The sequence below is a fragment of the Citrobacter sedlakii NBRC 105722 genome (assembly GCF_000759835.1).
In the GTDB taxonomy this organism is placed as follows: Bacteria; Pseudomonadota; Gammaproteobacteria; order Enterobacterales; family Enterobacteriaceae; genus Citrobacter_A; species Citrobacter_A sedlakii.
Window position 1 is genome coordinate 850,714 of sequence record NZ_BBNB01000001.1, and the last position, 48,556, is coordinate 899,269.

The window sequence follows — 48,556 nt, forward strand, 5'->3', positions numbered from 1 at the left end:
AACTTTGATAAACAGTACATCGTCAAAGACGAGCAGAAGAATGAATCAGCGCAGGACACGCGCTGGCTGGCGTTTAATATCCAGCGTCCGGTGTTCAGCGACCACCGCGTCCGCGAAGCCATCACGCTGGCCTTTGATTTTGAATGGATGAACAAAGCGCTGTTTTATAACGCCTGGAGCCGGGCAAACAGCTATTTCCAGAATACCGAGTATGCGGCCAGGGCGTATCCCGACGCGGACGAACTGGTGCTGCTCGCGCCAATGAAAAAGGATCTGCCACCGGAGATCTTTAGCCAGATCTATCAGCCCCCCGTTTCCAAAGGCGACGGCTACGATCGAGAGAATTTGCTGAAAGCGGACGCGCTCCTGAAAGAGGCGGGCTGGGTATTGAAAGGCCAGCAGCGGATCAACAACGCGACCGGGAAACCGCTCATCTTTGAACTGCTCATCTCCGCAGGCAGCAACAGTCAGTGGGTTTTACCGTTCCAGCATAATCTTCAGCGCCTGGGCATCACGATGAATATTCGCCAGGTCGATAATTCCCAAATCACCAACCGTATGCGTAGCCGCGACTACGATATGATGCCGCGACTGTGGCGGGCGATGCCGTGGCCAAGTTCCGATCTGCAAATCTCATGGGCCTCTGAATACATTGACTCCAGTTATAATGCGCCCGGCGTAAAGAGTCCGGTAATTGATCGCCTGATCGCGCAAATCATCGCCGCGCAGGGAAACAAAGAAAAACTTATTCCACTTGGTCGCGCGCTGGACCGGGTGCTGACATGGAATTACTACATGCTGCCAATGTGGTATATGGCGGAAGACAGACTGGCCTGGTGGGATAAGTTCTCCCGTCCCGCCATCCGCCCCATATATACTCTGGGCCTGGATACCTGGTGGTATGACGTGAATCGCGCGGCAAAACTGCCCGCCTCCAGACAACAGGGAGAGTAAATGGGCGCCTATCTGATTCGCCGGCTGCTGCTGGTTATCCCGACGCTGTGGGCCATTATCACCATTAACTTTTTTATCGTGCAGATCGCCCCAGGCGGTCCGGTCGACCAGGCGATTGCCGCCATTGAGTTTGGCCAGGCTGGGGCGCTCCCTGGCGCGGGGAGCGAGGGCGTTCGGGCCAGCCATGCGCAAACCGGCATCGGCAATATCAGCGACAGTCACTACCGGGGCGGCCGCGGGCTCGACCCGGAAGTTATCGCTGAAATCACCCAACGCTACGGCTTTGATAAACCCCTGCATGAACGCTATTTCACCATGCTCTGGAACTATCTCCGCTTCGATTTTGGCGACAGCCTGTTTCGCAGCGCTTCCGTTCTGACACTCATTAAAGACAGTTTGCCGGTTTCGGTGACGCTTGGGTTGTGGAGCACGCTGATCATATATCTGGTCTCCATTCCGCTGGGGATCCGCAAAGCGGTACATAACGGCAGCCGCTTTGACGTCTGGAGTAGCGCGTTCATTATCATCGGCTACGCCATTCCGGCGTTTCTTTTCGCCATTTTGCTGATCGTGTTCTTTGCCGGCGGCAGCTACTACGATCTGTTTCCACTGCGTGGGCTGGTCTCAGTGAATTTCGACACCCTGCCCTGGTATCAGAAGATAACCGACTATCTGTGGCACATTACCCTGCCGGTACTGGCCACGGTGATTGGCGGCTTTGCCGCGCTTACCATGCTGACAAAAAATTCATTTCTTGATGAAGTCCGCAAACAGTACGTGGTCACCGCCAGGGCAAAAGGGGTGAGCGAAAAAAACATTCTCTGGAAGCATGTTTTCCGTAATGCCATGCTGCTGGTGATTGCCGGCTTTCCCGCCACCTTCATCAGCATGTTTTTTACCGGCTCGCTGCTGATTGAAGTGATGTTTTCACTGAATGGTCTGGGACTCTTAGGTTACGAGGCCACGGTGTCCCGCGACTATCCGGTGATGTTCGGCACGCTGTACATCTTCACCCTGATTGGCCTGCTGCTGAATATCCTTAGCGATGTCAGCTATACGCTGGTCGATCCGCGTATTGATTTTGAGGGACGCTAATGGCGCGTTTAAGCCCCGTGAATCAGGCCCGCTGGGCGCGTTTTCGTCACAACCGCCGCGGCTACTGGTCGTTATGGATCTTTCTTGTCCTGTTTGCGCTGAGCCTGTGCGCTGAACTGGTGGCGAATGATAAGCCGCTATTGGTGCGCTATGACGGAAGCTGGTACTTCCCGCTGGTCAAAAACTACAGCGAGAGTGATTTCGGCGGGCCGCTGGCGACAAAAGCGGACTACCAAGACCCATGGCTGAGGCAACAACTGGAACATCGCGGGTGGATCCTCTGGGCGCCCGTTCGCTTTGGCGCAAACAGCATTAACTTCGCCACCGACACCCCCTTCCCTTCGCCACCGTCGGCGCAAAACTGGTTGGGTACAGACGCTAATGGCGGAGACGTGCTGGCGCGGATCCTCTACGGCACCCGTATCTCTATTCTGTTTGGCCTGATGCTGACCTTGTGCTCAAGCGTTATGGGTGTGTTGGCCGGTGCGCTACAGGGCTATTACGGCGGAAAAGTCGACCTGTGGGGACAGCGGTTTATCGAAGTCTGGTCGGGGATGCCGACGCTGTTTCTGATCATACTGCTTTCAAGCGTCGTACAGCCTAACTTCTGGTGGCTGTTAGCGATTACGGTGCTGTTTGGCTGGATGAGCCTGGTGGGCGTGGTGCGCGCAGAGTTTTTACGTACCCGTAATTTCGACTACATTCGCGCTGCCCAGGCGCTAGGCGTCAGCGACCGCAGTATTATTTTCCGCCACATGCTGCCCAACGCGATGGTGGCCACGCTAACATTTTTGCCGTTCATTTTGTGCAGTTCCATCACCACCCTGACCTCGCTGGACTTTCTCGGCTTCGGTTTACCGCTGGGATCGCCTTCGTTGGGCGAGCTGCTTTTGCAGGGCAAAAATAATCTCCAGGCGCCCTGGCTTGGGATCACCGCCTTCCTGTCAGTGGCGATTTTACTCTCGCTGCTGATCTTCATCGGTGAGGCCGTCCGTGATGCCTTCGATCCGAATAAGGCGACATAAAATGACGCAACCGTTACTGTCGATTGACAATCTGACCATTGGCTTTCGCCGCGAGGAGAACGTTCGCACCGTGGTGAACGACGTTTCGCTGACGGTGAACGCCGGTGAAACGCTGGCGCTGGTGGGCGAATCCGGGTCCGGCAAGAGCGTGACGGCGCTGTCCATTCTTCGCCTGTTACCCTCCCCCCCGACGGTTTATCTTTCCGGCGACATCCGCTTTCACGGCGAGTCTCTGCTTCACGCCAACGAAAAGACGCTGCGCGGCGTGCGCGGCAACCGGATCGCGATGATTTTTCAGGAGCCGATGGTTTCGCTGAACCCGTTGCATAATCTGGAAAAACAGCTTTATGAAGTGCTGTCACTGCACCGCGGTATGCGCCGGGAAGCTGCCCGCGCCGAGATCTTAAGCTGTCTCGACCGCGTCGGCATTCGCCAGGCGGCAAAGCGGCTGGGTGATTACCCGCATCAACTTTCCGGCGGCGAACGCCAGCGCGTGATGATCGCGATGGCGCTGCTGACGCGACCGGAGCTGCTGATTGCCGACGAGCCGACCACCGCGCTGGATGTTTCGGTCCAGGCGCAGATCCTGCAACTGCTGCGCGAACTGCAGCACGAACTGAATATGGGGATGTTGTTTATCACCCATAACCTGAGCATTGTGAAAAAACTCGCCGACAGCGTGGCGGTGATGCAAAACGGTCGCTGCGTTGAGCAGAACCGCGCGGACATCCTGCTTAACGCGCCAGTGCATCCTTACACACAAACCTTGCTCAACAGTGAACCGGTGGGGGATCCCGTCCCGTTGCCCGCTGAACGGTCTCCGTTGCTGAAAGTGGACGATCTGCGGGTTTCGTTTCCGATCCGCAAAGGGGTCCTCAAACGCGTGGTAGCCCGCAATAATGTGGTAAAAGGCGTCAGCTTTAGCCTGCGCCCGGGCGAAACGCTGGGACTGGTGGGCGAGTCAGGTTCAGGCAAAAGCACCACCGGCCTTGCGCTGCTGCGCCTGATTTCTTCGCAGGGCAGCATTGAGTTTGACGGTCAGCAGTTGCAGTTTCTAAAGCGTCGCGAGCTGTTGCCGGTGCGGCATCGCATTCAGGTAGTGTTTCAGGATCCGAACTCCTCGCTGAATCCCCGTCTCAACGTGCTGCAAATCATTGAAGAAGGATTGCGCGTCCACCAGCCTGCCCTGTCTGCCGACCAGCGTGAGCAACAGGTGATGACGGTAATGGCCGAGGTGGGGCTGGACGCGGAGACGCGTCACCGTTATCCGGCAGAATTTTCCGGCGGTCAGCGTCAGCGTATTGCGATAGCCCGCGCGCTGATACTGAAACCATCGCTAATCATTCTTGATGAGCCGACCTCGTCTCTTGACCGCACCGTACAGGCGCAAATTCTCGCGCTACTGAAATCGCTACAGGCAAAACATCGCCTGGCCTATATTTTTATCAGCCACGATCTGCACGTCGTTCGCGCGTTATGCCATCAGGTAATTGTGCTGAGACAGGGAGAGGTTGTGGAGCAGGGGCAATGCGAGCACGTCTTTAGCGCGCCGCAGCAGGCGTATACGCGTCAGCTTCTCGCGCTAAGCTGACGCTCAAAACGGATTGTTGTTAGAGAACGGTTCGGCAATCGCCACGCCGAAGTTTTTCAGGCGGCAGGTTGCGGCAAACTCATCCTGGCGATTCACGAACAGACACGGCTCGCCTTCACATTCCAGTACCGAACATGGCACTTCGATATCGCTGAGCGCCTGACTCAGTTTATGCATGACCGGCCATGCGCTGTCGCCGTCCGGGCTCAGCAGTTTGAGCGCCACCAGGCTATTCTCGACGGCCTGGCCATTTTGCGGAATCGGTTCAACTTTCGAACCTGCAAAACCCGCAGACCAACGATAGTTCTGTGGCAAGCGATGTACGATTGAGAGCTGTAATGATGTCACTTTCTTTCCCCGGAAGTACAATTACTTCACAATTTATTTACATCCATATTAACACATCATTGACAATCCGTCCTTAAACAGATGCACAATGTTGCGATCCTTGTCCCGCCCGGCCTGTTTGGCTTTTGTGAAATAAATTTTTGTGTCGGGACACATTCGCGGGCTATATGTACCCGTTTCTGCGATCTAACTCAACCTTTTTAACTACAATGATGTGACTTTTTACATAAATTGATTTTACATAAAATAAACATATATCGGGGAAATGATGGATTTGTCGTTGATGTACATCAACAAAGGAAGCCAGCAGGCTTCCATGTTGTGTCTGCGATCACCGTTTTTTCGGACGGCTTGCATAGAGGTAAAACAAAATTGAACAGGTCGCACAAAACGCGATCGACCAAATCATCGGCCACGCCGAGTTAAACGTGGCCAGAGAGAGCAATGCGCCTACCACCGCGCCAATGCCAAAACGGAAGGTCCCCGCCAGCGACGACGCGGTTCCCGCCATGTGAGGAAACTCGTCAAGAATAACCGCCATAGCATTGGAAGAGATCATCGATACGCAGCCGACAAAGACCGCCACGCCCAGCACCAGCGACCAGAACCCGACCCCTGCCAGCGCGCTAACCACCATCCATACCGCCATTGCCAGTTGGATCCACAATCCCGTTCGGAACATATTCAGCGCGCCGATACGTCGCACGAAGCGGCTGTTAATGATCGTCATGATAAACAAAAAGACGATATTCAGAGCGAAGTAGTAGCCAAAGTGCTGCGGGGAGACGTGGTTAATCTCGATATAAACGAAAGGCCCGGCGCTCAGGAAGGAGAACATGCCGGCAAAGCTAAAGCCGCTCGCCAGCATATAGCTCAGCACACGCTTATGCCGAAACAGCGACGCAAAGTTGCCAATCGTGGTGCGAATATGAAACGGCTGGCGCTTTTCAACCGGTAGCGTCTCTTTGATCAACACCGCGATCATTACCGATGCCAGCACCGCCGCCACCGCGAGGATCCAGAAAATAGAATGCCAGCTCAACCACACCAGCACCCAACCGCCGATAATCGGCGCCATTAACGGGGCGATAGTGGTCACCAGCATCACAAAGGACATCATGCGGGAGAATTCATCTTTTGGATACATATCGCGCATCAGCGCGTTGATCACCACGCTGGCCGCGGCTGCCGCCAGACCGTGAAAGAAACGCATCACGATGAGCTGATCGATGGTTTGCGCCAGCGCACAGGCCACCGCCGCTGCCGCGAACACCAGCGTCCCGCCCAGGATCACCGGCTTGCGCCCCAGACTGTCCGCCATAGGCCCATACAGCAACTGACCCAGCGCAAAACCAAGGATATAGGTGCTCAGCGTCATCTGCGCGCTGCCCGCAGGCACGCCAAACTGTTCCGAGATCACCGGAAGCGCCGGAAGATACATGTCAATCGACAGCGGCATCAGCATGGCCAGCAGGCCGAGAATAAAGACGATGGCAAGGGACGAACGCTGCCGGGTGGTCACAAATTAGCTCCTGAATATATCAATGCGGGGGCTTAACCCACGCTGGCAATTTCTTCTTCAGTCAAGGGGCGATACTCGCCTGGCGCAAGGTCAGCATCAAGGGCGATAGCGCCGATCCGCTCACGGTGCAGCGCCACCACATGATTACCGACCGCGGCGAACATGCGTTTCACCTGATGATAACGCCCTTCGCTGATGGTCAGACGTACCTGGGTCGGCGTAATAATCTCAAGCGTTGCCGGTTTCGTCAGATCTTTCTCGTTATGCAACTGCACGCCTTTGGCGAATTGATCCGCGGTGTCGTCGGCCACCGGCGATTCAAGGGTGACAAGGTACGTTTTTTCGCAATGATGGCGAGGAGAAGTGATGCGGTGCGACCATTGACCATCGTCGGTCATCAGCACCAGACCGGTAGTGTCTATGTCCAGCCGTCCTGCGGCATGTAACTTGTACGCAACCGGCTCATCGAGGAAGTAGAGCACGGTCGGATGATCCGGATCGTCTGTCGAGCAAACATAGCCCTGCGGTTTATTGAGCATGAAGTAACGGGGTCCGTGCTGCTGGACCAGCGTGTTGCCGTCATATTCAACATTGTGCTCCGGCAGCAGTTTGAACGCAGCGTTGCGGACAATCTCACCATCCACGGTAATACGGTTAGCGCGGATCTCACGCCCGGCAATAGCGCGGCTGACGCCGAGTTGCTGAGCGATAAATTTATCAAGTCGCATGAGTTTGATTTTGCCTGTAAAAATACGGGAAACGGGCAATGTGCCCGAAAGTGGCGTCGTTATTTGCCCAGTATAGCGGGCTAACAACATCCCTCAAGGGAAAACGATTCGTGGCATACTATACCCGAGTTCGTTACGCATTGTGAGACCATGATTTTTACACTTCGTCCCTACCAACAGGAAGCCGTGGACGCCACGCTCAACCATTTCCGCCGCCACGGTACGCCAGCGGTCATCGTCCTCCCTACCGGCGCGGGCAAAAGCCTGGTGATCGCCGAACTGGCCCATGTCGCCAAAGGGCGCGTGCTGGTGCTGGCCCACGTCAAAGAACTGGTCGCGCAGAACCACGCTAAATACCGCGCGCTGGGGCTGGAGGCCGATATTTTCGCCGCCGGGCTGAAGCGCAAAGAGAGTCAGGGGAAAGTGGTGTTCGGCAGCGTACAATCTGTCGCGCGCAATCTTGACGCTTTCCAGGGCGAATTTTCGCTGTTGATCGTCGATGAATGCCATCGGATCGGCGACGATGAAGAAAGCCAGTATCAGCAAATTCTGGCCCACCTGACAGAAGTGAACCCTCACCTGCGCCTGCTGGGGCTGACCGCCACCCCGTTTCGCCTGGGTAAAGGCTGGATTTATCAGTTCCATTATCACGGCATGGTGCGCGGCAACGAAAAGGCGCTGTTTCGCGACTGCATTTATGAGTTACCGCTGCGCTATATGATCAAACACGGTTATCTGACGCCGCCGGAGCGTCTGGATATGCCTGTCGTACAGTATGACTTCAGCCGTCTGCAGGCGCAGAGCAACGGTCTGTTTAGCGAAGCCGACCTGAACCGCGAGCTAAAAAAGCAGCAGCGCATTACGCCGCATATCATCAGCCAGATCGTCGAATTTGCCCAACGCCGTAAAGGCGTGATGATTTTCGCCGCCACCGTAGAGCACGCCAAAGAGATCGTCGGACTGCTGCCCGCTACGGACGCCGCACTGATTACCGGCGACACGCCAGGCGCGGATCGCGATGCGCTCATTGATGCTTTCAAAGCGCAGCGTTTTCGCTACCTGGTGAATGTTTCCGTCTTAACCACCGGTTTTGATGCGCCGCATGTCGATCTGATCGCCATTCTTCGCCCAACCGAGTCGGTCAGCCTGTATCAGCAGATCGTCGGGCGCGGTTTGCGCCTTGCGCCAGGAAAAACCGACTGCCTGATTCTGGATTACGCCGGAAACCCGCACGACCTATATTCCCCGGAGGTTGGAAGTCCAAAAGGCAAAAGTGACAACGTGCCGGTGCAGGTGTTCTGCCCCGCCTGCGGATTCGCCAATACTTTCTGGGGGAAAACCACCGCAGACGGTACGCTGATCGAGCATTTTGGCCGCCGTTGCCAGGGCTGGTTCGAGGATGATGAAGGGCTTCGCGAACAGTGTGACTTCCGCTTTCGTTTCAAAAACTGCCCGCATTGCAACGCCGAAAATGACATTGCCGCCCGCCGCTGCCGCGAATGCGACGCCGTGCTGGTCGATCCCGACGATATGTTGAAGGCGGCGCTGAAACTGAAAGACGCGCTGGTGTTGCGCTGTAGCGGTATGGCCTTGCAGCACGGTCAGGATGAGAAAGGCGAGTGGCTGAAAATCACTTACTATGACGAAGACGGCGCAGACGTTAGCGAACGTTTTCGTCTGCAAACGCCCGCCCAGCGCACCGCCTTTGAGCAACTGTTTATTCGCCCGCATACCCGCACGCCGGGCGTTCCGCTACGCTGGATCACCGCCGCGGATATCCTGGCGCAGCAGCCGCTGCTGCGCCACCCCGATTTTGTGGTCGCGCGGATGAAAGGCCAGTACTGGCAGGTGCGTGAAAAAGTGTTCGATTACGAAGGACGCTTTCGCCGGGCGCATGAATTGCGCGGTTAATCGTAGTTTTGATTGATGTGCCGGGCGTTTGAGTATAGAATCTCGCCCGCTTTTGCATACGCAAAGCAGATCACTTACCTGTTGCTGGGTCGCCTGTAGCAGGAATTATTAAAGAGAGATTTAAATGTTTACTATCAACGCTGAAGTACGTAAAGAGCAGGGTAAGGGTGCGAGCCGCCGCCTGCGTGCCGCTAACAAGTTCCCGGCGATCATCTACGGTGGCAAAGAAGCCCCGATCGCTATCGAACTGGACCACGATCAGGTTATGAACATGCAAGCTAAAGCTGAATTCTACAGCGAAGTTCTGACCATCGTTGTTGACGGTAAAGAAGTAAAAGTTAAAGCTCAGGCTGTACAGCGCCACGCGTTCAAGCCGAAGCTGACTCACATCGACTTCGTTCGCGCGTAATCGCCAACACGTCGAAGAGAAACCCCGCCGCGGCGGGGTTTTTTTATGTCTGTTAATTCCCACCCGATGTGCGGCGCTGCAACTGGTCGCGCAGGTTCGGCGGCGTACCTTTAATGGTCAGCGTATCGGTAGCCGGATCCCAGAAAATTCGCTCGCCTAATAACATCGCGTCAAAATTAATGGTCAACCCGCCGCCGCTGCCGGCATATTTGGTCAACTGGCGCAGGGTGCTGCGATCCGCCGGGAAACTTTCTTCCAGCGCGTAACCTTTTTCGGCGGTAAACTCGCTGAAGCTCACTTCACTGACGCCGGAAAGCTCTTTTGACAGCGACTCCAGCTCGATCTCTTCTCCGGCCTGCAGCTGTTCACTGCAGTAGCTGTAAACCTGCTGACGCACATTCTGGCGTTCGGCTTTGTCAAGCTGCGCCTCTGCGGTGAAGTCATCGACGGCCTGCAGCAGTCCGCGGTTTTGCGCTTTGGCGTTCAGCCCTTCGCTGGCGCCAAGAAAATCCATAAAGAAATCGGCGACTTTGCGCCCTACCCGCCCTTTCAGGAAGGTCAGATAACGGGTGGACTCCGGGTTGGTTTCCCATTCGGTGAGATCAATACGCGCCACAATATCCGCATGATTAATATCCAGATAGTGCGTCGGGTTGATATCCAGGTTTTCATTTACACGCATGCTGCTTAAATTGTTCAGCACCGCCACCAGCAGGTACTCTACCGCCAGATAGCGATAGTGGCAGAACAGGACGATACCGCCGTCCGCAAAAGGATACTTCGCTAACTCATCGCGTAAACGGCCGGTCGCCGCACGGCTAAAGGCGAGAAAATCCTCCTCCCCCTGACGCTGCAACCGCAGCGCTTGCGCCAGTTCACTTTCTTCGCTGAACAGGCCATACGCTTTATTTTTCGCGCTATAGACCCGGTGCAACTCGGCCACCATCTCAACAACGGTGTTTGTCGGTTCCAGTAATGAATCGCGCAAGACCAGCTCAAGGTTTTGCTCATCGCGTTTGATAAGCTGGTGCAGGGCAATCTGGTTGATATCCAGACTCATGATAAACTCTCCTTTAAGACCGGGCGGTATTCAACCACCACCCGCGAAGCGACGCAACAGAAGATGCCGCGCCGTTTTGCCTTTAGCACAGTAATGCGAATTATTTGCGGATAAAAAAGCGGAAAAAAAACTGCTGCTACGGTAATATGTTGCCCTTTCATGAACAAACTGATTTCGATTTATGCCACAAATCTCCCGCTACAGTGACGAACACGTTGAACAGATGCTCACCGAGATGCTCAACGTACTGGAAAAACATAAGGCGCCGACTGACCTTTCCCTGATGGTGTTGGGAAACATGGTCACTAACCTTATCAACACCAGCATTGCCCCGGCTCAGCGCCAGGCGATAGCCAACTCTTTTGCCCGCGCGTTGCAGTCTTCGATCAACGACGACAAAGCGCACTAAAGCCGACTTCGGGGAAACGAACGACACGTTATGGTAACTCATCGTCAGCGCTACCGTGAAAAAGTCTCCCAGATGGTTAGCTGGGGACACTGGTTTGCACTGTTCAATATCCTGCTGGCTATTGCGCTCGGCAGCCGTTACCTGTTTGTCGCCGACTGGCCGACAACGCTGGCCGGTCGCGTTTACTCGTATGTGAGTATCGTCGGGCATTTCAGCTTTCTGGTGTTTGCCGCCTATCTGCTGATCCTGTTCCCGTTGACGTTTATCGTCATTTCCCAGAGGCTGATGCGTTTCCTGTCAGCCATTCTGGCAACCGCCGGGATGACGCTGTTGTTGATCGACAGCGAAGTCTTTACCCGTTTCCACTTGCATCTTAATCCCATCGTCTGGGAACTGGTGATTAACCCTGACCAGAATGAGATGGCGCGGGACTGGCAGCTAATGTTTATCAGCGTGCCCGTGATCCTGCTGATTGAGATGCTGTTCGCCACCTGGAGCTGGCAGAAGCTGCGCAGCCTGACGCGGCGCCGACATTACGCCAGGCCGCTGGCCGCCTTCTTTTTCGTGTCGTTTATTGCCTCGCACGTGGTGTATATCTGGGCCGACGCGAATTTTTATCGCCCGATAACCATGCAGCGCGCCAACCTGCCGCTGTCTTATCCGATGACAGCGCGCCGTTTTCTGGAAAAACACGGCCTGCTGGACGCGCAGGAGTATCAGCGTCGTCTGGTTGAGCAGGGTAATCCGGAAGCCGTTTCCGTTCAGTATCCGCTGAGCGAATTGCGTTACCGCGACATGGGGACCGGACAAAACGTGCTGTTGATCACCGTCGACGGCCTGAACTATTCGCGTTATGAAAAGCAGATGCCAGCCCTTGCCGGATTTGCCGAACAAAACATTGCCTTCACGCGCCATATGAGTTCCGGCAACGCTACTGACAACGGTATCTTTGGCCTGTTCTACGGCGTCTCGCCGAGTTATATGGACGGCATTTTATCCACCCGCACGCCAGCCGCGCTGATCACGGCGCTCAATCAGCAAGGCTACCAGTTGGGACTGTTCTCCTCCGACGGTTTTACCAGTCCGCTGTATCGCCAGGCGCTGCTGTCAGACTTCTCAATGCCGAGCGTGCAAACGCAGTCCGACGAGCAAACCGCCAGCCAATGGATCAACTGGTTAGGGCGTTACGCCCAGGAAGATAACCGCTGGTTCTCGTGGGTTTCGTTTAACGGCACCAACGTGGATGAAGATAATCAAAAGAATTTTGTCCGCCGTTACGCCCGTGCCGCTGGTGATGTCGATAAACAGATAAACCGGGTACTCGGCGCCCTGCGCGAGTCCGGTAAACTGGACAACACGGTCGTCATTATCACTGCGGGTCGGGGTGTTCCGTTGAGCGAGGAACAGCGCAACTTCGACTGGTCGCGTGGACATCTGCAGGTTCCGTTGATCATTCACTGGCCGGGCACCCCCGCCCAACGAATTAACAGCCTGACCGATCATACGGATGTGATGACCACGCTGATGCAGCGACTGCTGCATGTAAGCACCCCTGCCAATGAATATTCCCAGGGGCAGGATCTGTTTAACGCCAACCGTCGCCACTACTGGGTAACCGCAGCGGATGGCAATACGCTGGCGATCACCACGGCGGACATGACATTGGTGCTGAACAGTAATGGCAAGTATCAGACGTATGATTTACGCGGCGAGAAGATCAAAGATCAGAAGCCGCAGCTAAGCCTGCTGCTACAGGTCCTCACGGATGAGAAACGTTTTATCGCTAACTGATTTATAATTAATCAGTTAGCGGGATGTCCCCTTGCATTCGGTGTGGAAAGCGGTAGTATTAGCACCCACGAGTCGGCACGTAGCGCAGCCTGGTAGCGCACCGTCATGGGGTGTCGGGGGTCGGAGGTTCAAATCCTCTCGTGCCGACCAATCAAATTTTTGAACACATAACAGATGTAAGTGTGTTCATTACCCCACGAAAAAACAGCGAGTGTAATCACTCGCTGTTTTTTTTGGCTGAATGATGATCCGGTTACTACGGTTTGTGTTCTTTTATCAGCGCGTAACGAGTCATAAGCTGCTGTAAATGCTGTTCCGCCTGGCTTTGCTGCGCCGCAGGCCAGGGTTGCCCTTCCGGCAGGAGTGCAAGCTGGCGCAGTTTTTCCTCGAGCGGCACAGCGCGGTTAAATGACTGCGTCATGGTAAAGACAGCCGACTTCAGTTCGCTGACCGTCATGTACTTCCCTTTCTGCTCGTCCAGCGCGTTCAACCGGTTCGCCAACTGTTGTAACTGCGTCATTCCCTGATGCCAGCCGTTGAGATTTTCTCCAGGAAGCGCCGACGCGGTAAGTTGCTGCTGCCACTGCTGCGCCAGCGGCTTTGCCTGTTCCGGCCACAGGATAAGCGCCTGTTGCACCAGACTGTCGCCGTAGCGGATAACCCAGTCTGGTTTTAACTGCGCAAGCCGTGCAAGCTGCTGCTGTGTCTGTTTGATACCCGTTTCCGGTGACGGAGAGGACTGCCGGAAAGACTGTAATTGTTCATCCGAAAGCGCGGCAGGTAAAGGCGCAAGCGTTGCCGCAAACTGCCCCTTCGCCGGGTCCGCATTATGCATCATTTGCCATCCCCAGACCGCCGCGCCAGCCAGCGCCATCATCGTCAGCATCCCTGCGGCGAATGGCTTCCAGAGTTTTACCGGTAGCGGAGAGTCTGTCACCACCTGCACATTCGGCAGCGGTTCAGGCTGCGCGACATAAACCCATTTGACGCCTTCAGCAGGCGCCGTCAGGCCGGGCGACCTTACGGCATCACCCGGTACGCACACGCCGGCGGACGGCGCGTTTTCGGTATCGCCATCGCTGTTTTCCAGCCGCACCGCGACGTTATGCAGTTGAGTACGCAGGGCATCAAGCTGACTGGCGTGTTTCAGTTCCAGCCGCTGTAACACGCCACCCAGCGCGTTCAGATGTTCCTCCGCCTGGTACAGCTGGCTGAGATCGGCATAGCGCAGCGTCAGGGTACGCATCACCTGCTGTAGCCGTTTACTGAGCGCACTGAGAATTTCCATCCGCGCATGCACGGGTTGCGGCCACAGATTGCCCCACTGTCGGGAGAGAAGCGCGTCCAGTATCGCCAGCCCCTCATTCATGCCGTACAGCCCGGCCAGATGGGTGCGCGCGAGCGTGTACCAGGCAGCGGTCTGCAACTCCACGCCATTATGCTCAAACAGCGACAGGCAGAGTGTTTCTGCATGTGGCCAGTTGACGTCGGGGCGCGCCGGGTGGGTCAGTTTGTTCATTTCATCGCGGAGTGCGGCGTAATCCGCAAGCGTGCGCGGGTCACCGCCGGTGTTAAGGTGGCGTTCAGAAAGGGTTGTCATCGTCAGGGCTTCATTCAAAGAGAGGAATTAAATCGCCGCGCGGGCATCCAGGTACTGTTGTTGCTTCAGATGGCGGATGAGCACTCTGCCTTCAGGCATAAATTCGGTGCCGTAGCGCACCAGCCCGATCCCCTTCAGCTCCGCGTCGATGGCGTAGCGTAACTCGCCAGGCACTTGCTGTTCGAGTAAAGTGACATTGAGTGACTGTAAACGAGGTTCATACTTGAGCAGGACACCGGCCAACGTATCGATAAGTTCATGGGCTGTCCCAGGCATACCTTGGAGAATTTTGGTCATATCGGGCAAACCATAATCTGGTAGATGGGATACGGTACCGGCGCGGGCATTCAAAATACGCTGGATGTTATCCAGTACTGATAAAATGACCTGGTCTTCTTCGTTTATCACTTCAAGCGAAAGATCCCCTGTAAAGTTGCCAGTAAGAATTTCATATAAAGAAGGTGATTTTCGATCCATAATTGATACTTTCCTGCATGCTATTCTGATAATTAATAAGACAAAACAATTTCCGGTGTGTCTGGTCGCCAACGGTCTGATTTTTTCATTAAACACCTAAATATTCATTATAAGTTAAATTGACGTCATACACTGATTCATTTTCGAACCCGCATTCAGGGTAGTAGATGAGGTCAGAAACATATGATTCGGAGAAATTCAACCCTAATAATCTAAGAGCATAACCTTGCAAAGCCTCATTCCCTTCAGCTATCCATATAAAATCTTTTCTTTGTTTCGCATGATAAAAAACCATTTTAACAATCTTTTCCGTAAAAATCCATGTATGATAGTCACGGAAGGCAAACATCGTAAAAGCGCACCTATTCCACTTTACTATCAAATATTCACTTTGCCAGATGTTTCGTCGGACCCGATATCTATGCGATTAGTTAATTCCTCAGCAATTCCTGGAATCGTTAAAGGCTTACTGCACTCATTGGTTTCGAGGCAAATGCTTAAATCTCCACCTCTAGGGTGGACGTTAACTTTAATAATGTCAACCATGCGCTTATTCAAATAACCATCAGGATAGTTTCCTTTAAAATTCACTTACTTTCGAAGATTTACCTAACCCATAAATATATTGTAAACTCTTTTCCTTTATATTCCACCGGATATTCTGGATGTTTGGTCAGCTCTGGAAGCTTTCCAAATTCATTCCAAATAGTATCACGGAAATCATCAAAAGAATTGAACCTCTTATACTATCTACTATTTGGAAAGGAGGTGGCCCCCCTCACCGGAGTTGGTGACAAAAAATTCAGTCAATGTTTATCTCCTGATAGTTTTATCACTGTTATGAGTAGTCGTTCCTGGTTGATTTTGGATCCCGCAGGAAATATCTGTTGGTGATCGTTAAGATCACGTTCGTCCGGTACAGGAAATGGCCGTGTCGTGTGTTCATCTTTGCTTTCAACGGGCTCTTCGGCGGAACCTGCGTCGTTAAAACCTTTCTCCTTCAGGCAGGATTTTGCATAGACCGGCGCCACACAGGGAAATTGCGTTGAGCCATATTCCGTGGCGAGCTTGATGCAATCCTCGCTATGCCTGCCTTCAATCCGCAGCCATAGGTAGCTGTAACCGAAGTCGCGCTCGCAATAAGGCAGACACACAGCAAACCGCTAGTTCATCTGGCTATCGGCAAAATGTAGGTATTCAGCTTATGGGTATCGTCCATCGCCGTGCGCCAGTAAATTCCCACCTCAGACAGGATACGCTGAATGAACTGCAGGTCCGTTTTCCTCTACTGAGTGATAAGATCACGCGGCGAGATATATTAAAGCTCCGTCATCAACGGTAACAGACCAAGATCCAGAAGCTTAATTTCTATATCGTTAGCTTTGCCGATGTTTTCTTTGTTGTTTCCATCGAATATTTCTTCGGTTGACACAACAATAGTTCCTTTTTGCTTCTCACCATCGAAAATTGGTACTATTTTTGCAACTTCGGGGATTAATTCTGGTAATATTATAGCTGGTATATAAATCATCCAACCCACGCTAATTCGATCAGGAAAAATATTACTACCATTATTACAATACCCATTCGTATTTACATGTGCATATATTTGACCTTTATCACAAACCAGAGATATTAAAAAGGCAATAACTTTGTCTAAACTTATATCTGTTTCATTACAAGTAATGCTAACATCCAAATTTGTTTTTTGATATTTTCAATGTGTTTTTTTATGTAGTTAATTGAACATATTTTGCTATCAGTTTCACCATCCCAGCCCCCTTCTATAATCAGCGGATAATTTTTTTTACTTGACTGCGCCATCTTTCGATGACGTACGGCTCAGCTTTTTTATGATCAAACACTACATGCTCAAGTGCCTGCTTTCTTGAATATCCTTTCTCATACCACTTTTTTTTGTTCCCAACAACACATCAATCAATCCTGTGATATAAAAAAGCTCATCAAGACATAACTCAACGCTAGGAGACTGAGTATCTTCATAGTAAGCACTTGCTGTTATTCTTATCATGGCACCCACCTTGTGATTATATCCTTAAAGTCTTTAAACATTTTTGAAAAATACCGATAACTCACTGGTTGCATAAATATCCACACAATTTTTAAAGGGTGATTAACTGTCGCAACAGCTTGATGTCGCCCAGCTTGGCTCAAGCCACTTTGATAGTTCAGCTGGCTGTCGGCAAATATGTACGTATCCAGACCGCGCACATCGTCCATCTCCGTGCGCCAGTAAATCCCCACCTCGGACAGAATGCGCCGAATGAACTGTAAATCCGTTTCCCGCCACTGGGTAATAAGTTCACGCGGCGGGTAGGTGCGCTCCAGTCTGAATTCAAAGTTACAATCCTTTGATTAAAGGTAATAAACCATTCGCTGCTAGTTCTATCTCCACATTATTTGCGCATGTAATATCAAATGGCTCTTTACCATTAAACACTGATTTAGATACAACTATGGTTCCGGCATTGTTTTCGATATCAAATACTTTATATGCGGATGGAACATGCTCGTGTTTTATCCTTACAGGCAAATATAACATCCAACCAACTGGTAATCGATCATCAAACACTTCCCTTTGATTGAGTCTATATTGCTCTGTATCAAGGAGTATATATTTAAAGCACCATCCATTATAATTAACCATGGCCTTAAATATATAAACAAAATTATCTACATCATTATAACCAGATAATGACTTAATTGTCACCGTGAGTAAATATCTTTCATTTGAAATAGATGGTGTATTTTTATATAAAATGGTTATGATACTATCATCTTCATTTTCATCAGCCAGAACTATGCTTATAGACTTCTTATTTACAATCAAATAATCGACATAGGCCAATGCATCTTCAGAAATACCAAGTTCGTTTAGGGCTATAATTTTCTTTGAAGGATGTGCAATTAACCAAATTTTTTTCTTCTCAACCCAACTGGGCAAAGTATCAATCAAATATCTCAGCTCTTTAATCAACTGAACAGCAGTTAAAATATCTTTTCTGTAAAGTAAAGAATGAATTTTGTAATGCATAAAACCACCTCGATCTGGATATATATTTTTTATGTCATCTAAAGGCATAGGTTTTGAGCTGCGTTTTGCCGTATTCCGTGGCGAGTTTGATGTGCTCCTCACCGCGCTTGTCTTCCATCCGCAATTTTGAGTTGGCAGGCGTCCGGAGGATGTTCCGGGTGTGGTTGTCCCGCGTGACGACCGCACCGGTGGCCATGTTGTGCCAGATCCGTACGTTCCATACCGATTCCGCCGCGCCGTCAAACAGACCCGACGGCTCGCTGTACGGCAGGCGCACGTCAAACTGATAGTTCAGTTGGCTGTCGGCAAATATGTACGTAACCAGACCGCGCACGTCGTCCATCTCCGTGCGTCAGTAAATCCCTACTTCGTGACTCTCAGAGTTAAAGCTCTGTCATCAGTGGTAAAAAGCCAAGATCCAGAAGCTTAATTTCAATGTCGTTAGCTTTGCCTATGTGTTCTTTATTATTTCCTTCAAATATTTCCTCAGTTGAAACAACGATTGTTCCAATCTGTTTGTCACCTTTTTGGACAGGAACTACTCTGGCAGCATCTGGAATCAGGCTAGGTAAAATAATGGCAGGTATGAATATCATCCATCCGCAAGATATTCTGTCAGGAAATACTTTTTTATATACTTCGTCATATCCATTTTCTTTAGGGATTATTTCGGAAAAACCATAACCACCAGATTCTACACAGGAATAAGTACAGCCATCGGTTAAATGTAACAAAAAAGTTAAAAACCCAATCATTTTTTCAGTGTTAAGACTTGTTTGATTCAACTCTATAGAAAAACCGACAACCAAACTTAGAGGATTTTTTCTGCGGTGAGTACTGGAATATGACTGATAGCAATCCACTCCTGCACTATCTTCATCAGACCCACCATCCCAAATTCCAGCGGTCCAATTCGGATAGTCTTTTTTATACTCCTTTTCCCAACGGCTAAGAACATCTTCGGATAGCCCATCCTCAGTAAATACTTTGTATTGCAGGGCCTGCTTTCTTGAATATCCTTGTTCATACCATGTCCTTTTAGTCCCTAAAAGCTCATCCAATTGTTTTGTAACTCCCTGAAAAAGAGTTGCAAGTTCAACTGGTTTTATTGATTCACTGCGGCCAAACTCATGTTCTATTCTGAAATCTAACTTCATGGCTGATACCTTACAATTATGTCTTTAAATCCAATAAACATCCTTTGAAAATAGGCAAAGCTAATCGGCTGCATAAAAATCCAAACCACTTTTAATGGTTTATTTATTGTTGCAACTGCCTGATGTCGGCTAGCCTGATTCACTGCACTCCTGTCACCTTTCCACCAATGTTTTTTTTGTCGAGAGCTGATCAAAAACTGATCATATCGCGCCTTGGCCCCCCAGAATTGACACAACTTATCTTTCCAGCCATCAAACGATACGCCGCAATATTTAAACTCCTGTATCTGCTGCGTCTCCCGATTATAAAACGTGCCGCAGATTCTTGTCTGGTAGCTGATTGTGACCATGCTCCAGCGCGAGCAACGCCTTACCATCGGCATCACCTTACCTTCCGGTGGGCAGTTTTCACAGGTCTTTTCATCCGTCTTCACCTGTGCTCCTGCTCTGGTCTCGACGCCCTCATAACTTACCGTTTCTGAGTAATCCATATCGTCTTCCCAGAAATCACCGTGCGTCTCTGCGCTGACAACCATCGGGTCATTCAGAATGGGATCATACTTTTTCCCCTGATAGCCAAACCCTCCGTTACCCTGACGCGCCCCACTGCCTGAATCAGGATAAAACATATCCTCATCTTCCCAGCTTCCATTGCTGCTTCCCGCACCGGGAAATGTCGATGCGCCCGTCGCACCACCGGCCACACCGACACTTCCGGTTGCGGCCCCCCCCACGCCTCCCCCCGTCAGGATCATACCCATCAGAGTCCCCTCCTTTCCCTGTTTATCATCACATGCTTATAATCTTCAACCCGCTGGTCTGCTGAATATCCATTCGGCGTTCTCAGCCATTTATCCACTTCGGGTTTCAGATAAAAACCGGGCCAGAAGGCCTCCAGGAACAAAAAATCTCGCTTCACATTTTTTTCTTTAAGGGGAAGGGATTCGGCTCCGGGCTGGTATCATCACCGGCGACACGGTAAGGCACTGCATAGCGGTAATGCTCCCCGGTGGTGACCGCATCATCACGCACGCTGACCGACGCATCCATCAGCGTTGAGGCGGTCCGGTAGTTGTAGTCCCGCGTGGCGACCGCGCCGGTGGCAATATTGTGCCAGGTCCGTACGTCCCATACCGATTCCGCCGCGCCGTCAAACAGACCCGACGGCTTGCTGTACGGCAGGCGCACTTCAAACTGATAGTTCAGCTGGCTGTCGGCAAATATGTACGTAACCAGACCGCGCACGTCGTCCATCTCCGTGCGCCAGTAAATCCCTACTTCGTGACTCTCAGAGTTAAAGCTCTGTCATCAGTGGTAAAAAGCCAAGATCCAGAAGCTTAATTTCAATGTCGTTAGCTTTGCCTATGTGTTCTTTGTTGTTACCATCGAATATTTCCTCAGTAGACACAACAATAGTACCTTTCTGTTTCTCGCCCTCCATTACTGGCACTACCCTGGCTGCTTCTGGAATTAACTCAATCAAGACCATGTATGGAATGTATAACATCCAACCTACAGCCAGTCTGTCCGGGAATACATTCCGCCCCAACAGATTGTATCCATTTGAATCGATGCTTATATAGGAGCAATTAAAAAACAAAGCCAGGTGTGATAAGAAGGATATAAATCGGCACAATAGGGTTCCTTCATTATTTACAACTAAACTTAATTCCACTGAAACTCTATTTTTCTCATCGTAAAACATTTTTCTATAAGAGATACCGCAGCTATTTTCATCATCATTGGCATCCCACACGCTATCAACAAACATTGGTATATTTTTTTTATATCGTCGTTCCCATTTCAAACGAGTGTTATCTGTTATACTTCCATTCTGAAATGCCACCTGATTTAGAGCCTGTTTTCTTGAGTAACCCGTTTCATACCAATCCTTTTCTACCTGAGATAAATTATTAATTTGCGATATGATAAAAGTAAAGTGTTCAATTATTTGTGAAAGCTGAATATCATCATTTTTGATGCGAAAATCAAAGTCTACAACAAAACGTGTACCCATAGTTAAGGCTCCCATCTGACAAGTATATCTTTAAATCTTATGAAGATTTTTGAAAAGTAGTAGCAACTCATCGGCTGCATAAAAATCCAGACGACTTTTAAAGGATGATTTACTGTCGCAACAGCTTGATGACGCCCAGCTTGATTAATTGCACTGTTATCTCCTCGCCACCAATCTTTCTTCGAACCATCACCCCTGAAAAACTGATCATATCGCGCCTTGGCCTCCCAGAACTGACACAGCTTATCTTTCCAGCCATCAAACGATACGCCACAATATTTAAACTCCTGTATCTGCTGCGTCTCCCGATTATAAAACGTGCCGCAGATTCTTGTCTGGTAGCTGATTGTGACCATACTCCAGCGCGAGCAACGCCTTACCATCGGCATCACCTTACCTTCCGGTGGGCAGTTTTCACAGGTCTTTTCATCCGTCTTCGCCTGTGCTCCTGCGCTGGTCTCGACGCCCTCATAACTTACCGTTTCTGAGTAATCCATATCGTCTTCCCAGAAATCACCGTGCGTCTCTGCGCTGACAACCATCGGGTCATTCAGAATGGGATCATACTTTTTCCCCTGATAGCCAAACCCTCCGTTACCCTGACGCACCCCACTGCCTGAGTCAGGATAAAACATATCCTCATCTTCCCAGCTTCCATTGCTGCTTCCCGCACCGGGAAATGTCGATGCGCCCGTCGCACCACCGGCCACACCGACACTTCCGGTTGCGGCCCCCCCCACGCCTCCCCCCGTCAGGATCATACCCATCAGAGTCCCCTCCTTTCCCTGTTTATCATCACATGCTTATAATCTTAAACCCGCTGGTCAGTTGAATATCCATTCGGCGTTCTCAGCCATTTATCCACTTCGGGTTTCAGATAAAAACCGGGCCAGAAGGCCTCCAGGAACAAAAAATCTCGCTTCACATTTTTTTCTTTAAGGGGAAGAGTATTGGCATAATCCAGGGCTTTTCTCAGGCGCACATGGAACGTGTCATCCGGTTCAGTAATTCCCGGAAATTTCTTCTTCAGTCTTAGCGTGGTATCGCGAACAAAATCATCATCTTCCATTTTGTCCATACCAACACACTGCTCTTCAGACAGCTTCAGCATATGAACTCCCTTTGCTTAAATGACCAGACTTCTCCGTCCACTATTGTCAGCCATTCCCGCATTAAACCTGTCAGCTCCCGGTTTACATGAGGAACAACATTACCGACTGTATTAGTTAACCTAAATTGAAGATTATATAGGGAGTGAATTTGCTGAATCATTTTTGATTCTATCGGTATTGTATTTGCTCCCGCAGCCATCGTCCTTTTCACTTTGCGTATATACGATGCTGTCGTGCCGTATTCAACCTTCCCTGCCTCCAGCCGCAGGAAGCTCCCCCCGCCGATCAGCGTGATACGTTTTTTCCCGGCAAAAGAGATGTCACCCGCTGAGCTCATCGTCAGCTTCTTCTCCGCAAACAGCCGCATACTGGCGTTTTGCGCCTGAACATCGACTGGCCCCTCCCCGGATTTCAGGTTCAGTTGTCCGGTGCGCGCAAAAAGCCCCAGCTTTTCTCCGGCCAGCGCGGTCAGGTTGCCCATTGTTCCGGTGCTGATATCCCCCCCGGCGTTGATGACGACATTTTTCGTGGCCGTCATTTGCATATCTTCACCGCTGGTCAGCGCCATCCCTTCCGGGGCCGAGAAAAGTACAGCTTCGTTAAGCGGTTTCAGCCGCTGTTCGAACATCCGTATCTGACTGTCCACGTCCGCCTTCAGCGCCCGCGCCTGTTCTGCGGCCATTTCCAGCTGCTGCAGTTGCTGGTTAAGCCGGTCGATTTCCTTAAGCGCAGCGCTCATATCCAGTGCGTCACCCTGCGCCTTCGCCTGCACATCCGCGCTGACAAACAGTCCCTTCCCGGCACGGATTGCGCCCCACTCATCGGTGCGCAGCTCAGTGCCCTGGCCGCGACGTTGTCCCTGGCTGTCCACCAGGTGACCTGTATTCAACTGGGTTTTGCCGTACTCCGTGGCGAGCTTGATATGCTCCTCACCACGTTTGTCTTCCATCCGCAGCTTGTTATTCGCCGGGGTGCGCAGTACGTTGCGGGTGTGGTTGTCGCGATTAACGATGTCGGGATGTTCAGAATCATGCAGGGCGTGGGAGATATACGGCAGGTCAATATCACCGTTGCTGTAGGCAATCGCCACTTCGGTTCCGTCGGTGAGCGGCATATGCCAGCCGTACGTCTCTCCCGCATACGGCTTCGCCATCCGCAGCCACAGGTAGCCGTAACCGGGCTCTGTCGCCTCCCGGTCAAAGTCCAGCCTGACCCGGTAACGCCCCTGCGCGTCCAGATGAGCGTAAATATCGTTCTTCTCCCGGCTCTCGACCCGGGCAGGCAGGGTGCCGTGGATTTCAGGACGCGGGATTTCCGCCGGGCGGAAACAGTACCGCTCGGTGTAAGGCATGCCCCATACCGACACATGCAGGCGGGAATCCCGGGCGCCCCGGAAGGTCACAAGCGTAAGGAGCACGCCCTCTTTCAGCGCGCTGATGACATCGCCCTGCGGCTCCAGCACCTGCCCCGGCGCGAGGTGTGCGGCGTTGCTGAACAGGTGCACTCTGGCCGATTTATTCAGTTCGCGCTCGTGGTGGATACGCGCGTAAAATGCCCCGCTCTCCGTTTCCGGCTCAGAGGTGGTGTCATCGCCCGCTTCGCGGTACGGCGCTGCGTAGCGGTAATGCTCCCCGGTGGTGACCGCATCGTTACGCACGCTGACTGTCGCATCCATCGGCGTGGTGGCGGTCCGGTAGTTGTAGTCCCGCGTGGTGACGGTCCCGGTGGCGATGTTGTGCCAGGTCCGTACGTCCCACACCGATTCCGCCGCGCCGTCAAACAGACCCGATGGCTCGCTGTATGGCAGGCGCACGTCAAACTGATAGTTCAGCTGGCTGTCGGCAAATATGTACGTATCCAGACCGCGCACGTCGTCCATCTCCGTGCGCCAGTAAATCCCCACTTCAGACAGAATGCGCCGGATGAACTGCAAATCCGTTTCCCGCCACTGGGTGATAAGTTCACGCGACGAGGTAGATTAAAGCTCCGTCATCAACGGTAACAGACCAAGATCCAGAAGCTTAATTTCTATATCGTTAGCTTTGCCGATGTGTTCTTTGTTGTTACCATCAAATATTTCCTCAGTAGACACAACAATAGTGCCTTTCTGTTTCTCGCCATCCATTACTGGCACTACTCTGGCAGCTTCTGGAATTAATTCTGGCAAGAGTATGTGAGGAATATATAGCATCCACCCCACATATATCCGATCGGGAAATACATTACGATCATGAAGCCAATAGCCTTTCGAGTCAACCTTTATCCATGCATTACTTCTTCCTTCAGCTAATAACAACAATGAGTCAATCATATCCGATATGTTGGCAACTTTCTGGTCCAAATCTATAATAAGGTTTAGCTTTCTAGGGTTATCTATAAATTTCATATAGTGTGATATTGCGCAAGCCAATCCATCTGGTTGACCATTCCAGATGGATTCATTAAGTAAAGGATAATGTTTTCTATAATGTCGTTCAAAAGCATCTATCACATTTTGGCGCGGTTTATTACCATCAAACACGATATACTTTGAAGCTTCTTTTCTGGAGTAACCAGTCAAATACCACGTTTGTTCTTGCTTTGTTAGATTTTTGACAATCAAGGCACTTTTATATAACTCATTCAAACAATCATCTATTGTTATCTCACGTTCTTTCACGGTGTGTACATTTATTGAAGTATTAAAAAGCTCGCTCATGGTTGCCACCTTGTAATAATATCTTTGTAATCTTTAAATATTTTTCTGAAATACTCGCAACTTATAGGTTGCATAAATATCCAGACAACCTTCAAGGGTTGATTGACTGTTGCAACCGCTTGATGGCGGGATGCCTGATTGATTGCACTTTGATTACCAGTCCACCAAGGTTTCTTCGAACCATCAACCCTGAAAAATTGATCATACCGCGCCTTCGCCTCCCAGAACTGACACAGCTTATCCTTCCAGCCATCAAACGATACACCGCAGTATTTAAATTCCTGTATCTGTTTGGTTTCCGGGTTATAAAACGTGCCACATATTCTTGTCTGGTAGCTGATTGTAACCATACTCCACCGGGAACAACGCCTTACCATCGGCATCACCTTCCCTTCCGGAGGGCAGTTTTCACAGGTCTTTTCATCTGTTTTTGCCTGCGCACTGGCTTTGGTATCCACACCTTCGTAACTCACCGTTTCTGAATAATCCATATCGTCTTCCCAGAAATCACCGTGCGTCTCTGCACTGACCGCCATGGGGTCATTCAGCATCGGATCATAAGGTTTTCCCTGATAGTCAAACCCTCCGGTCCCCTGACGCGACCCATTGCCTGAACCAGGATAAGACATATCCTCATCTTCCCAGCCTCCATGGCTGCCTCCTGCTCCGGGAAAGGTTGATGTTCCGGTCGCACCACCAGCCGCACCGGCACTTCCGGCAGCTGCGCCTCCCATTCCCCCGTTAATTACTGGTGGGATCATAACCATCAGAGTCCTCTCCTTTCCCGGTTTATCATCACATGCATATAGTCTTCAACCCGCTGATCAACTGAATAACCATTCGGCGTTCTCAGCCATTTATCCACTTCAGGCTTCAGATAAAAACCAGGCCAAAATGCCTCCAGAAACAAAAAATCTCGCTTCACATTCTTTTCTTTCAGCGGCAGGGTATTGGCATAATCCAGTGCATTTCTCAGGCGAACATGGAACGTGTCATCCGGTTCGTTAATCCCCGGAAATTTCCTCTTCAGTCTTTGCGCGGTATCGCGTACAAAATCATCATCTTCCATTTTGTCCACACCGGCACACTGCTCTTCAGACAGCTTCAGCATATGAATTCCCTTTGTTTAAATGACCAGACTTTCCCGTCCACCGTTGTCAGCCATTCACGCATTAAACCTGTCATTTCCCGGTGCTGCTGACTGTTCAGCATCGCCCCCAGACGAACCTGAACACGCGGGTCCTGAAAACGCAGTAAAGCAGCCCGTCCGTCCGGAAGTCCTGTGTTCATATATCTCTGTAAATGCGCAACCAGTTCCTCCGGCGTGGAGCCTGACACTATCCAGGTCACGCCGGGTAATGCGATTTCCAGGGCCTCCAGTTGCTCCCTCATTTCCATTGTTTCATTCATCCTGATTAGCCACGGTCCGGCAAAGGCAATACGCGAATCCGGCCAGGTATCAAATAAGGGCAAACAAACGTCCTGCTTTATTTTCAGTTCATAACCGGTGAAGCGCTCATATTGCAGACCATCAACTAAAGCAAACACTGAAACGTCTGATGAATGAATCAGGAACTGCATTGCGAGGCTAAAACTGACACTGCTCATGATTCACCTCTTACAACAAAAGTGTCACCGTTCATCGCGGCCTTCATCAGACAACTGAGGCAGATACCGCCACCCGTTGTCGCCTTAACCGGTATTGATGCAGCACCCGCCGCCATCGTCCGCTTCACTTTGCGCATATACGACGCTGTCGTACCATACTCGATCTTCCCGGCCTCAAGTCGCAGATAGCTTCCGCCGCCGATTAGCGTGATACGTTTTTTCCCGGCCAGGGAGATGTCACTCGCTGAACTCAGCGTCAGTTTCTTCTCGGCAAAGAGCCGCAGGCCGGCGTTCTGGGCCTGGACCTCTACCGGCCCCTCCCCGGATTTGACGCTCAGCTGCCCGGTGCGCGCAAAAAGCCCCAGCCTCTCTCCGGCCAGCGCGGTCAGGTTGCCCATTGTTCCGGTGCTGATATCCCCCCCGGCGTTGACAGCCACATTTCGTGCTGCACTCATCTGCATATCTTCACCGCTGGTCAGCGCCATCCCTTCCGGGGCCGAGAAAAGTACAGCTTCGTTAAGCGGTTTCAGCCGCTGCGCAAACATCTGTATCTGATTGTCCACGTCCGCCTTCAGCGCCTGCGCCTGTTCTGCGGCCATTTCCAGCTGCTGCAGTTGCTGGTTAAGCCGGTCGATTTCCTTAAGCGCCGCATCCATGTCCAGTGCGTCACCCTGCGCTTTCGGCTGCGCATCCGCGCTGACAAACAGTCCCTTCCCGGCACGGATTGCGCCCCACTCATCGGTGCGCAGTTCGGTACCTGTGCCGCGGCGCTGTCCCTGGCTGTCCACCAGGTGACCTGTATTCAACTGGGTTTTGCCGTACTCCGTGGCGAGCTTGATATGCTCCTCACCACGTTTGTCTTCCATCCGCAGCTTGTTATTCGCCGGGGTGCGCAGTACGTTGCGGGTGTGATTGTCCCGGTCCACGAGGTCGGGATGCTCAGAGTCGTGCAGCGCATACGCGATGTACGGCAGGTCAATATCACCGTTACTGTAGGCAATCGCCACTTCGGTTCCGTCGGTGAGCGGCGTATGCCAGCCCAGCGTTTCACCGGCATAAGGTTTCGCCATTCGCAGCCACAGGTAGCCGTAGCCTGGCTCTGTCCCTTCCCGGTCGAAGTCCGGCTTCACCCGGTAACGCCCCTGCGCGTCCAGATGAGCGTAAATATCGTTCTTCTCCCGACTCTCAATCCGGGCCGGAAGCGTGCCGTGGATTTCCGGTCGCGGGATTTCCGCCGGACGAAAACAGTAACGCTCGGTGTAGGGCATTCCCCGGACTGACACATGCAGACGGGAATCACGGGCACCCCGGAAGGTCACCAGCGTGAGGACGACGCCTTCTTTCAGGGCCGTAATGACGTCGCCCTGCGGCTCCAGTACCTGTCCGGGCGTGAGGTGCGAAGCATTGCTGAAGAGATGAATACGGGCTGATTTATTGAGTTCCCGCTCGTGATGAAGCCGGGCATAAAACGCGCCGGATTCGGTTTCCGGCTCAGGGCTGGCGTCATCACCCGCGTCACGATAAGGTGCTGCGTAACGATAATGCTCCCCGGTGGTGACCGCATCGTTACACACGCTGACCGTCGCATCCATCGGCATGGTGGCGGTCCGGTAGTTGTAATCCCGCGAGGTGACGGTCCCGGTGGCGATGTTGTGCCAGGTTAGACTTTAACCAATTTTCAAACTCAAATTTCTAGCACGGGGAGACAGTTCGGTTAATAAAAATTAACCATGAAGTATCAAAAATTCTCTCAATTCACTAGATATGTTATTACGATCTAAGTAATTAGCTTTCTCTTCTTCCGATAGAGATATCCAAAAAGGAGACCAATAAACATTCCACCACATTTCCATCTGCCCTTGCAAACTGCCCACTGACTCAAAATCACAATATGGGAAAACAGTATCGGGGGCAGGTGGTTCAATGTGCTCATTGCACAGGCTTTTAATAAAATAGTTATCGTTGGTGATTATATCAATCACTGTTTGACCAAGCTCACTGAATTTAAAATAATGCAAGGCCTTCTCTTTATAATGCAAGTATTCCTTTTCTTTGGTTATTTTTTTTCGGAAAGAAGACTCTACTATATTTTCTATTATTTCTACATCACCAGGTTTAACCATAAACCTTGATGAATATGCATATACATTGTTGCCTTCAAGAGACAAAAATAATGGATATATATTTTTAGGTTTTGACAAGACTTCAAAACCAAGGTATGGGTAAATTTTCTGAAGGTTATTCCCTTTTCTAAAAAAACCAAACAAATTAATTTTCATCTATGTAATCCGCAATCCAGTCTGCACCATAATACCCAGCAGCGCCGAATATTATTCCACCAACAAGTCCTGTAATAACTGCACCTGGACCTGTTTCCACACCCACTGCCGCACCAGCAACGGTTCCTATTTTAGCTCCAGCGACAAATCCGCCCCAGCCACCTGCTTGTCGTATAACTTCCGCGCTGATAGGTTTTACACTGCCGGTCTTTATCGATTTTTCAGTTGCTTGTTCAAGATCATACGCTGTTAACACTATACCTATGACCTGAACTACGCGACCAGCTTTCGCCATACCTTTTACTAATCTAAGAGATTCTGGGGTAAAAATGGCTTTCGCAGGTATTTTTTCACCTTTAATCAAGATTTCCTTATCAACATCTCTTACATATGCTGCAATTTTATCGACACGTTTAGCCAAATGCGGATTTTTAACTTTGTATTCATCAAGTGCTTTCAAAATTTCATCAGTCGTGACTAACTCCGCTCCTGATTTTAATGCTTTTTCGACATCAATATATATTGACTTACCGTCAAACCTAGGGGAGCCCTCAGGAAAAATAGAACTTGTAGAGATGTAAGGTGATTTATTTTTACCCATGACATGTTCAGCAATACTAACTGTTGAGTCATAACTTTTGGGAAGTAAGCCATACCGTTCAGGATCTGTCTCAGAAAGTAATCTTAGTGGCGATAGATTCATTTGGGATAAATAAGGATTCGATGTCGAGGCATATATTTTTCTAACAAGAAAACCGTCTTTCCCTGGCTCATCGACAACGATAAAGAAAAACGCACGAGCTGGCATTAACATACCAGTTACATCGTACGTTGAATGTGGAGTATCATTAGTTAAAGTTGAATGCTCAGTCATCTACCATCTCTCCAGAGCCTGGACACCTAGCCAAACGGTAAGTTTGGACGATTCCTTTGAAAAAACACGTTTGCATAGACCTTGATTGTCTGTGATACCTTTAAATGTTTCACCACTTTCACTAGAGATAAAATACGGAACATTGGCCATAGGCTTACCACTATCATTTAAGATCCGGAATTGTTCATCGAAGAATCCAATCCTGATTAAATCTTCAACTAATGGCATTGATATTGATGACGTTGGTGTTGAATTTGCACCAGCAAACATCGTCCGCTTCACTTTGCGCATATACGTCGCCGTCGTACCATACTCGACCTTCCCTGCCTCCAGCCGCAGGTAGCTCCCCCCGCCGATAAGCGTGATGCGCTTCTTCCCGGCAAAGGAAATATCACTCGCCGAGCTCATCGTCAGCTTCTTCTCAGCAAACAACCGCAGGCTGGCGTTCTGCGACTGGACCTCTACCGGCCCTTCGCCGGATTTCAGGTTCAGTTGACCGGTGCGGGCAAACATGCCGAGCTTTTCTCCGGAGAGGGCGGTCATGCTACCCATGACGCCAGTGCTGATGTCCCCGCCCGCACTGATGGCGACGGTTTTGCTGGCGGCCAGTTGCAGATGTTCACCGCTGGTCAGCGCCATCCCTTCCGGGGCCGAGAAAAGTACAGCTTCGTTAAGCGGTTTCAGCCGCTGTTCGAACATCCGTATCTGGCTGTCCACGTCCGCCTTCAGCGCCTGCGCCTGTTCTGCGGCCATTTCCAGCTGCTGCAGTTGCTGGTTAAGCCGGTCGATTTCCTTAAGCGCAGCGCTCATATCCAGTGCGTCACCCTGCGCTTTCGGCTGCGCATCCGCGCTGACAAACAGTCCCTTCCCGGCACGGATTGCGCCCCACTCATCGGTGCGCAGCTCAGTGCCCTGGCCGCGACGTTGTCCCTGGCTGTCCACCAGATGTCCGCTGTTGAGCTGCGTCCTGCCGTATTCCGTGGCGAGTTTGATGTGCTCCTCACCGCGCCTGTCTTCCATCCGCAGCTTGTTATTCGCCGGGGTGCGCAGTACGTTGCGGGTGTGGTTGTCGCGGGTGACCGGGTCCGGATGTTCAGAGTCGTGCAACGCATGGGCGATGTACGGCAGGTCAATATCACCGTTACTGTAGGCAACCGCCACCTCTGTCCCGTCAGTCAGCGGCGTGTGCCAGCCGTACGTTTCTCCCGCATACGGCTTCGCCATCCGCAGCCACAGGTAGCCGTAACCGGGCTCTGTCGCCTCCCGGTCAAAGTCCAGCCTGACCCGGTAACGCCCCTGCCCGTCCAGGTGCGCATAAATGTCATTCTTCTCCCGGCTCTCGACCCGGGCAGGCAGGGTGCCGTGGATTTCTGGACGCGGGATTTCCGCCGGGCGGAAACAGTACCGCTCGGTGTAAGGCATGCCCCATACCGACACATGCAGGCGGGAATCCCGGGCGCCCCGGAAGGTCACAAGCGTAAGGAGCACGCCCTCTTTCAGCGCGCTGATGACATCGCCCTGCGTCTCCAGCACCTGCCCCGGCGTAAGGTGGGCGGCATTGCTGAACAGGTGGATACGGGCTGATTTATTGAGTTCCCGCTCGTGATGAAGCCGGGCATAAAACGCGCCGGATTCGGTTTCCGTCTCCGGGCTGGTGTCATCACCGGCGACACGGTAAGGCGCTGCGTAGCGGTAATGTTCCCCGGTAGTGACTGCATCACTGCGCACGCTGACCGTCGCATCCATCGGCGTGGTGGCGGTCCGGTAGTTGTAGTCCCGCGTGGTGACGGTCCCGGTGGCAATCCTGTGCCAGGTCCGTACGTCCCACACCGATTCCGCCGCGCCGTCAAACAGGCCCGACGGCTCGCTGTACGGCAGGCGCACGTCAAACTGATAGTTCAGCTGGCTGTCGGCAAATATGTACGTATCCAGACCGCGCACATCGTCCATCTCCGTGCGCCAGTAAATCCCCACCTCGGACAGAATGCGCCGAATGAACTGTAAATCCGTTTCCCGCCACTGGGTGATAAGTTCACGCGGCGGATAGGTGCGCGCCAGACGGAAGTCAAAATCAGCTCCCTCCAGTCCGTGCTTACGCAGCACCTGCTCCACCACTTCAGGGACGGACTGATTCTGAAATACGGCGCACTGCCGGGTGTTTCCCGGGAGAGCAAGACGGGAACTGAGCGTGAGCCGGTAGTGGGACTGGTCTTTTGATGTGGACAGCCATTCAAGCCGGGTCACGATGCCGTGGACATTTTTACCGCCACGCATCCGGAAGGTGGCATATTTCATCAGCACTTCTTCCGGGGGGATGTTCGCCTGAAGCGTTGTGAACTCGATGTCCCAGCGGAAGGGTTCGCTCAGTGCTTCCCTGCCGTAAAAGCGCAGAACATCCGGCTTCATTGAACTGTCATTGATATCCAGAAAATATCGGGTCTGTCCGTCAAAAAGCGCTAACCAGTTATCCATCACGTCACTCCTTCACCGGCACGAGGCTGAGCCAGCCATCACCCAGTTCAATCGTGCGGGGTTTGTCCGGGTCGAGGTCGTCACGGGTCAGCACCAGCCGCCAGCGGTTGTCCTTCATATCGGGACGGTTAAACAATCCCACCACCGCCACGAACAGAGCGTCCTCATCCATGGGCATATTGAGCGTCACGCTGCCTTTGGGCATCACCAGCAGTGATTTTGACGCCAGTACGTCGTCTTTAAGTACCGTATCGGCCTTGCGCAGCAGCGTCTGGTAATCGGCGGCATCAACCGCTTTACGATCCCTGAGCTGATAAACCCGCACCATGGTCGCCAGCGGGGTCTGTGCGCCATCGGCATTAATGGCCGTGCGTGGAGTAAAGTCCAGATGCAGCGTTTTAATTTTCCTGTAGAAAATGGATTTCGTGATGCTGACCGTACCGTCCGTGACGGTCTGGGTGAGGCCACAGCCTGCGAGCAGACCACAGGCAATAAGCGTCAGCGCCCACCAGCGGGTTATTGTTGCCATTCAGAAGTTCCTTTTATCCCCTTCATACTTCTGATTGCAGATGCGTTGGCTGCACGCACTCGCCCCGGTCACATAGTTGTCTATGCTCCCGGGGACTCATGCGTTTGCCGCCTTCCTGCAACCAGAATTATTTTGGGGAGAATTAATGATTGATGATTAGTCGAAGCGGTAATGCCCGTCTTCAGCGGGGGGGAAAACAGAGCATTGCAACCCTTCATAGCAGCCCAGATTGACGGTCAGGCTCTCCCGGCTATTACTGAGTTTTCCCGCTTTCAGACCCAGCAAACCGGTACGGCCCAACTGGATACGCCTGCCTTTACCAAGACGGGGTTCAGGCAACAACCGAACGGGCACTGTAAGACGCAGTCGGGCATCACTACGGTGACCGAGATAGACGCGCATCAGGACCAGCAAGTCGGTATAAAGAACACCACCGGGTAACCAACCTTCCGCTTCGTTCGGATCCTCTGTTTCCAGTGTCACCAGGACCCGACTGCATGCTTCCTGTGCCGTTTTGCCCAGCGTGGCTCTTTGCGAAAGACGGACCCGGTTTCCGGTACCCAGACCACTGCGGTTATTAATATAGACTTTCACCGGATCGGGTTCGGTGATAATAGCCCGGGTATGTGGCGCCAGCAGACTGACCAGAGCCCGAATGCCTTCAGCATTGCGGGTGGGTAATCGCATGGCGCCCAGTAAGGCCAGAAAGCGTGAAACCGGCGTTGCCACATGTTCAGCCGTGCCTGGTATACCGAGTCCGACCAGTCCCAGCAGACACTGCGATGTGGCATCGCGCCCACCTTCCTCGAAAGTGGCCGGATACGCATATTTTCGCCAGATACGGTAGTATTGCGTGGTGATGCGGTGGCTGAAAATGTCCAGGAATGAGGTGACCGCCTCGTATCCTTCACGGCGCTGCGCGATATCATCCACATATGCGCCCGGCAGCGGTGAATCCACGCCGTACATGCCCAGAAAGGTGGTACGCACGGTCGGAGGCAGCGCGGGATTTTCTTCATCGGTCTCCACCGCCCGCAGTTCGGAGACCGGGAACCCCATTCCGGGCCAGGGCCTGAAGCGTACCGGGTCGTTGCCCGGATGGCTGGTAGTACCCAGCTTTGGCGCGTCCGGATTTTCCTGCTCCAGCAACTGGCAGAAACGATAAAAGTTGGCCCGCCAGATGTTTTTATTGAGTGTTAACGTCAGCCCGGTACGTGCTGGCTGTGATTCTCGCGCCATCTCAGTCGTTTCCCTGTCGGTTGCAGTACCAGCGTGAGCTGGTTAAAGAGGTGAATATCGGCATAAAGCGCGAAGAACCGGTGCAGCATCTCGCCGAAGAGATTCACATCGCCCTCGCCTGCAAAATTATCCATATTCAACGTGATCTCTATATCCACCCCACGGAGCATAAAACCCTTCTCAAACCGGCGGATCAGGGTGTGTTTTACTGCAACTATCGCTTCAAGTCGACGCCGGTTCATTTCATCGTCGGTCCAGTCATAGAGTGCCAGCGTGCCCCGCAGAACTTCCGGATTGTCCATCATGCTGAGGAAATTTGAGCCGAGGTGACTCATCACCCGCCAGTGAAAACGATCGTTTGCCGGGGGATACAGCGGCATCGTCGGTGCTGTCACATTCAGGACTCTGACCGGGACTTTACCCGCCTTCACCACCCTGTCCAGCAGGGTACTTTCCAGTGCCTTACGCGGAAGCTGGCCGTTAGTCCCGGTTATTCGCATCGAGAGAGATTCCGGTTTTTCGGACAGCTGCTCCAGCTCGAACGAGCGACCGCCCAGAATTAACCAGGTGTCATACAGACCCGAGGGACCGCGTTTCACGCGGGTGTGGAAATAACGCTCAGGTGCATCGTGACGCATCATACCGCCCCGGTGCCGGAAGCTGGTGAACGGTACCCAGGGATGTTTGCCATTTTTCAGCGCGCCATGGATATCATCGACGCTGTAAATCTCGGTATGACCATCCTGAAGACGCAACGGCCTCAGCAGGTATTCGTTTTCCAGCGGGTTAAGCGTCAGCGGATCGGCCTCCAGGGTAAAGAGATTGATGACCGGCGCACAATGCAGCCGGAAGTTTTCTGTCTCAAAGGGCAGATCGGACGACCAGGCTTCACTAAGTACAATATCGATTTCAAACCAGGTGCTGGCCGCAGTGAGCCCGATAGTGTCAAGTCCTCGCAGCTCAACAAACATAAACTTTGGACGGAAGCTGAAATATTCCAGCAGCAGTTGGTATCCACTGAAAGCAGTATCTGCTTTCTTCCACAGGCCATCATTGTCATCAAAGCCCATGGGTTTGCACCAGCCATCAAACCGATGGCGTTCGGTGTACGTCCCGGCATGGCGGGCATACATGGCGTGTACACGACGGGTCATTGCCAGATGCAACGCTGAGCTGACCGGACTCTCTGCGTTAAGAAAAATGGCGACTTTGTCGATCCCGGCCTTGCTCCAGTCCACTTTTTCAGGGCATTCGAAGCGCAGACGAATAGCAGAGCGGCCATCGGTTTCAGTGTGCAGGCGGACGTCTGCAAGTTGCAGCGGCTGTAGCGGAACATCTCGGGTCGTCCGGTACTGACAGGCGGTTTTATGTGGCCCGACAGGACGTGACAGCACGGAGAAGCCTTCCGCCAGCATTTCGGCCTGACGCAGGCTGCGCCAGTCAGGTGAGAACTCGACGATGGCCAGTGACGGAATGGTCCGCATATAGTGCGGCCACAGCAGACTTACCAGCCCTTCGGTCAGTTCCGGCAGGTCATCATCCAGCTTTTCACGCAGACGCCCCATCAGAAAAGCAAAACCTTCAAACAGGCGCTCTACATAAGGATCGCGTGCGCCGGGCTTATCAAGATTAAGCATTGCAGCCCGGTCCGGATGAGCCCGGGCAAATTCTTTACCGGCTTCACGCAGGTAGCGCATTTCTGCTTCGTAATAGCGCAGGGTTAAATCATCCATGCACGGAATTCCTGAAAATTATTAAAAAGAAAATTAGCCACAGAGCACCATGGCACGGGCAGGGTCGATGGCAATAAGTCCGGCAAGTAAAACCTCCATCTCAGGCATCAGACGGGCTTTATCGGATTCGCTGCGACCAGCTTTCAGGCGCAGCAGTTTCAGGCGGCGAGCCTGGACTTCAAACAACAGAGCCGGTTCCCAGTCTTCCAGCGTCAGCAATGGCGCACAGGTTGTCAGTTCGCCAAGCAGATGAAGCGCCATTTCGTTTCGGCCATACTGCTCTGCCACCCGGGCCATCAACAGGCGTATCAGCCAGCGATGGCGTGGTGTCTCCATCCCCGGTCGGGACTGTAGCCAGACAAGCGCCGCTTCAGGCCCTTCCGTGTCTCCCTTCTCCATGGCTTCGGACTCAAGAAGCAGCACATCGTCAGCCTGACCATTAACGACGGTAGCGGGTTCATCTCTGTACATCAGGCCATCTTCATTCACCTTTTCAGCAATCCAGGCGGTGGTGACTTCGTCGGCAAAGGGGGTGCCGTCATTCCATGCCAGTCCTTCAAGGCCCGGGAGGCGTTTAAGTAGCAGCCGCAGGTCGAACAGGACGGAGTCAGCCCAGGTATCCCAGGGCTGACCGGCATGGCTGAGTCCCTGCCAGAGATACCACTGGAGGTCGAGCCAGAAGTGATTCACACCTTCGCAATACATCTGGCTGGCCTGCTCAACCAGTTCGGTCCAGTTTTTCTGAAGCCAGAGCCGCTTAAGTTGAGCGCGATACTCGGGTTTCGGTGGTACCAGGCGGGTGCGGCCGCTACTGTCCAGCGAAGGGATCTGATCGACCGTATCCCACCGCACGGTTTTTATCAGCCGATGAGAAGCCAGCCAGCCCTGCGGCTGCTCGCTCAGCCAGCGGGAAAGTAACCTGGTCTGGTCGAGTAAATCGCGGCCAGATTTCACCGCTGACAGTTGCGGTGAATCCGGACGGGCTGATTCACGCACGTACTCCTGGGTGCTGCTGTTCTGGGGGACCAGTGCTTCCATGCCACCTGAACGTGCCAGACGGTTTTCAAGAGCGGTAAATAAGCCTGCAAAAGAAGGTCTTTCAGCTTCCGGCCAGTCCGAAACAGTGGATTCAAGCAGGTTTATGGCGCCTGCCGTCAGACCAGTATCAGTACTGTCAACTTCCGGCCATAACTGCAGTGCATCAATCACTTTTGCACTGTTCAGCCACTCCAGAGCAGCTTTACGGGCGGCGGGACGCTGTGGGTGACATGACTGCCCGTAACGGGCCAGCATCGCGACAAGAAGCAGTAAACCTTCGGCCAGCCCTTTTTCGCCGTCGCGGCTGAGCCGGGCCTGCACGTACCAGGTCACCACACGAATATCTTTGGCGCATTCGCAGAGGCACTTCCGGGCCAGATCGCACAACAGCGCTGAATCGGTACCTGAAAGCTTATTAATCTCTTCACGCATCAGTTGAAAATTATCATCGTATGCGGGATCGTCCCCGGTTTCAGACCCGGAGGTAAAGGGATGTAGCCAGTTATCCCAAAGCGACAGAGCGTCATTTGCCCGGGAGATGAGGCGCTGCCTTTCTTCCTGGCTGGTGGCGCAAGCGGTTAACAGATCATCCGGTGAGCTCATTCTTTTTCCCGTTTGTTAGTCTCTTTCATAAATCTCACGACCACTTCCAGAGAGTCGTCGTCCTTGCTATTGACGATTTGCCGTGGCTTCCATTTCAACAACAAGCATTTACCTATATCAATCGCTACTGAAGCTCTTCTGCGCCGGCGGCGACGCTGAAGATAGTGTCAGGCAACGTGAATCGTTGAAGCTTCAGTAACGCAAGAGGGCCATTGCCGAGTTCGCTGCGCATCACAAACTTCAGAGGATTGCCATCAGCAGTGATCCACACCAGTTGCGTACGGCTGGCATCGAGAGGTGTGATTTGGGCTTTGTCCAGCAGGCGAATGAACCCCCAGTTGCCCTGGTTACTGGCGTAGAGCTGCATGCCACTGTTGACGCTGCGCCAGCTTAAATTCACGCCCGGGTAATACGTGTTTCCCGGCCAGGTAAAGCTCTGCCAGCTTTCCATCTGGTTGAAGTAGTCCAGATTCTGTTCATCAAGAGTCAACTGCACTCTGGCTACATCTCTTGAAGGGCGTGCCATCAGCTCGAAATGAACACCCGCATCGCCCTGAGAGAACACGATATCTGACAGTTCCGCCAGTTGGTTAATGGCCCGGAGGAAATCCGGGCTGACAACCATCCCCTGACTTGCGGAAGGATCAACGACCCAGCGATTCCCCTCCTGATGAAGGATCCCGCCAAGGTTAGTTTTCAGGAAGGTGGTGATTCGACCCGAGTCGCTACGCAAGAACTGAGCCAGCAGCGGCAGGGAGGCATCACTGCCGGTGGCTTTAAATGGATAGCGTCCCGCAAAGGCCTTATTCCACTGATCGACAATGGTCGACTGCCAGCGGGCATTGAGGCTCCCCGCAGCCGGGGTAAGAACCTGCCGCCAGGCCAGATCCAGTGGTTGCACAAACAACGACTGGCCAAATCCGTTCCATTCCTGCCCCAGGCTCGCCGCTACCAGACTGCTGTAGTCGCGGGTGTCAGTCAGGTCGATGGCTTTACCCTGGAATACGGTCTGGGCCAGCATCTGCGACATTGCTTGCGGGTCCGGAGCGCTGGTGACCTGCTGAAGTTTCAGCCGCACCTGGGTAACGCGGGCCAGCCAGGACTGGAAACTGAGATTCCCGTTGGTACCGGTACCCTCTTTACCTTCCATCAGTCCCATAAGTGGCCCAAACACCCCGTCGAGCGGGCCTTTAAGCCCCTGAGCCTGCTCTATAAACTGTTTTGCATTTTTTTTCTGACCAATCAGTTTTTTCGCTGAATCCACTATCGAGTCGGCCAGCGCCTCCCCCTTCTGCCCTGTTTTCCCCTGCCAGGACAGTGTGTTCATCAACGCCACCAGCGGCGACTGGCGGACATCACCGATCAGGCTGAGCTGGGCAATCGCCTCAGAAAGTGACGTGGCTTCCTGCCACTGAATGCTGTTGACCATGTTTAGCCAGGCATTACCAAAATCGGTAAAATAGCGTTCTGTCAGGCGAGCCTTCAGCGCGTCCGGCGAGATATCGCTTCCTGTCTGATGGGTTTTATCCGTCAGGACCCAGTCGATTTCGTCACGGCGGGTTTTGACGACCTCGTTAATTGCATCCTGTACCTGCTCTTCCCAGGCCTGACGCGTAAACATTCCCGGGACGACTTCGTCAGTGCTGAATACCGTTGAAGCATCGGTGTCGCCGGTCATATCGGCAAGCGTTAAATCTGGCCAGTTGCTGGCCACGCGCTTAAGCATCTCCTGGTATAACCCGGACTCAGCGTTCCGCTGGCCTATTTGTTTAAGCAGGATCTGACGGACTGTGCTGATTAATTCAGCGTCAGGCTTAATTTTCCATTCCGGATGTGCCGGGAGGTTTTGCGCATAAAAACCCAGTAGTTTCGGCGCCATTTCCTGCCACGAGCCATCCGGCACACTCTGGCGTTTCGGCCATGTTGCCAGCACGTTTTTTGCCAGCCAGCTCGCGTCCGCTTTGTCGGGACGGGCCAGCATCAGATAACTTTTGAGCACGCTGTAGGTATGCTGTGTGCCCTGCGTTCGGGCATCACTGGCAGGAGGAAGTTGCACAAAGGCATTCAACTGCTGCCTGAGATGGTCTGCGGTGGCATCCCTCATCAGTTGCGCATTGTTCTTCGCATACAGCGGCCAGAGTGCGGCCAGCGTGTCGCTGTCCTGGTTAAGACCAAAGCGGGTGTACCACGGCGCGCCGGTTGCTTCACGATGTTGCAGACGGGCAATGGATTGCTGTAGTACGAGCTGCTTGCGCAGGCGTTCAGCCAGGGGTAACGTTGTATCCGCTGCCTGCCTGGCTGTCTCCTGCGCCTGAAATATCTGGGTGCGATTAACAATGAGGGACAGCAGTGTACCGGCCCCCCACAGGACAATCAGGGAAAGCAGGATTAATCGCAGCATTTTCAGCCAGTCAAAGCCCAGCTTCCTGCCGCTGACGGCGTCACAGTCGTCAGTAACGGCTTTCCACGTCGGTGTGTCGATGCGCGTGTTCGGGATCGAACCGGCAACAGCCAGTTCAGAACTGAACATGACTCCCCGTAAACGAAAGGCCGCAGACCCCTGCATCAGTCCGCTGAGCAAAACGGTCAGACTGCCTTTCAGTTCGCGCCGCAGGCGGGAGGACAGCTGCAGCAGGCTGTCATGTGCCGGATTATTCAGTATCTGTGCTATACCGGCTTTTTGCAGGCGTTGCGTCAGTGTGGCAAGCGCCTCATCCGCCTCTTTTACGGTGCCCCCCGGTCCGAAAATAACCCCTGTTGCAGCGGTTTCCTCGTTCTGTTGAGCGCCCCTGGCTTTGTCAGTCAGCCACAGCCAGACAGGCGCCTGCCAGCCCAGCAGGTGGTCTGCTTTCTGGCGGCACCGCAAAAAGGCGTCCCGTTCGATATCAGTCGGGAGAGCTGAGGTACTCATCACCTGAATGATGCCATCAACCGGATGGCCGGAACGCAGGCGTTTCAGTTTTGAAAGGAAGATCTCATCCGGGAGTGACTGCGCGTCGCCGCCATAAATCAGCACGTTGCCGTCGCCTTCCTGCCAGAGGTCATGACACAGACCCGGGGCCGCATTGTGGACGTCGTCCGGATTGCCCATCACCAACAGGAGTCGTACTTTACGCTGCCAGCGGCGTCCATAGCGAAAGCGCAGGTGCTCGGACACGGCTTCTTCGCTGAAGACGGGGCCATTGTCCTCATCTTCACTGGCAATGACATTTGCCGCCGGGGTAGCCATCTGACTCTTTTTTTGCCCCCAGTGGAAATACAACCCGGATTTACCCGCGAATTCGAATAACTTTTCTGTTAGCCAGCCGACTAAAAACATCGCGGCAACCAGGATGGCGCAGAGTGTGAGTATGCGCTGGCCGTCATACGGTCCGAATCCGGTGGCCGAGGCCACGTTTTCCGGAAAGGCATAAAACAAAAATGCCACAATGACCGTCAGGAAAAACGCGACAGTTACTACTGAGCCGATGAGTGTTTTAACTTTTACCTTAGACATTCTCAGGCGTTCCCTTGCAAACTTCTTCTTTGGTGATGACCGCGACCCAGATATCGTCTTTGTCAGCGGCGGGTTGCGCGGCGATAACCTGTGGGCCATTATCGCTACATGCAGCAGAGGCAAGAATAATAGCCAGCCAGGGGGCGGCGCGTTCGGCATATCCCAGAACGGGATCAATACCATGATTGTCTTTTGACAGGCTGAATCTCACCCCGTTATCTTCACAAGCCATATTCCATCCACTTCCACTGGATAGAACTGGCCCTGTATACCAGGCCGTTTTTAGTGCTTCAGGTGCTGTTGCGGCCCATAAAAGCGCCCTGTCCAGCGTTTTTACGAGCCGGGTTTCCTGACCCTTTTCAGGGCGGTGGAGACAGACTGCATCAGGATACCCCACAGCCTTACGGTTGCTGAGTACCAGAAGGGTAATGGCATCGGCGTCGCCTTCATCAGGCTGAGCTGGCAATGAAAACGTCACTCCTGCAAGAATGCCTGCCGTGTCCCAGCGCTGATCGAGCCAGGCATCGAACGCCGCCATACCTTTGCCCGAAAGGAGCCTGAAGCTCCGCCCGGTTCTGGCAGCGAGTTCATTTCTGAAGTGCTCCTCCAGTCGGGGGCGAATATCGTCATCACAGTCCAGCATCAGGCAGCAAGGGATATACTCCGGCAGGGTGTCGGTAATTTTTTGTACATGGGCGACGAGTGTTGACGTCGCGGAGATGAGCTCTGCATCCAGATTTGACTGAAAACTGGCTAAGGCTGCATACCTGACAGCGGATTTAGAACCACGTGGCGTGGAGGCCTCTGAAGCTGAAATGGCGCGATCAACGGCTTTCATCAGTGCACCAGGACTATTTCCTGAAATGTGTTGAACGCTTGACTCGAGTATCCAGGCACAGCGCTGACCCCGACAAATTTCGCGCTCAATAAGCGCTTCGCGCTCCACATTCCGGGATTCAGCCCCCACCTGCTCCGCTTTGTATGCAAGCCGGCGCAGGGAGAAAAACAGTCCCCAGAGACAGAAAGGCAATCCCAGCGCAGTAAACCAGAAAATAAAGCCAGTGCGTTCTGTCGTCCAGTTCCAGAACGTTAACGCAATCCCTCCTGACAGGATAAATGCCAGGAACAGCAGCCAACGGCGGGTATCGGGTCGGGGAACCTTCGCCGCCTTTTCAGGGATGGTATCGAGCAGGACAGGCATACTCAAGCAACCTTTGCTGGAGCAAAAGAACTGATCAATGTGCATCCACAACCACATTTATGGCCGTGAAAGGCAACCGGGATCCCGTTATCAAGATAATCAGGGTTACCTTCGATGATAATTGTCGGACCATGTCCAGGTATCGGGCAGGAAACCATATCACCTTTACGCGCCACGCCAATCCCGCCAAATATCATGGTGCCAGAACAGGTCATGACTGAACCGCCGTGAGTGGTTTTGTCGCCTTTTCGAATAATTTGCAACATTTGTATCTCCATTAATTTATTGTATACAGGACAGAATAAATTAATATTTATTACTCAAGTGTCTCAACCCTGATCCAGAAAATAAGAGGTGAGCCTTTTTAGAAATTTTATGTTTTCCTGCTAGGAACCATGATTCTCAAGTATGTATTTTTTTACAGAGATCGCGTTTTTATACTTAAATGGATTATTTTTTGCATTATAACCAGATAAATTTAAATCTTTTTCTAAAATTGCATTAGTATGAATATTCCCTTTTTTATCATATGTATATCCATATACTTTATAGTAATCACCTTCGTCCATGCTTCCTCCCCAGGAGACCAGACTAATAATATTCATTTCTGAATTAATATTCATAAAAAAACTGTGCGAACTGAAGGTGCCACATTATCATGATTTTCTATTGAAACAATTATTGTTTCACCATGCACATCTTCACGAATAAAATTCAAAGAGTCGGCTCTAACATACTTAATAGATACATTATCTATTCCTTTTAGACTAAAAGGACCTTGCTGTATAGCCTCAAAATCTACAATATAATCCTTTTTAGTTGACGGATCGTTTTTTAAACCACCACTTATACAATTACAAACAGCACTGTTTAAGCTGATAGGGTCAATCCATTTTTTACCCACGTGACTATATGACTTTGCAAAAACTATATTTAGCTCACTGTCCAGCATATATATATTATCAAACGATAATGGCCCATCAGCAGAGGATGAATCCATACTTAATCTAATACCAGTCACGCCCCCCATTTACATGGAAAAGTATAATATTGTTTTATCGTGACATTATTGGAATCACCTTCAAGACCCACGTCTATATTTTTAATTTTATTATCGTTTTGCACTTGCAATGAAAAATATTTGATATCTCTAACTTGGTCAGATGATGATAATTTAAAATCTGTTGCATAAGATAGTTTGGTGGAAAAAATAAATATCAATACCAGTATTTTAAAAAATCTCATCAAAAATGCCCTCTTGCAGGAATCTTATTAAATTATTATATCTATCTTCATAGTGGTATCATAAAGATTTACAATTCGTGTTATTGAGTCCGACACCGTTCTACCAATTCCATTATCAGCTCTACTATATAAATTATTCTGATCCCAAAAGTACAAAGCAGACCTTGCTGCATAAACAGTTTCAACTAATAAATCCGGACTGGATTCAAAATCAACACGTTCTCCCCAAACTCTTTCGTGATAATTTGTGAAAGGTCTAGAATTATTCTTAAAGGTTAACTGTTTCATTCCTCTTCCACGATATCGCCATCCATCTCCACTTGCAATATCATCATTCCCCTCTCGACCACCATATGCCCTGTTCGCAATATTTTGTTTATTTGCGGCTTGCCTTCCCGGAATATAGCCATCCGTTTGAGCATCTTGAGGGTGATTACGATAATATGCGAATTTATCTATAAGCACTTGTGGTCTGTAGTTAAAACCCTCATTCAAATTGAAAGCAGGCCCTACTTCTTGATAAATTTGAGCGAAAAAATGATATAGTCTATTTTTGGTATTAATATTACAGATATCAAATTTACTTGAAAATTCTTCGGCAACAACATCGAGAACAGAGTCAGAAACATTTCTTGGATCAGACCAAATTCTCCTGAGCATCTCTCGTGTAATTTTGGTTTTCCCTTTCTTTATAGCGTGTAAAAACACTACCGGATGCATATGCCACAACTCCGGCCCCAGCGCCACGTCTTTTTCACACACCGCCTTCATCCATGTCATCTTGTCAAGAAACGCTTCCAGATGCATCGCCCTCTTCCTCTGAGAATGGCCTCTGTATTTATTGATATTAATAAAAACAACGAATTATATCATTAATAAAACCAGATGCCAGGCGTTTTTTGTGACACGACTAAGGCAACTAATATTGTGTATCCGATTCGATTACTACTTCAGCACTATTATTTTTAGACTTAACGAAATAGCGGATAGACTCATTTTTTTGTTCAATTATTATCTCTAGCGTGTTGCGATCAGTCCATTGATAAATGATATATCCTCCATCAACAGGGTATTTAATATTTTTACTCGGCAACTTTTCCTTTAACGCATGCTGATAATGACTGAGCGCACGAATATTGGAATACACTTCAGCTATAGATTTATGACTAAACTGACAGCTATATTTACTTCTTCCATCGTAGGCCGCGCCTTCCGCAGCGTTTTTACAGTATTGCCAAAAATCAATTTTATCTTTATTCCCCGAAGTTACATTTCCAATTTTTTTCTTCATGAACACCACATAGTCCTGTTCAGAGAAAAACAAATTCCCCTTAGCCTCTATGAGTTCACTGTACGGTTCGGGACATTCTTCACCAGGCCTAAGAGATGTCAGGACAATAATATCATCCGTCAGGGGCATTCCTTCCTGTGAAAATAGTGCCTTATACATTGCCACCGTATCTTTAGAGTAAAAATAAGAAAGCAATGTTTTATTTATTCTGACGAAGTCGATAGAGCAGATATTCCCTTTTTCCAGTAGGGAATTATGAATGGTGAGAATGTTTGAATCAGTGACGATCTCGACCTGTCGAAACTGCGTTGTCAGATTGCGAACCCTGTCCGCATCCGTCATTCCTAAGACAGTAGAACTGGAGACTTTATCAAAAACCCATACATCCTTTGCCTCACTCACCTGGATGCGAGCGCTAAATGATAAAACAAAGAGGATGTAAATCCATAATAGTTTTTTATTCACAATAGCATTCCTTGTATTACATTCTGTCAATGAGAAGAATCATAAATATTATTATTGAATAAACCCCACTCTTTCCTCCGGCGTATCACCAGGCCAGTGGTACCGTCATTGGTAATATCGAGGAATTCGTCCGCTGCACCAGCATAATCTCCGCTATTAAGTTTCGATTTGAGTAAAGGTGCTTTGCGTAAGGAACCGAGATTGAACAAAAGGCTTACCAACGCATCAAACTCGTACTGATAGAGATTCACCGTTACTGAACTCTTAAGTTCATTTACATATGTGGGCAGTCTTTCTTCAAAAAGTTCATCAGCGCGGGCACGCGTGATGCCGTCTTTGAATTCGTCTGACAGAACGATATCCTCACACTTGCGCCTTGCAATTAAGTGACCATAACCAATGGTGCAATAGCCCTCTGAATCATTATAAGGTTTTGACTTAAATGACTCCCATCCTTTGATAAACGCTTTTCCTTCATCTGAAACCTGTAACTGGTTTATATCAATCCGGTTTCCATTTTTGACATTTTCACTGAAAGTGTTCTCGTAACCTTCGCGCAATATTTCCAACGGATCACGTAAGTCATTTCGTCTTCTGTAAGGGAGATCTAATGTATTGTTTGGAGGCGATTCAGACTCATTTCCAGGATAGTATTCAAAATGTAGCATATAAACAGTCTGCCCCGCTATAATGCTGGGATGCCTGTTTGTTTCTGGAGAAATCATTAAACCTGTTTTAGCTATTATACTACCTTGACTCACTTTATCCCCTACATTAACAGTAATACTATTAGGATCAACCTCTCCATAACGTGCAAAAAAACGTCTGTTATCATTCGTTTTATGCTCGATTGTTATTTGTGATGTTCCCATATAATAAGCTGTAATGCTTTTGACTGTTCCGTCACAAACAGCAACAATTTCTGTCGAAGGTTCGGTATACAAATCACGAGCAGCATGTTTACGACTCCCTCCGCTTCGATTTCGACCAAATATGGCCTGAGAGGCATTGCTGTCACTTGAAGATGCAGCCCAGTAATAATTTTTCCAGACTCCATTAATATCATTCTTCGGTTTGACTTTAAGCGGAAATATAATCAATTTCTGATCGTTTGAGACAGCATCTAAAAACACTACCGGATGCATATGCCACGGCTCCGGCCCCAGCGGCACGCCCTTTTCTGACACCGCCTTCATCCATGTCATCTTATCCAGAAACGCTTCCAGATACGTTTTCCATAACGGCGCATCCCTGGTTAATGGATCCAGATAGTTTTTCCACAGCGGATCATCCTTACCGTAGAACCATTCACTGGCGTGTTTCGCAATAATACGGTACAGGCGGTCACGGTACGACACATTATGAATTGCCTGAAGATATTCCTGCTCTGAGTAATGCCCGTCCTGGTTACTGTCTATCAACGCCAGCAGGCGTTTATAGTTATACTTGTTCAGCGCGTGAGTGGTGCGGATTTCCTCCTCTGCTGCTTTATACAACTGCTCCAGAATACCCTTCACCACGTTATTCGGTTGCTTTATGCCATCAATCAGGTCAAAACTCTCCGGTGTCTTATTCAGAGTAACAAAACCGAGCTCACCAAGCGCATATTGTGATACTTTCTGAACACTGGTTGCGGCCAGCCAGCCTCCTTCAGGACGTATCTGATAATATGCCGCATCCTTGTTACTGCTCAGCGTATTCCCCTCAGCATCAACGCCAGGGACTTTTGCCAGTGTCAGAATACCCGAGGACTTTGTTTTTCGACCGCCTGCTGTTATTCCGGTATCGCTCTTGTCAAACAACGGTGCATCGGTTTTCCAGGTCAGATACACCGGCGCATCCTCTCCTGCTCTTCCGGGATTAGTGATGAACTTCTCCATATCATCCATGCTCAGGCACTCTATATGCACCTGGTAACGCGAGCGTTTGCCGTTTTCTTCCGGTAGCTGATAAAAACCCATATGCCCAAGACTGTCTCCGGCACTGACCGGTACAGGCTCTGAAGGTACATACACATCATTAAAAACGGGTTCACTACCGGATGCTGACGGTGCAACCGGCGTCAGACTGTCGCCGTCTGACACCACCCATACCCGGTCACCCTTTTTCAGCTTATCCTTATCCCGGCCCAGAGTGACCAGACTAAATATTCTTGCGGCATCGCCAGGTTTCTTGCCCGGACGAGTAACCTGCTGTGCAGCATTGCCAGGCTCATAAGAGAGTGGGAAGTCTGGTGTCAGGCTGCCTGCTTTTTTATCTTGCAGCACATCCTCACTGCTCAGATAGTACTTCCAGTTCGTACGCGAAGTGCAGTACGTTACACCTTCTGGCTGAGTAGTGTAAGCAGGAGAACATTTTGCCCACCAGGACGGAACGGGCGCTGACGCCACCGCTTTCAGAGAACCACGGTCAGACACCGTCCAGACTTTAGTGCCTGCGGCAAGTGTGTCCCCTGCTACATTCTTCGTCTCACTGGTAATGGTGACTTCAGTAAACTGACGCCGGTCGCGACTTCGGGTCACAATATTATCACCCAGTGTGACAGGCGTATCTTTATTCAGTTTTCCGGCTGCACGCCCTGCCAGCATATCATCCACACTGGAGTAATAGCGCTGGACGCCTGCCACTTTTCTGTCTGACTGATTTCCCTTTTGTTTATAAGCAATATAAGGCGCCAGATTCATATACAGCGTGAAAAATGTTAGTCCACTCTCTTCTGAATCACCCGGCTGGATATAATGTTTCACCAGCACAAAGGAGTTCGAAAGGAACAGCTTTTCACCTCGCCATTCAATCGCGGAACTCTCATAATCCTTACATACGCGCCAGGCGACAATCTCACCATCAGCCATACAACGGATAAATTGTTCCCCTTTATAAGGCTCACGACAATAATCATTCTCTGGTTTGCTGTCAGTGCTCAGGGCGCACCAGGGGATGGTGGCATCAGTAATATGGATACCGCCATGCCACATTCCCTGACTTCCTACCAGATACAATCCCGAACTTTCGCTTCCGAGCTTCGATAACAGCTCTTCTGTGGAGGGAAAGGCATGACCATTTTTGTTAGATGGTACGGGATAACTGATTTTGGGTATCTTTACTGTCATAAATCACCTTCCATGCTACTCACTGGTCCATTTGGCGGAGTTTTTTGTTGTGACCGTCACGTCCGTCTTTTTGAAGTCCGGCGTTTCCAGTGGCTGACTGCTGCCACATCCGGGCACCAGGTAACTTGCAACCTTCATCACCATCATCCCCTCTGAACCATGCTCAATCCCGTTTTCACTCAGCTTCAGATAAGATCCCCCGCCGTTCAGCGTCAGGGTTTCCGGGGTGCTGATAATAATTTCATCTTCACTACTGGTCACCGTCAGCTGCTTTTCAGAAAACAGGGCCATCGTGTTGTGCTGAGCCTGAATCTCGATGTCTCCCTGGTTGGCAACCAGCTTCGCCCCGTCTTTATGCACAAACAGACCGAGCGCTTTTTCTACCGTTACAGACAGATTTTTCATCGCACCGAC

The 48,556-nt window shown here is 51.1% G+C and carries 42 protein-coding genes, 1 tRNA gene and 6 pseudogenes (1 of these 49 cut by a window edge); 9 read left to right on the plus strand and 40 right to left on the minus strand.

Annotation, left to right across the window (positions count from 1 at the left end):
- The 4 genes in view from CSE01S_RS04120 to yejF are tightly spaced (at most 1 nt apart) and all read left to right on the plus strand, a layout consistent with a single transcriptional unit that may run on beyond the window.
- Positions 1-954: the 3' portion of an extracellular solute-binding protein gene (locus CSE01S_RS04120; RefSeq protein ID WP_042284562.1), read on the plus strand. Its footprint begins 861 nt before the window's first position; 954 of the gene's 1,815 nt are visible here — the last part of the coding sequence; the start codon falls outside the window, past its left edge; the stop codon is at positions 952-954.
- Positions 955-2,049, plus strand: a complete 1,095-nt coding sequence (locus CSE01S_RS04125; protein WP_042284566.1) for a microcin C ABC transporter permease YejB — start codon at positions 955-957, stop codon at positions 2,047-2,049.
- Positions 2,049-3,074: an ABC transporter permease gene (locus CSE01S_RS04130; RefSeq protein WP_042284569.1), complete on the plus strand. Its 1,026-nt coding sequence runs from the start codon at positions 2,049-2,051 to the stop codon at positions 3,072-3,074. The genes CSE01S_RS04125 and CSE01S_RS04130 overlap by 1 nt, the downstream gene beginning before the upstream one ends.
- Position 3,075: 1 nt before the next feature.
- Positions 3,076-4,665, plus strand: a complete 1,590-nt coding sequence (yejF, locus tag CSE01S_RS04135; protein ID WP_042284572.1) for a microcin C ABC transporter ATP-binding protein YejF — start codon at positions 3,076-3,078, stop codon at positions 4,663-4,665.
- Between the two features lie 3 nt (positions 4,666-4,668).
- Here the strand turns inward: yejF and CSE01S_RS04140 are convergent, their stop codons facing one another.
- The 3 genes from CSE01S_RS04140 to rsuA all read right to left on the minus strand — a co-directional run bounded on the left by CSE01S_RS04140 (position 4,669) and on the right by rsuA (position 7,263).
- Positions 4,669-5,013 (minus strand): YejG family protein, encoded by a 345-nt coding sequence (locus CSE01S_RS04140; RefSeq protein WP_042284574.1) that lies wholly within the window; start codon positions 5,011-5,013, stop codon positions 4,669-4,671.
- A 331-nt stretch (positions 5,014-5,344) separates the two neighbouring features.
- A complete protein-coding gene (locus tag CSE01S_RS04145; protein WP_042284577.1) occupies positions 5,345-6,535 on the minus strand; it encodes a Bcr/CflA family multidrug efflux MFS transporter in 1,191 nt (396 codons plus the stop codon).
- 32 nt (positions 6,536-6,567) lie between these two features.
- On the minus strand, positions 6,568-7,263 hold the full coding sequence (gene rsuA, locus CSE01S_RS04150) for a 16S rRNA pseudouridine(516) synthase RsuA (RefSeq protein ID WP_042284580.1): 696 nt from the start codon (positions 7,261-7,263) through the stop codon (positions 6,568-6,570).
- A gap of 150 nt (positions 7,264-7,413) precedes the next feature.
- Here rsuA and radD point away from each other — a divergent pair, with 150 nt between their 5' ends.
- Both radD and rplY read left to right on the plus strand, forming a co-directional pair.
- Positions 7,414-9,174, plus strand: a complete 1,761-nt coding sequence (gene radD, locus CSE01S_RS04155; RefSeq protein ID WP_042284583.1) for a DNA repair helicase RadD — start codon at positions 7,414-7,416, stop codon at positions 9,172-9,174.
- 124 nt (positions 9,175-9,298) lie between these two features.
- Positions 9,299-9,583, plus strand: a complete 285-nt coding sequence (rplY, locus tag CSE01S_RS04160) for a 50S ribosomal protein L25 (RefSeq protein ID WP_042284586.1) — start codon at positions 9,299-9,301, stop codon at positions 9,581-9,583.
- A gap of 52 nt (positions 9,584-9,635) precedes the next feature.
- Here rplY and yejK read toward each other — a convergent pair whose 3' ends face one another.
- Complete coding sequence (gene yejK / locus CSE01S_RS04165) at positions 9,636-10,643, minus strand: nucleoid-associated protein YejK (RefSeq protein ID WP_042284589.1); 1,008 nt, start codon at positions 10,641-10,643, stop codon at positions 9,636-9,638.
- Between the two features lie 181 nt (positions 10,644-10,824).
- On the opposite strand from yejK, the gene CSE01S_RS04170 reads away from it, so the two are divergent.
- The 3 genes from CSE01S_RS04170 to CSE01S_RS04180 all read left to right on the plus strand — a co-directional run bounded on the left by CSE01S_RS04170 (position 10,825) and on the right by CSE01S_RS04180 (position 12,993).
- On the plus strand, positions 10,825-11,052 hold the full coding sequence (locus tag CSE01S_RS04170; RefSeq protein WP_042284592.1) for a YejL family protein: 228 nt from the start codon (positions 10,825-10,827) through the stop codon (positions 11,050-11,052).
- Between the two features lie 30 nt (positions 11,053-11,082).
- Positions 11,083-12,843, plus strand: coding sequence for an LPS biosynthesis-modulating metalloenzyme YejM (gene yejM / locus CSE01S_RS04175; protein ID WP_042284595.1), 1,761 nt, complete (start codon positions 11,083-11,085; stop codon positions 12,841-12,843).
- A 73-nt stretch (positions 12,844-12,916) separates the two neighbouring features.
- Positions 12,917-12,993: transfer RNA gene (locus CSE01S_RS04180), tRNA-Pro, on the plus strand.
- A 106-nt stretch (positions 12,994-13,099) separates the two neighbouring features.
- On the opposite strand, the gene CSE01S_RS04185 is transcribed toward CSE01S_RS04180, so the two are convergent.
- From CSE01S_RS04185 to CSE01S_RS04350, 36 genes and pseudogenes are all read right to left on the minus strand, one after another.
- Positions 13,100-14,443, minus strand: a complete 1,344-nt coding sequence (locus CSE01S_RS04185; RefSeq protein WP_042284597.1) for a VasL domain-containing protein — start codon at positions 14,441-14,443, stop codon at positions 13,100-13,102.
- Positions 14,444-14,470: 27 nt separating this feature from the next.
- Complete coding sequence (gene tssE / locus CSE01S_RS04190) at positions 14,471-14,920, minus strand: type VI secretion system baseplate subunit TssE (RefSeq protein ID WP_042284601.1); 450 nt, start codon at positions 14,918-14,920, stop codon at positions 14,471-14,473.
- 1,166 nt (positions 14,921-16,086) lie between these two features.
- Positions 16,087-16,226 (minus strand): annotated as a pseudogene (locus CSE01S_RS23585) (type VI secretion system Vgr family protein); the annotation flags it as partial.
- A gap of 12 nt (positions 16,227-16,238) precedes the next feature.
- Positions 16,239-16,619 (minus strand): Imm52 family immunity protein, encoded by a 381-nt coding sequence (locus CSE01S_RS23235; protein WP_233422687.1) that lies wholly within the window; start codon positions 16,617-16,619, stop codon positions 16,239-16,241.
- A 165-nt stretch (positions 16,620-16,784) separates the two neighbouring features.
- Positions 16,785-16,952, minus strand: a complete 168-nt coding sequence (locus tag CSE01S_RS23030) for a hypothetical protein (RefSeq protein WP_157449578.1) — start codon at positions 16,950-16,952, stop codon at positions 16,785-16,787.
- A gap of 149 nt (positions 16,953-17,101) precedes the next feature.
- A pseudogene (locus CSE01S_RS23590) lies at positions 17,102-17,269 on the minus strand (contractile injection system protein, VgrG/Pvc8 family); the annotation flags it as partial.
- 13 nt (positions 17,270-17,282) lie between these two features.
- Positions 17,283-17,975, minus strand: coding sequence for an Imm52 family immunity protein (locus CSE01S_RS21915; protein ID WP_052406270.1), 693 nt, complete (start codon positions 17,973-17,975; stop codon positions 17,283-17,285).
- Between the two features lie 159 nt (positions 17,976-18,134).
- Positions 18,135-18,345 (minus strand): annotated as a pseudogene (locus tag CSE01S_RS23245) (hypothetical protein); the annotation flags it as partial.
- A gap of 13 nt (positions 18,346-18,358) precedes the next feature.
- Complete coding sequence (locus tag CSE01S_RS04220; protein WP_084588971.1) at positions 18,359-19,132, minus strand: Imm52 family immunity protein; 774 nt, start codon at positions 19,130-19,132, stop codon at positions 18,359-18,361.
- Complete coding sequence (locus tag CSE01S_RS04225) at positions 19,129-19,893, minus strand: Tox-REase-5 domain-containing protein (RefSeq protein ID WP_042284617.1); 765 nt, start codon at positions 19,891-19,893, stop codon at positions 19,129-19,131. The genes CSE01S_RS04220 and CSE01S_RS04225 overlap by 4 nt, the downstream gene beginning before the upstream one ends.
- Positions 19,894-20,077: 184 nt before the next feature.
- Positions 20,078-20,413 (minus strand): annotated as a pseudogene (locus CSE01S_RS04230) (contractile injection system protein, VgrG/Pvc8 family); the annotation flags it as partial.
- 13 nt (positions 20,414-20,426) lie between these two features.
- Positions 20,427-21,149, minus strand: coding sequence for an Imm52 family immunity protein (locus tag CSE01S_RS04235; RefSeq protein WP_233422688.1), 723 nt, complete (start codon positions 21,147-21,149; stop codon positions 20,427-20,429).
- Positions 21,150-21,151: 2 nt separating this feature from the next.
- Entirely contained in the window at positions 21,152-21,916 is a 765-nt protein-coding gene (locus CSE01S_RS04240) for a Tox-REase-5 domain-containing protein (protein ID WP_042284623.1), read from the minus strand.
- Positions 21,917-21,960: 44 nt separating this feature from the next.
- Positions 21,961-22,260 carry a hypothetical protein gene (locus CSE01S_RS04245; protein ID WP_042284626.1) on the minus strand — a complete coding sequence of 100 codons (300 nt, stop codon included), beginning with the start codon at positions 22,258-22,260 and terminating at the stop codon, positions 21,961-21,963.
- Positions 22,254-24,227, minus strand: a pseudogene (locus CSE01S_RS04250) (type VI secretion system Vgr family protein); the annotation flags it as partial. The gene CSE01S_RS04245 and the pseudogene CSE01S_RS04250, both read right to left, overlap by 7 nt.
- 12 nt (positions 24,228-24,239) lie before the next feature.
- Entirely contained in the window at positions 24,240-24,959 is a 720-nt protein-coding gene (locus CSE01S_RS04255) for an Imm52 family immunity protein (protein ID WP_042284629.1), read from the minus strand.
- A complete protein-coding gene (locus tag CSE01S_RS04260) occupies positions 24,956-25,726 on the minus strand; it encodes a Tox-REase-5 domain-containing protein (RefSeq protein WP_042284632.1) in 771 nt (256 codons plus the stop codon). Before CSE01S_RS04260 ends, CSE01S_RS04255 begins: the two co-directional genes overlap by 4 nt.
- On the minus strand, positions 25,726-26,070 hold the full coding sequence (locus tag CSE01S_RS04265; RefSeq protein ID WP_042284635.1) for a hypothetical protein: 345 nt from the start codon (positions 26,068-26,070) through the stop codon (positions 25,726-25,728). The genes CSE01S_RS04260 and CSE01S_RS04265 overlap by 1 nt, the downstream gene beginning before the upstream one ends.
- Complete coding sequence (locus CSE01S_RS04270) at positions 26,064-26,540, minus strand: DUF4123 domain-containing protein (RefSeq protein ID WP_042284782.1); 477 nt, start codon at positions 26,538-26,540, stop codon at positions 26,064-26,066. The genes CSE01S_RS04265 and CSE01S_RS04270 overlap by 7 nt, the downstream gene beginning before the upstream one ends.
- Before the next feature lie 23 nt (positions 26,541-26,563).
- A pseudogene (locus CSE01S_RS04275) lies at positions 26,564-28,228 on the minus strand (DUF2345 domain-containing protein); the annotation flags it as partial.
- A 63-nt stretch (positions 28,229-28,291) separates the two neighbouring features.
- Complete coding sequence (locus CSE01S_RS21920) at positions 28,292-28,846, minus strand: hypothetical protein (RefSeq protein ID WP_052406272.1); 555 nt, start codon at positions 28,844-28,846, stop codon at positions 28,292-28,294.
- Positions 28,836-29,720: a glycine zipper family protein gene (locus tag CSE01S_RS04285; protein WP_042284636.1), complete on the minus strand. Its 885-nt coding sequence runs from the start codon at positions 29,718-29,720 to the stop codon at positions 28,836-28,838. Before CSE01S_RS04285 ends, CSE01S_RS21920 begins: the two co-directional genes overlap by 11 nt.
- A complete protein-coding gene (locus CSE01S_RS04290; protein ID WP_042284639.1) occupies positions 29,721-32,192 on the minus strand; it encodes a type VI secretion system Vgr family protein in 2,472 nt (823 codons plus the stop codon).
- 4 nt (positions 32,193-32,196) lie between these two features.
- Positions 32,197-32,721, minus strand: a complete 525-nt coding sequence (tssJ, locus tag CSE01S_RS04295) for a type VI secretion system lipoprotein TssJ (protein ID WP_042284641.1) — start codon at positions 32,719-32,721, stop codon at positions 32,197-32,199.
- A 156-nt stretch (positions 32,722-32,877) separates the two neighbouring features.
- Positions 32,878-33,960 (minus strand): type VI secretion system baseplate subunit TssG, encoded by a 1,083-nt coding sequence (gene tssG, locus CSE01S_RS04300; protein ID WP_042284643.1) that lies wholly within the window; start codon positions 33,958-33,960, stop codon positions 32,878-32,880.
- The gene (tssF, locus tag CSE01S_RS04305) at positions 33,924-35,693 is read right to left on the minus strand and encodes a type VI secretion system baseplate subunit TssF (RefSeq protein ID WP_042284645.1); all 1,770 of its coding nucleotides are present in this window, start codon (positions 35,691-35,693) and stop codon (positions 33,924-33,926) included. The genes tssG and tssF overlap by 37 nt, the downstream gene beginning before the upstream one ends.
- 33 nt (positions 35,694-35,726) lie before the next feature.
- Positions 35,727-37,334, minus strand: coding sequence for a type VI secretion system protein TssA (gene tssA / locus CSE01S_RS04310; protein ID WP_042284647.1), 1,608 nt, complete (start codon positions 37,332-37,334; stop codon positions 35,727-35,729).
- 124 nt (positions 37,335-37,458) lie between these two features.
- Complete coding sequence (locus CSE01S_RS04315) at positions 37,459-40,830, minus strand: ImcF-related family protein (protein WP_042284649.1); 3,372 nt, start codon at positions 40,828-40,830, stop codon at positions 37,459-37,461.
- Positions 40,823-42,031, minus strand: a complete 1,209-nt coding sequence (locus CSE01S_RS04320; RefSeq protein WP_042284651.1) for a KPHS_23130 family T6SS system protein — start codon at positions 42,029-42,031, stop codon at positions 40,823-40,825. Before CSE01S_RS04320 ends, CSE01S_RS04315 begins: the two co-directional genes overlap by 8 nt.
- A 2-nt stretch (positions 42,032-42,033) precedes the next feature.
- Positions 42,034-42,297, minus strand: coding sequence for a PAAR domain-containing protein (locus CSE01S_RS04325; protein ID WP_042284655.1), 264 nt, complete (start codon positions 42,295-42,297; stop codon positions 42,034-42,036).
- A gap of 120 nt (positions 42,298-42,417) precedes the next feature.
- Complete coding sequence (locus CSE01S_RS04330) at positions 42,418-42,600, minus strand: hypothetical protein (protein WP_042284659.1); 183 nt, start codon at positions 42,598-42,600, stop codon at positions 42,418-42,420.
- 50 nt (positions 42,601-42,650) lie between these two features.
- Positions 42,651-43,052: a hypothetical protein gene (locus tag CSE01S_RS23035; protein WP_148365368.1), complete on the minus strand. Its 402-nt coding sequence runs from the start codon at positions 43,050-43,052 to the stop codon at positions 42,651-42,653.
- Between the two features lie 251 nt (positions 43,053-43,303).
- Entirely contained in the window at positions 43,304-44,083 is a 780-nt protein-coding gene (locus tag CSE01S_RS21925; protein ID WP_052406273.1) for a glycoside hydrolase family 19 protein, read from the minus strand.
- Positions 44,084-44,195: 112 nt separating this feature from the next.
- The gene (locus CSE01S_RS04340; RefSeq protein WP_042284662.1) at positions 44,196-45,032 is read right to left on the minus strand and encodes a hypothetical protein; all 837 of its coding nucleotides are present in this window, start codon (positions 45,030-45,032) and stop codon (positions 44,196-44,198) included.
- Between the two features lie 26 nt (positions 45,033-45,058).
- A complete protein-coding gene (locus CSE01S_RS04345; protein WP_042284663.1) occupies positions 45,059-48,142 on the minus strand; it encodes a glycoside hydrolase family protein in 3,084 nt (1,027 codons plus the stop codon).
- 15 nt (positions 48,143-48,157) lie between these two features.
- A partial coding sequence (locus tag CSE01S_RS04350; RefSeq protein WP_148365370.1) for a DUF2345 domain-containing protein occupies positions 48,158-48,556 on the minus strand: 399 nt, incomplete at its 5' end.

Excerpts from the sequence above, each read along its gene's own strand:
- CSE01S_RS04125 (WP_042284566.1), top strand. The coding sequence starts at position 955 with ATGGGCGCCTATCTGATTCGCCGGCTGCTGCTGGTTATCCCGACGCTG.
- CSE01S_RS04130 (WP_042284569.1), top strand. The coding sequence starts at position 2,049 with ATGGCGCGTTTAAGCCCCGTGAATCAGGCCCGCTGGGCGCGTTTTCGT.
- yejF (WP_042284572.1), top strand. The coding sequence starts at position 3,076 with ATGACGCAACCGTTACTGTCGATTGACAATCTGACCATTGGCTTTCGC.
- rsuA (WP_042284580.1), bottom strand. The coding sequence starts at position 7,263 with ATGCGACTTGATAAATTTATCGCTCAGCAACTCGGCGTCAGCCGCGCT.
- radD (WP_042284583.1), top strand. The coding sequence starts at position 7,414 with ATGATTTTTACACTTCGTCCCTACCAACAGGAAGCCGTGGACGCCACG.
- rplY (WP_042284586.1), top strand. The coding sequence starts at position 9,299 with ATGTTTACTATCAACGCTGAAGTACGTAAAGAGCAGGGTAAGGGTGCG.
- yejK (WP_042284589.1), bottom strand. The coding sequence starts at position 10,643 with ATGAGTCTGGATATCAACCAGATTGCCCTGCACCAGCTTATCAAACGC.
- CSE01S_RS04170 (WP_042284592.1), top strand. The coding sequence starts at position 10,825 with ATGCCACAAATCTCCCGCTACAGTGACGAACACGTTGAACAGATGCTC.
- yejM (WP_042284595.1), top strand. The coding sequence starts at position 11,083 with ATGGTAACTCATCGTCAGCGCTACCGTGAAAAAGTCTCCCAGATGGTT.
- CSE01S_RS04185 (WP_042284597.1), bottom strand. The coding sequence starts at position 14,443 with ATGACAACCCTTTCTGAACGCCACCTTAACACCGGCGGTGACCCGCGC.
- tssE (WP_042284601.1), bottom strand. The coding sequence starts at position 14,920 with ATGGATCGAAAATCACCTTCTTTATATGAAATTCTTACTGGCAACTTT.
- CSE01S_RS23030 (WP_157449578.1), bottom strand. The coding sequence starts at position 16,952 with ATGATAAGAATAACAGCAAGTGCTTACTATGAAGATACTCAGTCTCCT.
- CSE01S_RS21915 (WP_052406270.1), bottom strand. The coding sequence starts at position 17,975 with ATGCATTACAAAATTCATTCTTTACTTTACAGAAAAGATATTTTAACT.
- CSE01S_RS04220 (WP_084588971.1), bottom strand. The coding sequence starts at position 19,132 with ATGAAGTTAGATTTCAGAATAGAACATGAGTTTGGCCGCAGTGAATCA.
- CSE01S_RS04225 (WP_042284617.1), bottom strand. The coding sequence starts at position 19,893 with ATGGGTATGATCCTGACGGGGGGAGGCGTGGGGGGGGCCGCAACCGGA.
- CSE01S_RS04235 (WP_233422688.1), bottom strand. The coding sequence starts at position 21,149 with ATGGGTACACGTTTTGTTGTAGACTTTGATTTTCGCATCAAAAATGAT.
- CSE01S_RS04240 (WP_042284623.1), bottom strand. The coding sequence starts at position 21,916 with ATGGGTATGATCCTGACGGGGGGAGGCGTGGGGGGGGCCGCAACCGGA.
- CSE01S_RS04245 (WP_042284626.1), bottom strand. The coding sequence starts at position 22,260 with ATGCTGAAGCTGTCTGAAGAGCAGTGTGTTGGTATGGACAAAATGGAA.
- CSE01S_RS04255 (WP_042284629.1), bottom strand. The coding sequence starts at position 24,959 with ATGAGCGAGCTTTTTAATACTTCAATAAATGTACACACCGTGAAAGAA.
- CSE01S_RS04260 (WP_042284632.1), bottom strand. The coding sequence starts at position 25,726 with ATGGTTATGATCCCACCAGTAATTAACGGGGGAATGGGAGGCGCAGCT.
- CSE01S_RS04265 (WP_042284635.1), bottom strand. The coding sequence starts at position 26,070 with ATGCTGAAGCTGTCTGAAGAGCAGTGTGCCGGTGTGGACAAAATGGAA.
- CSE01S_RS04270 (WP_042284782.1), bottom strand. The coding sequence starts at position 26,540 with ATGCAGTTCCTGATTCATTCATCAGACGTTTCAGTGTTTGCTTTAGTT.
- CSE01S_RS21920 (WP_052406272.1), bottom strand. The coding sequence starts at position 28,846 with ATGAAAATTAATTTGTTTGGTTTTTTTAGAAAAGGGAATAACCTTCAG.
- CSE01S_RS04285 (WP_042284636.1), bottom strand. The coding sequence starts at position 29,720 with ATGACTGAGCATTCAACTTTAACTAATGATACTCCACATTCAACGTAC.
- CSE01S_RS04290 (WP_042284639.1), bottom strand. The coding sequence starts at position 32,192 with ATGGATAACTGGTTAGCGCTTTTTGACGGACAGACCCGATATTTTCTG.
- tssJ (WP_042284641.1), bottom strand. The coding sequence starts at position 32,721 with ATGGCAACAATAACCCGCTGGTGGGCGCTGACGCTTATTGCCTGTGGT.
- tssG (WP_042284643.1), bottom strand. The coding sequence starts at position 33,960 with ATGGCGCGAGAATCACAGCCAGCACGTACCGGGCTGACGTTAACACTC.
- tssF (WP_042284645.1), bottom strand. The coding sequence starts at position 35,693 with ATGGATGATTTAACCCTGCGCTATTACGAAGCAGAAATGCGCTACCTG.
- tssA (WP_042284647.1), bottom strand. The coding sequence starts at position 37,334 with ATGAGCTCACCGGATGATCTGTTAACCGCTTGCGCCACCAGCCAGGAA.
- CSE01S_RS04315 (WP_042284649.1), bottom strand. The coding sequence starts at position 40,830 with ATGTCTAAGGTAAAAGTTAAAACACTCATCGGCTCAGTAGTAACTGTC.
- CSE01S_RS04320 (WP_042284651.1), bottom strand. The coding sequence starts at position 42,031 with ATGCCTGTCCTGCTCGATACCATCCCTGAAAAGGCGGCGAAGGTTCCC.
- CSE01S_RS04325 (WP_042284655.1), bottom strand. The coding sequence starts at position 42,297 with ATGTTGCAAATTATTCGAAAAGGCGACAAAACCACTCACGGCGGTTCA.
- CSE01S_RS04330 (WP_042284659.1), bottom strand. The coding sequence starts at position 42,600 with ATGGACGAAGGTGATTACTATAAAGTATATGGATATACATATGATAAA.
- CSE01S_RS21925 (WP_052406273.1), bottom strand. The coding sequence starts at position 44,083 with ATGCATCTGGAAGCGTTTCTTGACAAGATGACATGGATGAAGGCGGTG.
- CSE01S_RS04345 (WP_042284663.1), bottom strand. The coding sequence starts at position 48,142 with ATGACAGTAAAGATACCCAAAATCAGTTATCCCGTACCATCTAACAAA.